The organism is Clostridium sp. AM22-11AC (assembly GCF_003473545.1).
Lineage (GTDB): Bacteria > Bacillota > Clostridia > Lachnospirales > Lachnospiraceae > Enterocloster.
Window position 1 is genome coordinate 1 of sequence record NZ_QUCM01000002.1, and the last position, 56561, is coordinate 56561.

Sequence of the window (56561 nt, forward strand, 5' to 3'; positions counted from 1 at the left end):
GCTCTTAATTATCATAGAAGAATCTTATTTACAGAGATTTTCTCATACTCTCGAAAGTTTGTTAGAACGTATTCTCCATTTTTAGTATATTTTGTATGTGTGGCTTTAGCTTATTTTCTTTGTTTTTATTTATTTCCCAAATATAATGCTGCCTTAGCCTATTTGGGCTTTTTAATTATATATACATATATTGATATTGGGGTTTTTATTTTAGGTTTTTTTATGGGAAAAATCATTGTCAAACGCAGCATTGACATTAGCTTTTTGCTGTGTCTAATATATGCATTAATTTCTTTCGGGTTGATGCTCTTGATAGGTTCTCTGAAATACGTTTTTTATGATTATATGTATAGTAACTTTACGTTTACATTTTCAATCTTCATTGAATCATTAGGTGATAGAGATAGTTTGTTTGTTTCAATTGGGACATTGATATCTTTTTTTATTGGAGAAATTGTAGAATACATCAATAATAAATCTAATTCTTGACGTATAGAACTGGATAGTTGAAACGCTTTTATGCATAAAGTGAAAATAAAAAAAACGGGCAAAGGATTATACGACTATGACCTTTACCCGATTTTTTTATTTCCATATATTCATGTCAGACAAAATAGACATGGTTATTTCAGTAGCGTTGCTTCCGGTAGCATTGCTGTCAGCACCAATGTTGGTAGCAAAAAAGTATGTATTATCTGCAGTTTCGATATAGCCTATAAACCAACCATTCACATCTTGTCCGTTTACTCGTCCGGTTCCAGTTTTTCCGTAGAATGATCCGGCATCGGAAGAAGAAATGCATATGGAATCTTTTACTGCATTGATGTTTTCAGGGGCAAAGCTTAAACTGTTATTTTGCAGCTTAGTTAAAAGTTCGACCTGTTCTACCGGGGAAATTTCCAAGGAAGATTCCATCCAATAGGTGGAGAAATCGCCGCTCATGTTCTTATTTCCATATCCGATTTTCTTGATATAATCGTAAACGGAAGTAGTACCAAGTTGTTCGTCCACTGATTGGAAGTACCAGTTCACAGATGAAGCCATAGCAGACTGCAAGGTCTGATCAGCGTTCCATGCTTCAAACGGATAGCTTTCTCCATTCCATGCAATAAAGGAATCTTCTGGTGTAATGACACCTTCTTCCAATCCAAATAAAGCATCATATATCTTGTAAGTGGAATCCGGCGCAACTCGTAGCGTAGCATGTTCTATATCATGTATGCTCCAGGCATCATTTCCCAGATCGTATAAAACAAAGCTTCCTTCGTATTTTCCAAAGTATTTAGAAAAATCTACATATGAAATATTTTCTGAGGAAGATTTCCATTGGTAGTGACTTTCGTCCGCTGCATATGTAGAAATAAAAGGTGTAAGTCCCATTATTAGAACTGTGGTCAGTATAAAAGCAGTCATGCCTTTTAACTTCTTGTAAAACGTTGGTTTCTCATAAGAAGCGATGTTGATAATGCGACGCTTTATTTGTTTCATGTTTCCGCTAAGGCTGGCAGCAAACGGAAAAGGAGAAATGGAGACCTTTTCTATAAAGTTAATCAGCGTATTTCCATAATTCTCATAATCGTCTTCTTCCAGCATTTTCAGAACAGAAGTGTCACAGGCAACTTCTCTGTCATTACGCATTTCTCTTAGCGCAAACCAGACAAAGGGGTTAAACCAATAAAGCACTCCGGCAAAGTTCATAAGATAATTGGCAATGGCATCCTTATGTCTGTAGTGTTGCAGTTCATGCAATAGCATATATCTCATATCAGATTCATGATAATCTGAGATTAAATGAATTGGCAGATAAATACATGGCTTCAAAAATCCTACGATAATAGGTGATTTCAAAAAAGCGGTACTGTACACAGGAATATTCCTTGTTATTTTCATCTCATTCAAGCATTTGTTATACAGTCTGCGAACCTCTGGGTTCTGAAGGGGGAGCGCAGATCTCTTTATTATGCGTAAACGAAGAGAAGATTTGATTACCAATATCATCATCGCAAGCATTCCCACAATCCATATACCTAATAAAATATATCCGGTAACGGATGGCGTGTCTTTATTTACAGAAAGGGCAAAGTCATTCATCCAATTTGTAGTACCAGATAAAACGGTATCCATAACATTATTTGCACCAACATCGGCATGAGAAGCGGAAGAGTTTCTTACGCTACTGAGCCATGAGAAAATTTGCGGAAAACTAATTAGACGGAAGGGGATAAAAGGCACTGCTAAAAGTCCGAGTAACAGCAACCATAGATTATACTGCATCCGGCTGGACAAGTTGTTTCTGAATACCCATTTGGCTATCAAAAGAATTCCAACGATACCGCTGATAAATACATTGCATAATAAAAAGCGTATCATGAAATTAGCCATGTTAATCGCCTCCTTTTTTGGAACTCTTGGAAAGAAGGGAGCGAAGTGTTTCAATTTCTGTTTCAGACAGTTTATCGTTTTCTATGTATGCAGATAGCATAGAGGTAATGTCACCATTATAGTAGCGATTCAAGAAAGAATTACTTTCTTGACTAATATATTCACACTCTTTTACTAACGGTGTGTAAACAAAAACACGACTTTGTTTTTCATAAGTGAGAACACCCTTGGTCACAAGACGCTTAATGAGCGTTTGGATAGTTTTGGGACTCCAGTTTGTTGTTTGTAGTAATTTTTCTGTTATTTCATTGGTGTTAATGGGGGCATATTTCCATACAATTTTCATAACTTCAAATTCTGCTTCCGAAATTTGTGGTAAATTCTTCATGTAAATCACTCCTTAAATCTTACGCCTGTAATAAAAATAGTATATTCTGTATTTGTTGAAATGTCAATTTTGGAAAAATAGTTGACTGTAAATCTTACTTGTGTAATAATTGAACTATTACATAAGTAAGATTTGAGGAGGTGGAAAGTTATGGGGAAAATGTTGCTGTTGTCATTTGAAAATAGTGAAGATGATGTTATTAGCGAGATATTAAGCATATTAGAAAATAAGCAAATGAAAATATGTGAAAATAAGAACATAAAAAAATGCTTAGAATTTCAGGGATTAACAATAAATGCTGAAAGACGGTTGGCGGTAAAAGGAAACAAAGAAATAGAATTTACTTTTACGGAATTTGAAATTCTTTTACTGTTAGCGCAAAATGCTGGAATGGTATTTAGCAAGGAGAAAATATATAATATTGTTTGGAAAGAGCCATATTTTGGTGATTATAATATTGTCATGAGCCATATCCGCAACCTGCGTGGAAAAATAGAAGATAATCCAAGTAAACCGATTTACATACAGACTGTATGGGGAGTAGGGTATCGCTTCAATAAAAATTTAAGCAGTGGTCTGTAAGTTATAGTCCAGATCACTGCTTATTTTTCTTTTTTAACACCCAAGAGATATTCACAAGATACATGAAAAAATTCTGCCAGAGCCACTACTTCATAATCCGGTACAAAGCGTGTCCCTTGTTCAATGCGTAATACAGTCAAATCACTAAATTCATATCCGGCAAGCTGGAGTTGTTCAGCTAATGCTTTTTGTGATATGTGCTTTTCGGTTCGTAATTCTTTTACACGTTGTCCAATAAGGTTTTTGGAATTTTTTTCTTTATTCCAGTAAATCTTCATTCAAATACCAACTTTCTAAAGATGAAGTGCTACATGATTGATTTTACGGAATAATGTTGATAATATACTTCTAAAGATGAAGTATAAGAAAATAAATTTATTTGATGTAATCTTGGGATTGATAATACTGACTGCAAAATGCAATACTTATATGGAAAGGTGGATACAAAATGAACGAAGTATTTGAAACAGTAGCAGAGGTATTGGAGGAACTTAGAAGCGAAGCAGAAGAACGAGAGTATTCTGTTCACACAAACGAATCGGAAAATGCAGATAAAGCATTGAAAAAGGCGAATCGGGAATATGAAACGGTGTTGGCTGAGCTTTCTGCAGAGCACAGAGAATTTTTCGAAAATTATATGGATATAGTGGATCACGCTCATTTTCAAGAAGAACAAAGAGCCTACTATCAGGGGATGGTAGATGTAATGCAGATATTTGACGGACTGGGGATTTTAAAGGAAAGAAACAAAGTGAAAGAAGTGCTTATGCATATCAAAGAATAGTTCAAACAGGGTGGATGGCTTACCAGGAAGCTGACCACCCTGTTTTTCTTCAGAATAATTCAGAAATAATCCAGAAAAAATCGAAATCTTTCTGCTATTCTGTTTCATGGGTCTTATATGTACGAAGATAGGCTTCTACCAGTGCAAGAATGGTGGTTATCTGATCGTTTGTACATTCTGAAAGATAAACCAACAGTCTTTGGTAATCCAGATTATCAGTTGGAGCTGCCGGATAAAAGAACGGATCAGCAGAGATGTGTAAAGCTCGAATGAGCTGACCGAGTTTTTCAAGGCTTGGAACATTACCATGATTTTCGATCTCTTTGATATATCTTGATGAAACACCGGATTTTTCGGATAATTCATCATAAGTCAGCTTTTGGTCTAATCTGGCTTTCTTCAGGCGAAAACCCATGTCTTTATCAATTTTCTTAGATTTAGCCATGTCATGCACCTCCGTATATAGTGTATAGTTCACCATTTAAAAAGAAAATGAACTAATAACGCACTATATCAGAGGGATATAATGCACTTGAATAAAATAAGTAACTTTGGATATTGCATATAAAAAAACGCAGTATTCAAAGGTTTTTTCTCATGTTTTTATCCTTTGAATGTGTTTGGGAGAGTTATGGATTCTGAACCGTTGAAAGGATATTTTTGTATTTGGAAAATATTATCCTGCCTATTGCGTGGAAGGATAGGTAAATAGGTCACATTTTAAGTAATGTGGCAAATTCTACAATTGAAAGTGCATTATATACACTCGTAAAATGTGGAGAAAATTTAATATCAGATATAAATAGCGTCCTGTGGGTATGTGCCCATAAGGGCGTTTTTTATATACAGAAAAATTTTTCTAAAATTTTTTCAATCCACCCGAACATCTCCCCGGTTTCATTTGGGAGATACTCCGGAAGGGAAAAAAGGCAAAAGCCTTGGCATTCGGAACGGGAGGAGGTGAACTCGTATGGGGCAACCTTCTTCTAAAGATGAAATGACTATCCGGCACCAATTTGATCGGTTATGCCAGATGGCATTAAAAGGCGAAGCTGTAAATTATTACAAACACATGGACTATCGCAGGAAACACGAAGTTGCATTCTCTGAACTGTCGGAAAAGGAGTTGAGCAAATTATTTACTATGGATGAGTATGGAACAGAATATCATCATTTTGAAGTGCATGGCTATGACATTGAAGTAAAAAATACCCTGATTGCTGAAGCTTTGAAGGAACTTACAGAAAGAAAAAGGAATGTCATTTTACTTTCGTATTTTATGGAAATGAGCGATGCGGATATTGCAAGAGAAATGAATCTGGTTCGCAGTACCATTCATGAACACAGGACACGCTCACTTGAAATTTTGAAGAAGATTATGGAAGGAATAGCAGATGAAAAAGATGTATAAAAGCAGAAATGAGGAAAATTTGTTGCCTTTCCATATTATAAAGGCAGCATCAGAGGGTGATGTAAGCGCTATCAATGCAGTGTTAAAGCACTATGAGGGATACATAATCAAATTGTCTACCAGAAAGTTGTATGACGAAAGTGGACAGGTGCATTACTGCATTGATGAAACGCTGCGTCGCAGACTGGAAACCAAGCTGATTACAAAAATATTGGCTTTTGAAGTTGCATAGCATCCGATCAGAAAGTTCCCTTTCTATTCATTGATTGGAAATGATGCAGCGTTGTACCTTGACAACTGAATATTTTTGCATACAGGACGTGAGGATATGCCGAGCCACTAGGTAGGTTCGCAAAGATGTACCTGCTCTTTTAAGGGTGAACGCGAAGAAGTGTTGAAACATGACATTGAAGCAAAGGTATGGAGCGAGAAAAATCTGACAAAATGTGTGGCAGTAACACAGGGCGATGAAGCATATCTGTAATAATGATACTTCCGGATTGTAAAGAGATTTGCAGTCCGGTCAATTTGAATGACGGTGCAAGACCGATGTGGGCAGAGTAATGACCTGCCACCTGTATTGCATTTTTATCTGCCGATGAGAGCCTGCAATGGGGTGTGGGTTGTCATTGGCAGATAAGGTGCATAATAAGTGAAAGGAGTTTATGGTGAACAAAGAAAAAAGAAATATAAAGCAAAAGAATGATATGGAGCGAATTATTGCGTTAGCACTTGTTAAAAGCCTATATAATCAGGGAAAAATATCTGAGTTTGTTTTTAGAAATATCAGAAGTGACACAGAGAAGAAAGTTTCGCTTGAAAATAGGGACTATCTATGTTAATATAAAAACGTAGAAACAATGTAGGAAAAATAAAAGAGGAGAATACGATGAAGGAGAGATTAGTTGCAATATATGCACGAGTGTCTACTGAGCATGAAGCACAAATATCAGCTTTGGAAAACCAAGTGCAGTATTACGATAATTTATTCCAATATCATCCTGAATGGAAATTATACAAGAGATACATTGATGAAGGTATTACTGGAACATCCGTTAATAAAAGACAGAGTTTCCTCGAAATGATGGAAGATGCTAAAAATGGAGCATTTGATCTCATTGTTACCAGAGAGGTTTCTCGTTTTGCCAGAAATACTGTTGATACGTTACAACAGACAAGAACGTTGAAAAAATATGGTGTAGAAGTATATTTTACTGAAGACAATATTTGGACAATGAATGATGAGGATGGCGAGCTTCGATTGACTATTATGGCAACACTTGCTCAGAACGAGAGTAAAAAAACATCAGTTCGAGTAAAGGCGGGGCAGAAGATTTCCTTCCAAAATGGTGTTATATATGGAAATGGAAATATTTTGGGGTATGATAAAGTAGGAAAAGATTTTATCATTAACGAAGAGCAAGCCAAAACTGTTCGCATGATTTATGATATGTATTTAGATGGTATGGGAATGCGAAAAATTCAATTCGCACTCGAAGCGGCAGGGAGAAAGACTTCAACTGGATTGACACATTGGTATTCATCTTATATAAGTAGGATATTGAATAATCCATTTTATTGTGGAATTATATTATATAGGAAAGAATACGTTCCGGATTATCTGGAGCAAAAGAAGGTTAAGAATTGGGGAGAAGTAGAGCAAATTGCAGTAGAAGGTTCACATGAGCCTATTGTTACTAAAGAAGAATTTGAAAAAGTAAGAAAAATGCTTGATTCTAAATCATTTTCTGTTAATAATAGAGGACGCAGGGGAAAGCATAAAGCCAATGATGTTTGGTGCAGAAAGTTGAAATGCTATTGTGGAGCATCTATGAATAGGCGGGTTTGGCGCAGAGTAAATGGCATTCCACAGTATTGTTATCAATGCTATTCACAGGTGAGAACTGGAAGTATTGCCACTCGAAAAAAGAAAGGACTTGATTTAGAAGGTATCTGTGATACACCGATGGTTCCGGGATGGAAATTGGGGGCAATGGCAGATATAATCTTTCAGAAGTTTTGGCAAGACAGAAATGGAATTATAGAAATCGCAAATGAAATGCTGGAAGAACACTTTAAAGATGATAGGGATATTGATTTTCAAAGTGAGATAGAAGAAACGCAGCGAAAGATTGCGATTATAGATAAGAAATTCGATAATCTGGTTGATATGAGAATGGCAGGGGAAATCGACAAAGCAAAATTCGACGAGAAGAAAAAGAGCTTGTTTGAGGAAAAAGAAAAGTGGCAGAAAATGCTACAGTCATATCAGATAGACGAAGAAGTTTCGGATGAAGAATATGATCAACGCTTACAGGTATTAAAGTATGGGTTGGAACAGAATTTTAATTTCTCAACACATAGCATACCTGAAGAAGTGATAGATGCTTTTGTAAAGGAAATAATCGTATATCCAGACTGTTTTGTATGGAAATTGAATATAGTCGATGATGACTTGAAATTACAGGTCGAGGGTCGAAAAAATGATCCAACAGTTAGCCTGATCGAGAGTCCTACAACTGGCAATGGCAGCACAGGCAGCTAATATGCCGGTATTCTTAGGTTCTTTATTAGATGAGGTCGTAGTGGATGTACCGGACAAGCTGATCACGCTGATCATGGTATTCTTTATCTTAAAGGGTCTTCCAAATAAACTGACTACTCTGTATGAGGTAAATTCTGAGATTGAGACTCTGGAATGATCAAGAAAAGGAAATATAACAGAACATGAAAAGTATTAGCCTTTTTGTAGATAACGGGACTTACCTGACCAAGGTGCATCCCTTCACCAAATTGATGTACATAGCCGCCGCCATCAGTATTCCGCTGATTTCCGGGCGGCTGTGGATGTTTGGCGTGTTTATTGCGGTCAGCCTTCTTGTGCTGGCCAGTGGCAAAATTTTAAAAAAGACCCTTCCGCTGATTGCTTTTTCCTTTACGATCTTGCTGACCATTTTTCTGATCCATGGATTGTTCAACCAGAAAAACGTCAATGTGCTGTTTCAGGTCGTCGGATTGAAATTTTACCGGGAAGGCATATTTTATGCTCTTCATATTGGTCTGAATATCCTAAATATGCTGTTGTCTTTTGCAGTATTTGTGCTTTCCACAAAGCCCTCTGAATTTGTTGATGAGCTGGAAAAACGGGGATTTTCCCCACGGTTCGGCTACATTGTGACCTCAGTATTCCAGATCATCCCGCAGATGATGGGAACGATGAATACTATCATGGATGCCCAGCGCAGCCGCGGACTGGAGACAGAAGGAAATTTGAGAACCCGCGGGAAGGCATTTCTGCCCCTGATCTCCCCTGTGGTCATGAGTTCCCTGATCAATACCAGAGAGCGTGCCATTGCCCTGGAGGTGCGTGGTTTTGGCGCAGGAAAGAAAAAAACCTGGCTGACAGAGCGGACACGCCATAAAGGAGACCGTGAGATCACTATCTTTTTAGGTGTCTGCATTTTGGCGGCTGTGGTATGGAGGATTGTAGGATGTCTGTGATAACCGTTGAAAATTTGCGATACCGTTATCCCCACACGAAGGAACTGGCGTTGGATGGACTGGACTTTTCGGTGGAAAAGGGAGAGTTTATTGGCATCATCGGGGAAAACGGAGCTGGAAAGAGTACGTTAAGTCAGGCCATTATGGGGCTGGTGCCGCAGTTTTATAAAGGAGCTTACGGCGGAATGGTCACGGTAGATGGCATTGAGGCAGGCAAGACTCCGGTGGCACAGCTGTGCGGCCATGTGGGACTGGTATTCCAGAACCCCTTTAACCAGCTTTCCGGCGCAAAGGATAACGTATACGAGGAAGTGGCATTTGGCATGCAGAATCTGGGTGTGCCGGCAGAAGAAATGAAAAAACGGGTAGAGGAAGCCTTAAAGCTTCTGGATATCTGGCAGTACCGGGATCGCAATCCATTTGATCTGTCAGGCGGCCAGATGCAGCGCGTGGCTATTGCCAGTGTGCTGGTTATGCGGCCAGATGTGATGATCCTGGATGAGCCTACTTCTCAGCTGGATCCAGAGGGAAGTGACGAGGTATTTAGGGCAGTGGAAACCCTGACCGGCTCTGGTATCACCATTCTGATGATCGAGCAGAAGATTGAGAAGCTGGCGGCCTACTGTGACCGTATTCTGCTTCTGCACAAAGGAAAGCAGATTGCATTCGATACGCCGCAGAAGGTATTTTCTATGCCGGATTTAAACGATTATGGGATCCAGGCGCCGGCATTTACCCGCATTTGTAAAGCAGAACAGGTGACTCTGGCAGATGGAACGTATCCGGTGACAGTGAAAGAGGCGGCTGAAGTGCTGAGAGAGAAGCGGCTAGGTGTATATGAGCATGCGAATGCGGAAGCAGGTGTGCAAAAAGCAGTGGGAGCGAGTGCGGCAGGCACCGGACAGGTACAGGCAAAGAACGCTGAAACAGGCGCAAGGTCCGGGCAGTCTGGGACTTGCAGGAAGGCTGAAAACGTTGCTTCTGTGGATAAGCAGTTCCGGATTGAAAAACTGGATTTCTCTTATCTGGCAGATATTCCGGTTTTAGAGGATCTGAACATGAAGCTGGATCAGCGTCCTACCGCCATCATCGGCCAGAATGGAGCAGGAAAGACCACGCTGGTCAAACTTTTAAAGGGTTTGTTAAAACCGGTTTCAGGTTCCATTTATTTCCACGGTGAGGACATTTCAGGCAAGACAGTGGCTATGCTGGCAGGAAGTGTAGGTTATGTATTCCAGAATCCGGATGACCAGATCTTCAAGTACAATGTTATGGATGAGGTCCTGTTCGGCCCGTTAAATATCGGCATGGATCCGGAACAGGCGAAGAAAGAGGCAGCCTGGGCGTTGGAACTGACAGGACTGTCTGGCAAGGAGAAAGAAAATCCCTATGATCTGGAACTTTATGAGCGGAAGATGACAGCCATTGCCTCAGTACTTGCTATGGACACCGATGTACTGATCCTGGATGAGCCGACAATTGCCCAGGACTGGAAAGGGCGGCAGATCATTGGCAGCATTATCCGCAGCCTTTCTGGGCGGGGCAAGCTGGTCATAGCTATTCTTCACGATATGGACTTTGTGGCAGAGAATTTTGAACGGGTTATCATCATGGCCCATGGTCAGGTGCTGGCAGATGGAACTGCAAAAGAAGTATTTGCCCAGGAAGAAGTGCTGAAGAAGGCACGCCTGCAGAAGCCATATGTGATGCAGCTTAGCGAGGCACTTGGATATGAGAAGAGCTATCTGACGGTGGAGGAACTTCTGAAAGATCGGATGTCTTTGTGTGCTGCAATTAAGCTTTGAAAAAAATTCCATTACAAAAACTCCTGCCTAAAGCAGGGGTTTTTGTATTTGGACATAGAAAAACAGCGAATAAACAAAATGTTACCCACTGCAAAAGGAATTCTTAATTAAAAAGACAGGCTCGCAGGGGGCCTGTCTTTTTCTGACCGTAAGTTTGCAGTCCGCTGATCGGCGGTCCTGCCTAAATGTGTAAATAGATTTTACTGATACTCAAATACATTGATCCAGCTCTCTAACAGATCTTTCTCTTCCGGACGCTTATAAGCCAGCTGTGCGGCTGCTACGATTGGAAGCCAGCCCTGTACATAGCGTTTTTCTGTACCTGTCTTTTCACAGAACAGATCCATGTACAGTTCTGCTTTCTTTTTGTCCTTTAAGCTGAGCAGAAGATAGGTTCTGGCCACGTCGGCACTTGCATTACCCTGGGAAGCATGTACCCAGTCAATGACATAGAGCTTTCCGTCATCACCAACAATGATGTTGGATGGATTGAAATCGCCGTGGCAGAGTTTGGTGTGTTTTGGCATTCCGTCCAGTCTGGTCAAAAGCTCATAGCGTGTGCTTTCATCCAGCTGTTCCACGGATTTTAAGGAACGGATGGTCTTTTCTTTCAGTTTGTTGAGCAGTGGGCAAGCCTGGCTGTGGATCAACAGCTGCAGATCTACCATCTGGGACATGTACTCGTCCAGCTTGTCCGGATTTTCATCCATCAGCTGTTCTAAGGTCTTACCTGGTACATATTCCTTGATAATAGACCATTTTCCATCAGTTACCGTTACCCCCAAAATCTTTGGAACATTGAGCGCTTCAATGGTCTCCACTCTTGCATTACATAATGCTTCGTTTAAAACCTCAGCTTTCGGAAATCCTTCGCAGAATTCCTTAATGGCAGTATCTCCGTCACGGTAGACGGTCTTTTTTGCACTACTGAAAATCATTTCTTTTGCCATAATCATACTCTCCTTCCACACATTATATACGGTACTGCTGCGGTGTGAACTGCCGCATCGATTATTATTTTACTACAGGTGTGGTTAAAAGTACAGCAGAAATTGATAAAAAATTAACGAAATTTATTTTTTATCAGGAACTGGAAAAGTGGGTGGACGCGCCGGGGGGCGCGTCTCAGGTACACAAACTGTGAAAACCGGATCCGGATAAAATCTGGATCAAGGTTTATGGCGATCAGAAACGGAAAATCGCCGTTCCATATCCTCCTAACGGATAAGAAATAGAATATGGCTGTCCGTCACATTCACTCTTTACGGATGTATAAGTAGGGCACTGGCTGGGCTTATAAGCACCGTGAACATTATCCAGAAGGAGTGACAGCTTGCACCGTTTCGGTACACCTACACGGTAATCCGGGCGATCCACTGGTGTGAAGTTTACTACAAACAGCAGGTTTTTCTTTCCTGTCTCATCCTTGCGGATAAAGCTGAAAATGCTGCGGTCCCCGTCATTTGCATTGATCCACTGGAAGCCGTTCCAGTCGTTGTCAAGCTGGTACAGACAAGGATATTTCTTATAAATATGAAGAAGATCACGGACATATTCCTGAAGCTTTTTATGGCTTTCTTCTTCAGCTAAATACCAGTCAAGGCTGACTTTTTCATCCCATTCATGCCACTGGCCGAAGTCCTGTCCCATAAATAAAAGCTTCTTTCCGGGATGACCTAACATAAAGGTATAACCGGCCTTTAAGTTGGAGAACTTGTCCTCTCCAAGCCCAGGCATCTTATTGATCATGGAACACTTCAGATGTACTACTTCATCATGGGAGAGTACTAAAATATAATTTTCACTGGTAAAATAGGTCAGGCTGAAGGTCATGCGGTTGTGGTTGTATTTGCGGAAATACGGGTCCAATTTCATGTATTCCAGGAAATCATGCATCCAGCCCATGTTCCATTTAAAGGTAAAGCCAAGTCCGTCATTTTCCGGGTGGTCGGTGACTTTCGGCCATGCAGTAGACTCTTCTGCGATCATGGCAACACCGTGGTTGCGGCCCTGGACAACGGTATTTAAGTGTTTGAAGAATTCAATGGCTTCCAAGTTCTGGTTTCCGCCGTTTTTATTTGGCACCCACTGGCCCGGTTCCCGGCCGTAGTCCAGATACAGCATAGAAGCAACAGCGTCTACACGCAGGCCGTCTACATGGTATTCTTCTACCCAGTAGAGAGCGTTGCTGATAAGGAAGTCTTTTACTTCATTTTTGCCGTAATCAAAGACTTTTGTGCCCCAGTCCGGGTGCTCGCCTTTGCGTGGATCCTCGTATTCAAAAAGAGGATGTCCGTCAAAATCAGCCAGTCCATGGGCATCTTTCGGGAAATGGGCCGGAACCCAGTCAAGGATAACGCCGATGCCATTTTTATGTAAATAATTTACAAAATACATGAAGTCTTTTGGACTTCCGTAACGGGATGTAGGGGCAAAATAACCGGTCACCTGATATCCCCAGGAGCCGTCATATGGATGCTCCGCAATACCCATAAGTTCTACATGGGTATAGCCCATTTCTTTTACATAGGCAGCCAGCTCATGAGCCGCTTCCACATAGGTATAATATCCGTCTTTTTCTTCCCGGTCTTTCTTCTTCCAGGAACCTAAGTGGACTTCATAAATGCTGATGGGCTGTTTGGTCATATCTGCCTGGGAACGCTTTGAGATCCAGTCACTGTCATTCCAGGAAAATCCGCTGATATCTGCGGTAACGGAAGCAGTACCCGGACGGTATTCTGCGCTGAAGGCAAATGGATCAGCTTTGTAAAGGATCTTTCCTGTATCGGTGGTAATGGCGAATTTATAAAGCTCTCCTACCTGCATACCTGCATTAAAATACTCCCAGATACTGGATTGTCCTACTTTGGTCATAGGATTGGCTTCCGGGTTCCAGCCGTTGAAATCGCCTACCAGGTGGACTGCCTGTGCATGTGGTGCCCATACGCCAAAATAAATGCCCTTTTTGCCTTTATAGGTCATAGGATGAGCGCCCAGCTTTTTATAGATCTCGTAGTGAGTACCTGCGCCGAATAAATAGCAGTCCAGGTCGGAGATCAGGCCGGTGTTGGCGGAAGCTTTTTTAGAAGGTGTGCTTTTTGCTGCAGTTTTTGTTCCAGCGCTTCTTCTGGTGGTTTTATGAGCTGCGGTAGTTGTATTTTTCTTTGTCTGGCCTGCCTGCTTTCTCATTGTCATATTAATTTTCCCCCTTAATTTTAAGGACAGCACCCCAGTTGCCCTTTAATTTAATTTCCAGTCTGCCGTTTTGTACAGGCAGAACGTTATTTTCACAGGTTTCATTATCGCTGTTTAAAAGATCCACTGCTGTCTGTGCCTGGATCGGAACCGGGATGTTTAATGTGGCTTCATTGTCATCATTATTTAAAGCAGTGATGATCAGGCTGTTATTTCCCCATCTTGCGTAGGCATACTGCCTGTTGGTAAGAAGCAGTTCCTGGTATTTTCCTGTGTGCAGTTCTTCATTTTCTTCATGGATCTTTCCAAGTCTGGAAATGAAATCGGTAAGCTCGCAGTTTAATTCCGGTATTTTTTCAGCCGGAATGCAGGGACGCAGGTCATCATCACAGGTAGAAGTACGTTTTCCTTCGGTGCCCCATTCACCGCCGTAGTAAATAGACGGAATTCCCGGAAGAGTCATTAAACAGGTGTATACAGGATACAGATGCTCTTTTACCTTTAATTTGCTGGCAATGCGGTCTTCGTCGTGGTTGTCAAGGAAGGTATAAAGCTGTCTTCCAATGGCTTCCAGACGGCGGACATTATGTGCGATCTCAAAGAAGTTGTGGTCATTAAAGCCGGAGTAAATGCTCTTGTGCAGCTCGTAGTTCGTAACAGAATGGAGCATTTCCGGGTTCACCCAGCGGCTGTAATCACCGTGGATGACTTCACCCATAAGCCAGAAATCCGGTTTCATGGAAGCGGTCTTTGCACGCATTTCCTTCATGAAATTAAAGTCCAGGATATTGGCGCAGTCTAAGCGGATGCCGTCAATGTCAAATTCGTCCACCCAGAAACGGATCACATCAAAAAGATAATCTTTTACCTGCTGGTTATAAAGATTTAAACAAGGCAGTTCAAAATGTCCCTGCCATGCTTCATAGCCAAATGGATCCCCTAAAGGACTCTGCCAGCCGAAATTTACCCCTTTGTACCAGTCTTTGTAAGGGGAGTCCCATTTCTTTTCCTGGATATCTTTAAAAGCGAAAAACTCACGGCCTGTGTGGTTGAAAACACCGTCAACTACCACTTTAATGCCATTTTCATGGCAAAGCTTTGTAAATTCGCGGAAATCATCGTTAGTTCCAAGCCTACGGTCAACCAGTTTGTAATCTCTGGTGTCATATCCATGACTGGATGATTCAAAAAGAGGACCTATGTAGATGGCATTGCAGCCTAAAGAACGGATATGTGGGATCCACTGATCCAGTTCTTTAAACCGGTCTGTCACCTCTGTCTGCACGTTTATCTTTGGAGCTCCGGTTATCCCCAAAGGATACATATGATAAAAGATAGCTTGTTCATACCAGGTACTCATGTTGTCAGTCCTCCATGTTTTTGAATTTTCTCAGTAAAAACTGATAGCGCAGCTGCGCGGCATTCCATTCGTAAATATAGCAGTCGATCAGCGACGGCTCTGTGGCCTGCTCAAAATGGTTCTGGGCTGTTTCCAGGGCCCAGAGGGTGCGCTCAATATCATCCCACAGTTTCCGTCTTGTAAAAACCAGATCCTGGTTTACAGGTGCTGCGGCTGCAGCTTCGCGAATGGCTTTTAAAAATCCCGGCATAAATCTTCATCTCCCAACTTCTGACTGGTTTACTTTGGCATCAATTAGTATATCTGGGAAAAAAAGAATTATGCATGGATTACATGAACTCCTCCAGTCTGTATCCCAGCTCCATAAGAGACCGGGTGGAGTCACGTAAGGTGAGATAGTAGTAATTGGCTGTCCCGTCCTGACGTACACCTACCAGACCCGCATCTTTTAAAATTTTCAGATGATGGGATATGGCAGGTCGGGAAAGGCTGGTGCGGCGTGTGATCTCGTTTACATTCATGGCATGACCTTCAAAGTCGATGGTTCCCTGTGGGTCCTCTGATCTCACGGCTGCTTCTGTAAGAAGTTCCACGATGGAAAGCCGGACCTTATCTCCCAAGGCAATAAAAAGGGGCATGCAGCAATGAAATTGCTTCTGCAGATCCTGTACCGTTGTCATAACCGTCCCCTCCTTTGGTTTAAATTTTTAAACTAATAGTATTTTACCATTACAGGGCATCGGGGTCAATAGAAAAATACCTCTTGACAGGAGGGGGAAAGTACGGCATAATAAGGTCACATTCTTTGAAAAATCTATTTTTCATTTTTAATTCTGTAATTTTTAGTGCGATTTTTCAGCACAGGATCCAGTTGTGAGTTTAATCAGATACAGGGATAAGTGGGTCATTTTGTGAGTTTATGTTTTGGTTTGGGAGGTGAGAAATTCGGTTTATGGGAGTTTAAGTTATTTAAGTCAGAGTGTATTCTGGGGGACATTGCTTTTGGCAGCATGGTCTGACTGGAAATATTACAGGATCCCTAACAGGCTTATTATTTTTGGGATAGTGTCCGGGATCATGTCACTGGTTTTTCAGGCTGCGGATTTGGAAGCAGGGAGTAAGATCCCATGGCTGCTGCTGGCACTATCCGGCTTTCTGGTCCGGGGAGTGGCTGTGCTGGTTTTGGGGATATTTTTACACAGCCTGGGCATGATAGGAGCCGCAGATCTGAAGCTTGTGGCGCTTCTTGCAGCCTGGCTGGGCTTTTCGGAAACAATAAAAATTTTATGTGTAGGATTTATCTTAGGGGCTGTCTGGTCCCTTCAAAAAATGTTGCGATACGGCAGCGCTTTTCAACGATTTCTTTATTTGTCAGCCTATATCAGGCAGATACTCAGCAATAAAAAAATAGAAAAATATTATGATCCGGTCCGGGATGGAACAGAATGTGTGATCCCTTTGGGAACCTGCTTTTGTATGGCAACTGTTCTGGTCTTTCTGGAAAAATGGATCTTTTAGGAGGAGAAGACATGATAAAAGTAATGGTCGTATATGACGAAGATCCTTTGTATGCAGGGCGTTTGGCCGAATATGTAAACCAGAAGGAGACATTTCCCTTTCAGGCAATGGCATTTTCAGACCTGGAAAAACTGAAAGCCTATGGCAGGGACCATGAGATTGCCATTCTTTTAGTGGGAGAAAGAGTAAGAGAGGAAGCAAAGGAGATAAAAGCCGGATTAAAAATGCTTCTCTGTGACGGGGAGTTTGTGTCACAGGAGGAAGCCTCGGTTTATAAGTTTCAGTCCGGTGACTGTATCTTACAGGAAGTGATGGCCTGTTACTGTACCGTTCCCCCGGAGCCGGGACTGGCACTTATGGGAAAAAGGGCACTGATCATGGGTATTTATTCACCCATAGGACGCTGCGGAAAAACATCTTTTTCTTTAACACTGGCCCATATGCTTGGAAAGAGCCAGGGCGTTCTTTTTATCAGCTTAGAAGAATATTCCGGTTTTTCAAAGCTGGTCTGCGGTGGATATGAACAGGATCTTTCCGATGTGTTTTATCTGTACAGGCAGGGAGATTTTAACTGGCTGAAATTAAAATCCCTGATCCTGTCCCATGGAAATGTAGATTATATCCCACCTGCCGCTTATGGGGAAGATTTAGACCAGGCCCAGCCGGAAGAGATCGCAGGTCTTTTAAAACAGATCGGGACAGAAAGCGGTTATGAACGGATCGTTGTGGATATGGGACACATGGGAAAAGGGTCTTTGGAGCTGTTTGCAGCCTGTGATGTTGTGTACATGCCGGTGTTAGATGATCCTGTATCCACTGCGAAGTTAGAGGATTTTGAAACCTATCTGAAAGAAGCAGGCCATAAAGGCATGGAAGAAAAGATACAGAAACTGCATCTGCCGGAAATAAAAACAGGGATCCGGCGGGGCGGCTATATGGAGCAGCTTCTCTGGAGCGAAATGGGCGATTATGTGCGAAAACTTTTAGAAGGGGGATATTAAAAATTGGAAGGGGAACAGGGCAGTTTAAACGGAAGGCGGGAAGTGATCCGGGGAGAGTTAAGAAGAAATGTCATGGGGCAGTTAAAAGATCAGATCTATTTAGAGGATGAACAGCTTTATGAACAGATCGATACAGCGATCCGGCAAAAGGGGAAAGAAACTTATCTGCCTTTAAAGGAACGGCTGTGGCTGCGAAACAGTCTGTATGACAGTTTCCGTCGGCTGGATATCCTCCAGGAACTTTTAGATGATAAAGATGTAACCGAGATCATGATCAACGGGGCGGGAAAGATCTTTATAGAGAAAAAGGGAAACATGGTCTTATGGAACCGCCGGTTTGAAAAAACAGAGCAGTTAGAGGACATTATCCAGCAGATCGTAGGAAAGGTAAACCGGATCGTCAATGTATCTTCTCCCATTGCAGATGCCAGGCTGGAGGACGGATCCAGAGTCCACATTGTACTGCCGCCTGTTGCACTTGACGGTCCGGTGGTGACCATCAGTAAATTCCCGGATCCCATTACCATTGAGAAGCTGATCCGTTTCCAGGCACTGACAGAGGAAGCAGCCCAGTTTTTAGAGCAGCTGGTAAAAGCGAAATATAACCTGTTTGTCTGTGGCGGTACAAACTCCGGGAAAACAACTTTTTTAAATGCTCTTTCCTCTTTTATACCGGAAACAGAGCGTGTGATCACCATTGAAGACTCTGCAGAGCTGCAGATCACCCATGTTCCCAATCTGGTGCGGTTAGAGACCCGCAATGCCAATACAGAAGGAGAAGGTGAGATCACCATCAGTCAGCTGATCAAAGCCTCTTTGCGTATGAACCCCTCCAGGATCATTGTAGGGGAAGTAAGAGGGGCAGAGGCCTTAGATATGCTTCAGGCTATGAATACAGGCCATCCCGGTTCTTTATCTACCGGTCACGGCAACAGTCCCCAGGATATGCTTTCAAGGTTGGAAGTAATGGTGCTTATGGGAGCAGAGCTGCCTTTAGATGCGATCCGCAGCCAGATCGCGTCGGCCCTTGATATTATGGTTCATTTGGGAAGATTAAAAGACGGGAGCAGAAAAGTATTATCGATTGTAGAAATAGGGGGATATAAAAATGGAAAAGTGGAACAGAAGCCACTTTTTGTCTATGACAGAGAGGAAAAAAGACTTAAGAAAACAGGGGAACTTAAGGCGAGGGAAAAACTTGCTGATGCAGGAGATTAACAGAAAAAGGTGGAGCAGGTCTTCTGGCAGGGAAAAGTAGAAAGAGGATTTAAACGGCAGGGCAAGACCGCCGGATTACAGGGAATATCAATTATCCCAAAAAGAATGGATGCAATATCTGATCATGGGAGCCGGGGCAGCAGGACTTTGTGCTTATACATTTTATCGCAGTGTACTTGCATTTTTATTTCTTCTTCCAGTGGCTTTTCTGTATCCGGTCTATAAGAAAAAGGATCTGAAAAAAGAACGGATCCGCAGGCTGACACTGCAGTTTAAAGAGGGGATCATGGTTTTGGCATCTTTCTTAAGCGCCGGTTATTCTCTGGAAAACAGTCTTTCGTTAAGTGTAAAAGAATTGGAAGGCCTTTATGGAAAAACAGGGATGATCACAGAAGAGTTTTCCTATATGGAAGCAGGGGTAAGGATGAACCGTCCGGTGGAACTGCTTTTAGCTGATATGGGAAGGCGCAGCGGTATTCAGGATGTGGATCAGTTTGCCCAGGTATTTGCAGCGGCAAAACGAAGCGGAGGGGAACTGACGGATATTATAAGCCAGACGGCCGGGATCATCCGTGACAAGATACAGGTACAGGAGGAGATCCATACACTGACAGCTGCCAGGGTATTTGAACAAAAGATCATGAACGGAATTCCTTTTGGGATCATATTGTATATCGATTTTACATCACCGGGCTTTTTTCATGTTATGTATGAAACCTGGCTGGGTCGTATTTTTATGACAGCGTGCCTGGGGATATATGTGGGAGCAGTATTTCTGGCAAAGAAGATCCTGGATATCCCATTATAAGGCAGATGAATGTATGAAAGAAACGAAGAGAAAATTTTATAAAAAGATCTGTAAGTGGAAAAAGCAGATTTTATGTGTGGGAGCCGGTATTTTTCTGGGAATTGCTGCATGGCTGGCACAGGGCATGGATCCTGTAATAGAAGCAGGAAATGTGATCCAAAGACCGGATATCGATGATGGACAGGTGGACCAGGAACTGTATGTAAAGGGGCTTGTGGATCAGGAGAAGGAAGTGGTTTTAAAACTGCCTGTTTCTGCAAGGCAGTATACAAAAGAAGAAGCATATCAGGCATATGAGGAAATCTTAAAACAGCTTCCGGAATGGATCAAAGGGGACAACCTTTCACTGGAAGAGGTAAGGCAGGATCTGGAGCTGCCTGCATACTGGCAGGGAGCAGGAGTGCATCTTAGCTGGCAGTCATTGGATCCGGAACTGGTGGAAAGTGATGGAACCGTGCATACCTGGGAGTTTGAAACAGGGGATGAGGCTATCGATCAGTGGCCGGTCATCTTAAAAGTGAGGATGACAGATGGAAACTGGCCGGAAGAATATGAGATTCCCATTAAAGTCAGGCCTCCATTGTATACAGAAGAAGAACGTACCATACAGGAATTTACATCACTTCTCACATCAGAGGAAGAGGTACAGAAACATCAGGATCAGGTTACACTGCCCTCTGTATACAAAGACAGGGAGATTTCCTACAGCACAGCCAGGGAACCTGTATTTCTTCAAATGTGCTTTCTGGGGGCAGTTGCAGCGGTATTTATAAGCCTGAAGGAAAAAAGCGACAAAAAGAAAGCAGAAGAGGAACGGAAAGACCAGCTGCTTATGGATTATTCCGAGGTGCTGTCACGGCTGATCATTTTCCTAGGGGCGGGCATGAGTATACGCACTGCCTGGGACCGGATCGCAGAGGATTATAAAATGGCTGTGAAAGAAGGACGCAGAGGGCTGCGTTATGTATATGAAGAAATGTATGTTACCAGCAGTCAGCTAAAAAGCGGGGAGTCAGAAGCACGTGCTTTTGCGGAATTTGGAAACAGATGCGGGCTGCAGCAGTACAGGAAGTTTTCCGGGCTTTTAGAGCAGAATCGAAAAAACGGCTCTAAAAATTTAAGGGAAACACTGCGGTTAGAAATGGCAGATGCCTTTGAGCAGCGTAAGCACCAGGCAAAACGTATGGGAGAAAAAGCAGGTACAAAATTGTTGATCCCGCTGTTTCTTCTCCTGGCTGTGGTGATGGCGATGATCACGGTTCCGGCATGGATCGCGTTTGGTTAAAAGGAGGATATGAGATGGAAAAGCAAAGAGATAATCATATAGAACAGAATGTAACGGAACAACATACAACAGAGCAGGGCGGAATTTATAGAAAGATCAGGGATTTTGCGCTGGATGAAACAGGTGTGGGGGTGATAGAACTTGTGCTCATCCTGGTGGTCCTGGTAAGTCTTGTGATCGTTTTTAAGAAGCAGATCAACACACTTTTAGAAAATATCTTCAAGCAGATCAATACAAAATCAAAAGAGGTTTATTGATGAGAGAAAAGGGAGAAGTTACCGTCTTCCTTGCGATGATCCTGGTGATGATCATGACACTTTTGCTGGTTATGGCAGAGTCAGCCCGTACAGCGGGGCAGCGGCTGTATCTCCGAGTAGCTTCAAATTCAGCAATGGAGTCTTTGATGGCACAGTATCACAGAAGCCTTTGGAATGAATACAGGATCCTTGGACTGGAAACGGACAGTAAAGGCCTTTTAGAGGAAGAATTTAAGGGCTTTCTGGAACCTTATATGAAGGCAAAAAACTGGTATCCGTTGAAAACAGAGGATGCAGTTGTAAAAGACATGGCAGTGCTGACAGAGGGAAAAGGCAGCTGTATGGAGCAGGAGATCCTTGATTATATGAAATACGGGCTGGCAGGTATACTCTGGGAGTCTATGACAGAAGGGGAAGCCAAAGAAGTTCTGGGGGATATAAAAAATGCGGCCAGTGTGAACCGTGTGTCAGATCTGTATGAAGAACACAGCAAAGAAGCAGTTGCCCTTGAAAAAGCCCTTGAAAAATTAAATGCCAGACTGGAACAGCAGAAAACACACTGGGAAGAAGGACTGGACTGCCTGGAAAGTTTAAACGGCGAAGGCATGATCCGAAAATGTGAAGCTGTGATCAAAGACCTGAAGGCAGTTCCGGGACTGGTGGAAGCTTATGAAAAAAAGGCAGACCAGATGGAACGCGCCCTTAAAAAAAGCAGGGAGAAATTTGTATCCGAGGAAGATCTAAAAGAGTCTTCCCGGGGACCTTTAACAAAAGAGATCCGGTCTTATGAAACCTACATTTCCCAGGACGGAGAACGAAGAAACATGATCCGGGGACTTACAGAAAAAAGCAGGGAAAATATCCGGTTTATGGAACAGCTGATAGAAGAGGCAGAAGAAGTGATCCAGTATATTGACGACTGGGAACCTTCCGATGAAGAGGATGATCTGGATGAAGAAGAACTGTGGGAACCGGTGATCCGCCATATGAGCCGGTATCCGGTTCTGACATTGGGAGTTTCTTTTGGAGTAAAAGACAAAGAAAAAGAGGGATGGTTAGAGAAAATCAAATCAATGAGTGGAAAAGGCATTTTGAAGATAGTATTACCGCCAGACTGCCAGGTTTCAGAAAAAAGACTGCCTCTTTTACAGGCACCGTCTGCTCTTTCAAAAAATGACACTGCACATTTTCAGGGGATTTCCAGCTTGATGGATCGTTTAACAGTATCTGAGTATGGGGTGCGGTACTTTTCCCATTTTGAAAAAATAAAAGACAAGGATAATTTTTACGAACTTGAATATATTTTATATGGGAAGAAAACGGACAGGGAAAACCTGGAGGCATCTGTTTTAAAACTGGTTTCTGTACGCCAGGGATTGAATATGATCCATATATTATCAGATGGAAAAAAACGTCAGGAAGCAGAAACGCTGGCAGCGGCTATAACAGGAGGTGGTAGTTTGCTTCCGCTGACAGCAGTGGTAACTTTTTTTGTTATGGGTGTGTGGGCTTTGGCAGAGGCAATGGCAGATGCGAGAAGCCTTTTAGACGGTGGAAAAGTACCTCTTATGAAGACCGGCTCTGACTGGAAACTGAGCCTGGAAAATGTTTTGAAAACAGGAGCAGAAGGAAGACTTCCGGATCTTGAAAAAACGGATCCTGAAAATGAAATGGGACTGGATCTGAAAGGATATCTCAGGCTGTTTTTATTTGTAAGTTATGGTACGCAGCCTTTATTCCGGATGATGGATATAATGCAGATCAATATCCGCAGGGAACAGCCGGACTTTTTGTTAGAACAATGTGTCTGTATGGTGGATATGGAAGCTGTATTTTGTGGAAAACCTGTATTTTTTTCTTCAGGTCCGTGGAAAACTGCCGGAAAGAGCCGCTTTGCTGTAACGGGAAGTTATCTTTCTGTTCCCTGAATGACAATGTATCCGGACATATTCCGGGAGAATATTACAAAAGAAAGGAGGCCTGTGATGATGCCCTTTTTCAGGAGCAAATCTTATTCTAATTATTTAACACGACACTCCATTTATAAATCAAAAAAATTTTTCGCACCTCTCCAAGTACGAACCCATAAATATGTAGCACTTTTAAAACAGAAAAAATTTTCCGGAAAAAGGGCATTATCATGGGTCTCCTTTGGAGGACGGAGAAACATTACAGAGGAAAAAAGAGGAAGTCTTACATTAGAAGCTGCCCTTTGTTTTCCGCTGGTGGTATTTTTCTGCGTGATCCTGATCATGCCTATGATCCTGATGGACAGGCAAAGGCAGATCCAGGCAGCAGTCGAGTCTGTGGGAGAAGAGATCAGCCAGTATGCCTATGTTTCTTATCTTTATAAATCCGGAAAGGGAGAAACATTAGATGTCAGTGGCACAAACGAGCGGGAAGGTAGTCAGCTTCTTGAAAAAGTAACAGCTGCATATGCTGTTGAGTCAGTGAAAAGAAAGATTTCGGAGCAATGGGTCCGGGATCTTAGTTTTTATGGGACGCAGATCACGGAAGATGAAATGCTTCAGATCATTATGAAATATAAAATGCCACTGCCATTTTCCCTGTTTGGCCAGGATAGTGTGGATGTGGAAACGGTTTGCAGCCGCAGGTTGTGGACAGGGGCAGATGGAGAAAGAGGAAAAAAGAAGGCAGAAACCGGGGAACAGGATGAAAGAATGGTTTATATAGGAAAGTCCTCTACCCGGTATCATTTGCAAAGCACCTGCCATTATCTTTTTCACAACCTGACCCAGATCCATTCAGATGATCTTGTAAGTATACGCAATCAGGATGGAAAAAAATATAAACCCTGCTCTGCCTGTAAAAGCAGTGAAAATGCTGGTCCGTATTATGTCCTTCCCTATGGGACCAGTTATCACAGCAGGGAAGATTGCCGGTCGCTTACTGCATATGTACAGGAAGTGCCCTTGCGGCAGGTGGAATATTTAGGCCCCTGCTCGTACTGTGCGGGCGGAAGGTAAAAATGAAAAGGAGAATACAAAAATGAATATGAAAATGGGGATAGAAGCAGCACTGAGGATCTGTTTTTTATTATTTTTACTGTCAGCTTCCTGGCAGGATCTAAAGAAAAAGACTATTAAAAAAAGTACGTTCCAGATATGGGGAACGGTAGGGGTCATTCTTCAGGCAGCACATATTTTCAGCCAGATTTTTATGGGAACAGAAAAAATGGAAATGCAGGTGATCGTACAGGAAGTTACGGGCCTTATGTTTGCAGCTTTATTGGGAATTTTGTTATTAAGCCTTTCTACTGCTACGGAAGAAGCTATGGGAAAAGGAGATGGCTGTTTCTTTCTGGTAGCAGGGATCTTCCTTGGTTTCTGGAAAAATATGCTGCTGTTATCCGGCGGTCTGTTTTTATGTTTCCCGGCAGCTGTTTATCTGATGATAAAGGGAAGAAAAGCGAGAAATACAGAAAGCATCCCGTTCTTGCCATTTGTGTTTCCGGTGGGACTGGGGGTCCTGTTTTTATGAATAAAAGAAGGGAAACTGTATTAAAAGATGAAAGAAAAAAGCGAAAATCCATAGAAACAGAATGGAAGGGAAGCCTTACAGTAGAGGCTTCCTGTGTTATGGCTGTGGTGCTGTTTTCGCTGGCAGCCCTTATAGGAAAAGCAGGGCAGATCCATGATGAAACGGCAGCAGCTATGGTGCTTCACGAAGGTGTAGAGAAATGCCGACATGAAAAAAGTATAAGATCAGAAGATGCAGAAGCATTTTGCAAAAGGAATGCAGGGCTGATGCTGCGGTATACGGATCTTTCTGTTTCCATACAGGAAAAGGGAGCAAAAAAGATGGGAAAAGTGAAAGGAGGGGACTGGGAAAAACAGATTGAGATGAAAGAATTCAGACCGGAAGAATTTATGCGGATGGTCACAGGGATAACCGGGGGTACAAATGAGAATTGAATATATACGGGAAATGAAGCGCAGCTATATGACAGTAACAGGGGAAGGAGTGGGGGAAAGCTATGAAACCGGCATGCTGGCTAAAAACCAGATCTCCGGTCTTCTGAAAATGAAGATAAAATACATGGATGGAGTACCTGTATATTGTTATGATATTACTTCCCGCCAGCCTGTAAGCCGGCTGTTTGAAAGCCGGCCTGCAGGTGAAAACCAGGTGAGAAGTTTTTTTCTGCAGCTTTATGAAACATTAGACCGGATGGAAGCGTATCTTTTAGGTGATGGAGGGATCCTTTTAGATCCGGAACTGATCTACGCAGATCCGGAAACCTTTCAGATGGGCTTTTGTGTGGTACCTGGAAGAAAGGAAGACTTTAGCAGCCAGTTGTCTTTATTCCTGCAATATCTTATGAAGAACATAGATCACAGGGACAGGGAATGTGTGGTTCTTACCTATGGACTTTACCAGACCAGTATGAAATATAATTATGGGATGGAAGATATGATGGCACTTCTTTCTAAGGAAGAGGAAAAAGATTTAAAGACGGAAAAAGATTTGCTTATGGAACGGAAAGGAGACGGAAAAACAGAAACAAGACCAGAAATAAAAACAGAGAAAGAAGATATGGCAGAAGAGTCATCTTTGTATGGGCTTGAAAATGATGCACAGGAGGAACGGGAGCTATTTTCAGAGGGAGGAACGTATGCAAATAATGGATGGAGCCTGTGGAAGAAACTGTTACTTCTTTTTTTTACTGCGGTTATGGCAGCGGGTGGTACCTGGTTTCTGTATGGCTGGTCTGTATTAAGAAAAATGTGGGTCTATGGGGCTGCAGGGGGCGGAATTACAATATTAGGAACGGTTTTGCTGCATATGATGCGAGGAAAAGTCAGGGGTTTGCTTCCTGGAAAATATGGAGGAACCGGTGTGAAAGAGCCGGAAAATTCCTGGCAGGTGTTTTATGAAGAGACAGAAGAAGCGCAGAATGTAGAGAAAGCAGAAAAAATAAGACAGGGATCAGCGCCGGAAAAAATACCGGGATATGTACCTGCAAGAGAAAAGACAGCAGAAAGACAGCAGGAAAAACAAACAGAGGAACTTCAGGAAGAATGTCAGACTATGCTGCTTACTGTAAAAGAGGAGCCGGATCATATGCTGGTATCGGCAGGAGAAGAAAATGAAGATATTGCAGTGGGATATGTTCCCTTTGTGATAGGAAAACATACAGGGCTGGCGGACTATATTTTAAATAAAAGTACAGTAAGCCGTTTTCATGTAAGGATCACAGAGGAGGATGGGCAGTATTTTCTTACAGATCTGAATTCCACAAATGGAACAAAGGTCAATGGAAGACTGCTGGCAGCCAACGAAAAAGTGGTGCTCAGTCAGGGGGATGAAGTGTGGATCGCAGAGGAAAAGTACCTTTGGAGATAGAAAAAGTCATAAAACGACAGGAGGTGACAGAAACAGACATGGAGAGGGGACGTTTTTTTGGAGATATTGCAGAAATGCGCTTAACAAGGGAAAAAAATTATGCTAGTATTATAAACAAGAAAAGCGCTTATCGACACAGAAGAGGAGGAATTAAAAATGGCAGAAGATAATTGTATTTTTTGTAAGATTGCAAGGGGGGTGATTCCTTCTACAACTGTTTATGAGGACGAGGATTTCCGTGTGATCCTGGATCTGGGTCCGGCATCAAAAGGACATTCACTGATCCTGCCTAAAAAGCATTTTGCCAATGTATGTGAGCTGGATGCAGAGACAGCGGCAAAGGTGCTTCCACTGGGAGCGAAGATAGGAGCTGCTATGAAGAAGGGGTTAGGCTGCGCCGGATTTAACCTGGTTCAGAATAACGGTGAAGCAGCAGGACAAACTGTAATGCATTTCCATATGCATGTGATCCCGCGTTATGAGGGCGGTCCTGCCAATATTGCCAACTGGGTACCGGGTACAGCATCCGCAGAAGAATTAACGGAAGCAGCAGAGAAGATTAAAGGCTGTCTGTAGTCACTTATGATCAAACGTATGGATGAAGAAGCAAAAGCGAGTTTTGAAGAAATGTATCTGACCTATCAGGATACCTTAAGACGTCTTGCTTATGCTTACGATATACCAGTGGATGATATTGACGATATCATTCAGGACACATTTGTTTCCTATGCAAGGTATGATTATTCCCTGAAACAACCGGAAGAGGGGAAGAAGATCTTGCTTGGCAGGATCCTTAGAAGCCGTTGTATGGATTTTCACAGACAGAAAAAGAAACGATATTGTGAAGATCTGAATGGAGAAACGTTTGCAGCCGAAGAGTACAGGATGCAGCTGCATCAGCCTGGGTTAGTAGACGTTTTCTCCGGAAAAGAGCGGTGCAAAGCGATCCTGGACGAAGTGGACCGTATGCCGGAAAACTGGCAGAAAGTTGCGGAGTTGAAATTAATAGAAGGACGGCCAACCAGTGAAGTCTGTGATCAGCTTTCTATTTCAGAGAAAGCCTGCTATTCACGGGTCAGCCGTATCAGAAAGTACATAAAATCACTTTTGAAACGGGAAGACTGGCCCTAGACAGGACCATGTTCTCCCGAAACAAAGGGAAATCCGTTGCTGGCCATGCAATGCATGAACAGTAACAATTTAAGAATGGGAAACGCAGGACTCTATCAAAGAGGTAATGGTTTCTACCGCATTGCTGAGACTGCTTTTTTCCATTGCATTGATATAGGTTTCCCTGTTTTTGTAAAGATCAAACACAGCAGTGCTTAAGGTTTCATCTGAAAGTTCTTCTTCTTTTAAGACTTTGCTGAAGCCCTGGCGTGCGAAGGAATCTGCATTTAAGATCTGGTCACCGCGGCTGGCAGCAGCAGAAAGCGGGATCAGAAGGTTGGGCTTACGTAAAGCCAGAAGTTCGCAGATGGAATTAGCACCTGCACGGGAGATGACGACATCAGCAGCAGCAAAGAGATGCTTTAAAGGTGCATCTACATATTCATACTGTACATATCCTTCGGTATCGATCAGGCTTTCATCCAGATTGCCTTTTCCGCAGATATGTATTACCTGGAATGTATTTAAAAGCTGTGGAAGGATCTTTCGTACCGCTGTGTTTACAGCAACAGATCCAAGGCTTCCGCCAATGATCAGAAGGACAGGTTTATCTTCTGTTAAATGAGCGTAGGACAGGCCCGCTTTGCGGTCACCTTCTAAAAGTTCTGCACGGATAGGAGAACCTGTAAGAACGGCTTTGTCTTTTGGAAGATATTTCAGTGTTTCCGGGAAATTGCAGCAAACTTTTGCGGCAGATGGAATACAGATCTTGTTTGCAAGGCCGGGAGTCATATCGGATTCATGGATAATAACAGGAACCTTATAATGTTTTGCGGCCAGAACGACTGGTACAGCAACAAAACCACCCTTGGAGAATACAACATCTGGTTTATAACGCTTCATAAGGCGAAGTGCCTCAAAATAGCCTTTTGCTACACGGAAAGGATCAGAAAAATTCTTCAGATCAAAGTATCTGCGCAGCTTGCCTGAGGAAATGCCGTCGTAAGGAATGCCGGCACCTTCGATCAGTTTGCGTTCGATACCCTGGTAAGAACCAATATAACGGATTTCATAGCCTGCTTTCTTTAAAGAAGGAAGAAGAGCAAGGTTGGGAGTAACATGACCGGCAGTACCGCCGCCGGTTAAAATGATTTTTTTCATAAAAACCTCCTGAAGGAAAAACATCTACTAATATAGTAAGCATTAACTGCAAAAAGTCAACCCTAAACCGAGAGGGAACTTAAGGTATTTGACAACTGAGGTGTAAAGTGGGAAAAACAGGAAGATTGAACTTGGAAATGAATGACTGGATGGGAAATCAAAATAAAAAGAGGGGAAAACTGACTGACAGTGATATTTTAAAGCAATTTGAACAGGCAGAAAAAGATACCCGTTTTTTGCCTATCAATCCGCCTCCCAAGGATGAGTTTGACCAGATCTGGTCACGGATTCAGGCGGAGCAGGCTCTTTTCTCAGAGATTTCCAATACAACGAACACCAAATCATCCCGTAAAACCCGCAGGCGCCCTGTAAGAAAAGCACTGGTTGTGGGGCTGGCAGCAGCAATTATGGTTATTGGCGGATGCTTTGTGGCCATGGGAACGAAATCTTATTTTTATCGGGATGGGAGAAGTGTAAATCAGGGAGTAGTTTATAATAATGACTCTGGAGCTTTGATGGTTCGTAGTGAAGAAGAGGCATATGAGAAGATAGCGGAAGAATTAGGAGTTAAGACGCTGAAGTTGGGGTATATGCCGGAGGGGATGTATTTTGAAAAGCTGATTGTGGATAAAGGGTATACAAAATTACAATATAAATATAAAGATAGTAATATATTTTTTATTCAGGCAAAATCAAGCTTAAGAACTTCTATAACTCATGCATCTGATACGAATGAAAAATATGAAATATGGAATGCTGGATTACATATAAATATAAAGGTATGTGATGAGAGTGTAAAATCAGAAGAGTGGGGCTATATGGCGGAGTTTGTTTATAATGGAGTGTATTACTATTTATCAGGAATTATGGAGCAGAACTATTTTGATGAAATATTGAAAAAAATTCATTTCTAAAATGTATGGAGGCTTAATGAAAAAATTAATACGAGCAATACTATGTTGTCTAGTAGCAATCAATGTATTTATGTTAACTGCATTTGCTGCAGTTCCATCACCGGAAGTATATACGTCTATTGATCAGAAGTCAAATTTATGTGATGTAAAAACAAAGTATAGTATTGGAAGGGCGCAATCTAATGCAAGAAGAGGGACTTTTTTTGACTCGGCAGATGTAATTATACGGGATGAGGGTAATGGAAATATTGGAGCATCTGCACATGCAAATTTAAGAAAGCCTGTAACAGAATTATATGTTTCTCTGTATCTGGATCGGTATAATAAAGAAAAAGATGTATGGCAGCAGGTTGATTATGTTGACTTTGAATATACATTAGAGCAGTATCCAGATGGTATAGAGGATCCGTCCATTAGTGTTACATTCACAAACCAGAAACGTGGCTATTACTACCGCATCAGAGGAGCTTTCTCCGCAGGTGATGATGACTGGTACGAAGGCTTCGGACCAACTACCGATGGTATTTGGATTGAATAAGATATAGACTATCCAACACAATTTAATTAAGTAATAATCCATAAGTAATATAACTTGAAACTTAGAAAAGCAGCTTCCCACCCAAGGGCAATTGAAACACTCAATCCCCTGGCAGAAGCTGCTTTTCTAACATTTAAGGTAAAACTGTCAGTGGCAGTTCTGCTTAATATCATGTATAATAACTCGATGTAGGCAAAATGATTGCTCTGATACCGAATTGCTACGTGCTTTGCACTCTCGCAATTCTAAAAACATCCGTAATCCGCTCATTTTTCTTCAAAAAATGGCTTCTTACTCATGTTTTTGGCGGGCCCCAAGGTCAAAACTCCTTCTGCAAGCAAGCTTGCGTCGGATTTCCGACCTTTTGACCCTGGTATCATAATATTACATTTCATAAACATTGAGGAGAAATATAACTATGCGTGATTATTTAAACAGACTCAGACAGCAGTTTCAGCGCTTTATGATCGGAAGATATGGAATGGACCAGTTTGGGCGGTTTCTGTCCGGTGTGCTTTTAGCGTTGATCATCTTTAATTTACTGATCCCGGCGGCTCTGCCTTCTAGAATATTATGGGCACTGGAATGGATCGTGCTCATTATATTGTATGCAAGAATGTTTTCCAAAAACATTAATAAGCGTTATCAGGAAAATGAAGCCTTTTTAAGACGGCAGTTTTATGTATCAGAATGGTGGAAGAAGTGGAAATTCCGCTATCAGGAAAGCAGAAAGTATCATATTTACCGTTGTCCGAACTGCAAACAGAAAGTGCGTGTTCCAAGAGGAAGAGGACGGATCAGCATCCACTGCCCGAAGTGCGGAACTGATTTTATCAAGAAAAGTTAAAAAAGACTGTATGACAAGACCGGCTGTATGGAAGCTGGTCTTTTTTGCGATTTTATAGCGCATTTTTGTGCGTGCAATCTGATCGATTTACTTAAATTTTACAAAACCTATACCATACCTTGCTTTCAGCCATTGTAAAACTTTTGTATACTCCACAATGTAAGAACGAGAAAACAACAAAGAAAAATATAAATACCGCAAAACAATACAAACATAAAGCGGTACAAAAGTGGAGGAAAAGATAATTATGAAAAAAAATGGCATGAAAGTAATGGCAATGATCGGTTCTGCAGTAATGGCAGCAGGTATGCTTGCAGGATGTGGAAACTCCGGTGCAGCAGCTACCACAGCAGCGACCGCAACTACAGCAGAGCAGACAACTGAAGCAAAGGCAGAAGAAACAACAAAAGAAGCAGCAACAGAAGCAAAGAGCGCAGATGCAGATTTAAGCGGATCCATCAGCATGGTAGGTTCCACTTCTATGGAGAAGTTCGCAAATGCATTAAGCGAAGCATTTATGGAGAAATATCCAAAGGTAACAGTAACCGCTGAGTTCGTAGGTTCCGGCGCTGGTATCGAGGCAGTTTCTAACGGAACAGCAGATATCGGTAACTCTTCCAGAAACTTAAAAGATGAGGAAAAAGCAAAGGGAGTTGCAGAAAACATCGTAGCAATCGATGGTATCGCAGTTGTAGTTGATCCTGCAAACACAGTAGAAGATCTGACCAAGGATCAGCTGACCAGCATTTATGACGGAACAGTAACCAACTGGAAAGATGTAGGCGGAAATGATGCTCCAATCGTAGTAGTAGGACGTGAGGCAGGTTCCGGTACAAGAGGTGCTTTCGAGGAACTGTTAAAGCTGGAAGATGCCTGCAAGTACAGCAATGAATTAGACAGCACCGGCGCAGTAATGGCAAAGGTAGCATCTACCCCAGGTTCCATCGGATATGTTTCCCTGGATGTATTAGATGACACTGTAAAGGCATTAAAATTAGACGGCGCTGAGCCAACCGAAGAGAACATCAAGGCAGGAAAGTACTTCTTAAGCCGTCCATTCGTAATGGCTACTAAGGGCGAGATCAGCGAGCAGAGCGATCTTGTAAAGGCACTGTTTGACTTCATCTACTCTGACGAAGGCTCTGAACTTGTAAAATCTGTAGGTCTGATCACAGCTGACAAATAATCAGTGGACAGATAACACGAAAAAGAAATAAAGACGATAAAAAGTGTGAGTCATACAAAACGAAAGGAGACTGTCTGCAATGACACAGGAAACATTTTCCGTCCGTTCCCATCATGGCAGCAAGTCTACAGTAGAAAGAGCTGCAGAAGCGATCTTCACCGCATGCGGCTTTTTCGCTGTTCTGGCTGTTGCTTCCATTACATTATATATGATATTCAGCGGTACACCGGCGCTGTTTAAAGTAGGCATCTTGGATATCCTTTTTGGTACCTTATGGCAGCCGGCTGCTGCTACACCAAGTTTTGGTATCCTGTATGTTATCCTTACATCCATTGTGGGAACCTTTCTGGCGATCCTGATCGGTGTGCCGGTTGGCGTGATGACAGCAGTTTTCCTGGCAGAAGTAGCGCCGAAAAAACTGGCCAATGTAGTCCGTCCGGCAGTAGAGCTGTTAGCAGGTATCCCGTCTGTTATCTACGGTCTGTTAGGTATCCTGATCTTAAATCCTCTGATGTATAAAATGGAACTGGCTGTATTTAAAGGTTCTTCTACTCATCAGTATACCGGCGGCGCAAACCTGATCTCCGCAGTGCTGGTACTGGCGCTGATGATCCTGCCAACCGTCATCAACATCAGTGAGTCTGCTTTAAGAGCTGTTCCGGGTCATTTAAAAAGCGCTTCCCTTGCATTAGGCGCTACAAAGATCCAGACTATTTTCCAGGTGATCCTTCCTGCAGCAAAATCCGGTATTATCACAGCCGTTGTTTTAGGAACAGGAAGAGCCATCGGCGAGGCAATGGCTATTACACTGGTATCCGGAAGTTCCGTAAACTTCCCCCTTCCATTTAACTCCGTCCGCTTTCTGACTACTGCTATTGTAGCAGAAATGGGATATGCATCCGGACTGCACAGAGAAGTATTATTTACCATCGGCCTTGTATTATTTGCATTTATCATGATCATCAACATTGGTTTAAACAGTATTCTGAAGAAGGGAGAGAAAACAAAATGACAGGTGAAGCCGCTATCCGTATCAATGAAAACTCCGTGATCCGGGAAAGCATTTATGGAAAACGCATCCGCAGCACAGATGTGATCTTAACCGGTATTATCTACGGATGTGCCAGTCTCTCCATGCTCCTTCTCATCGGAATTTTAGGTTATACCTTTGTAAGGGGTGTCCCACATGTGACCTGGTCCTTTTTAAGCACTGTTTCCAGCGCTACAAAGGGAACCTTTGGTATCCTTGGAAATATTATCAACACTCTTTATATTGTAGTGATCACTCTGCTGATCGCAACTCCTATTGGTGTAGGTTCTGCTGTTTACTTAAATGAGTATGCAAAACCGGGAAAGATCGTCCGTCTGATCGTATTTACAACAGAAACACTTTCCGGTATTCCTTCTATTATATTTGGTCTTTTCGGAATGGTGTTTTTCGGAAATACACTGGGACTGGGCTACTCCATTCTTACCGGTTCCCTGACACTGACTTTAATGATCCTTCCACTGATCACAAGAACCACCCAGGAAGCATTAAAGACCGTTCCTGACAGTTACCGTCACGGTGCACTGGGAATTGGTGCTACCAAGTGGTATATGATCCGCACCATCCTTCTTCCAAGTGCTATGCCTGGTATCCTTACAGGTGTTATCCTGGCGATCGGACGTATCGTAGGTGAGTCTGCAGCTTTACTGTTTACTGCAGGAAGCGGCTATTACCTTCCAAAGAACCTGTTTGGCAAGGTACTTGAGTCAGGTGGTACACTGACTATCCAGCTGTATCTGTTTATGCAGAAGGCAAAATACAATGAAGCTTTCGGCGTAGCAGTTGTTCTTCTGGTGATCGTACTGGCGATCAACGCACTGGCAAAATATCTGTCCCACCGGTTTAATGTAGAGACAAGATAAACGTGAAAGACGCGAAAGGGAAATGAGTATAATGGAAAATAAAGTAAAGATCTCCACACAGAACCTGAACCTGTACTATGGAGAAAATCATGCACTGAAAAATATTAATCTGGACCTTTATGAAAATAAGATCACTGCATTTATCGGACCATCCGGATGTGGAAAATCTACTTATTTAAAAACATTAAACCGTATGAATGACCTGGTTCCAAATGTAAAGATTGAGGGAACCGTGCTTCTTGACGGGGAAGATATTTATGATCCGCAGGTAGACACCACACTTCTTCGTAAAAAAGTGGGAATGGTGTTCCAGCAGCCAAATCCATTTCCGATGAGTATTTATGATAATGTGGCTTACGGCCCAAGAATTCACGGTATCAAGAACAAGGCACAGTTAGATGAGATCGTAGAGCGCAGTTTAAAGGGCGCAGCTTTATGGGATGAGGTTTCTGACCGTTTAAAGAAATCTGCACTGGGACTTTCCGGTGGTCAGCAGCAGCGTCTTTGTATTGCAAGAGCGCTGGCAGTAGAGCCGGAGGTTCTGTTAATGGATGAGCCTACATCTGCACTGGACCCGATTTCTACCTTAAAGATCGAGGACCTGATGGACGATCTGAAGAGCAAGTATATGGTTGCTATTGTTACCCACAACATGCAGCAGGCAACCCGTATTGCAGATTATACAGCATTTTTCCTGGTAGGCGAGGTAGTGGAATATGCTACCACAGATGAACTGTTTACCATGCCTAAGGATAAGAGAACGGAAGATTATATTACCGGACGTTTTGGTTGATGGAATGTGATCCTACGGTAAAATGTGAGAATGTAGAGTTGCGAAAATGTTGGAAAAGCAACGGAAAGGGGCATAAGGGATGCGCATTACTTATGAACATGAATTAGAGGAGTTGAATAAATGCCTGCGTGATATGGCCATGATGGTGGAAAAAGCCATTGAGCAGACTTTCGTGGCATTTGAAGACCAGAATTATACCATGGCAGAGGATGTTATTAAAGGAGACCGGAATGTAAATGACATGGAACGTGCCATTGAGTCCCGTTGTCTGTCCCTGATCCTTCGCCAGCAGCCGGTAGCAAGGGATCTGCGCCAGATCTCCACTGCTCTTAAGGTGGTAACGGATCTGGAGCGTATTGGAGATCATGCATCTGATATTGCGGAGCTGATCCTGCGGATTAAGAGTGATCATGCATACCACATTGTACAGCATCTTCCTGCTATGGCAGCGTCAGCCCAGAAAATGGTCCATGATGCAGTAGAAGCATTTATTAAGCAGGACGTGGAAGAGGCAGAGGAGATCATCCGCAGGGATGATGAGGTGGATGCGTTGTTTAATCAGGTAAAATCGGATGTGGTGGAGCTGTTAAAATCTGCGCCGTCCCATGCAGACCAGGGGATCGACCTGTTGATGATTGCCAAGTACTTAGAGCGTATTGGGGATCATGCGGTAAATGTATGCGAATGGACCCAGTTCTGTAAGACCGGTGCGCTGAAAAATGTGCGTATTATGTAAGGGGATTTAGATGTAAACACGAAAGAGTCCGCAGGCCGGGCTCTTTTTAATGCGTTTTTTATGCATGATATGCAAATTTTTAATGCGTTATTTTGCACGTATAGCCATAAAATGTGGCAAAGTAATGCGGAAATTTGCTTGACATGTGCATGGTCTGCGATATAATACAAGTATAAAATGATACCGGGGTAAAAACACGTAGCAATCCGGTATCGGTGGGAAGCAAAATGTAAGAGGAGGACTATTTCATGAAGTTTTTTATTGACACAGCAAATGTAGATGATATCCGCAAGGCAAATGATATGGGAATTATCTGTGGTGTTACCACAAACCCATCCCTGATCGCAAAAGAAGGCCGTGATTTTAAAGAGGTTATCAAAGAGATCACTTCTATCGTTGACGGACCGATCAGCGGCGAAGTAAAGGCAACTACTGTAACAGCAGAAGGAATGATCGAAGAAGGCCGTGAGATCGCTAAGATCCATCCAAACATGGTTGTTAAGATCCCTATGACTGTAGAAGGCTTAAAGGCAGTTAAGGTTCTTCACGCAGAAGGCATTAAGACCAACGTAACTCTGATCTTCTCCGCAGCACAGGCACTGTTAGCTGCAAGAGCAGGCGCTACCTATGTATCCCCATTCTTAGGACGTCTGGATGATATTTCCATGCCAGGTATTGATCTGATCTATGATATCACTGAGATCTTCCAGATGCACAACATCGAAACTGAGATCATTGCAGCAAGTGTCCGCAACCCGATCCATGTGATCGACTGCGCAAAGGCTGGCGCTGATATTGCAACTGTTCCATACAAGGTATTAGAGCAGATGACCAAGCATCCTTTAACTGACCAGGGAATTGCCAAGTTCCAGGCTGATTATAAGGCAGTGTTTGGTGAATAAAGTAGAGGAAAAAACTGCGTCAAAATCACCTGAAACCGATTTGCAAGTATCATTGTACACTGGCTTTCGCATGCACCTGTTCGCCTGTATCGGACTTTGTCCGCCACATTCGTACAGCTGCGCTCAAGATGTGTACAATTGATATTTGCAAATCGAACGGTCATTTTGACGCAGTTTTTTTGATTGGAAGAAGTAAGAGCCGCCCATACCGGGCGGCTCAAACTGTTTTATAGGAAATCTAATCCTCTGTTTTTATATCGTGATGCCATCTCCTGCGGCACATTTCCATCTGTGATGAGAGTTGTAAAATCCTCGATCCCACACACCTGGTATCGTGAAACAGTGTTCAGTTTGATGGGATTTACCAGTGCGATGACCCGGCTGGAGGAGTGGATCAGCTGGCGTTTGATGCTGACTTCTTCGGGATAAGGAATGGTCATGCCGTATTCCGGGTGGATGGCATAGACACCCATGAAGCACAGATCCGGGTGATAGGCAGCAGCCTGGGCAGCGGCTACTTCCCCTACTGTGGTCATGGAGTCTTTTAACAGATCACCGCCCAGGATAATAACACGGATCTGCTCTTTTAAGGAGCATACATGGGCAATGCTGTAGCTGTTGGTAAGAACTGTAAGCTTTAAATTATCAGGGATATTTTTGGCAAACTGGAGATTGGTGCTGCTGCCGTCAATGGCAACCAGCTGGTCCGGCTCCAGAAATTCCAGTGCCCGCATGGCAAGCTGCTGTTTTAAGGCAACATCCGCGGTTTCCCGGTCAAAGAAGTTGATGACCGGTTTTTCCAGAGGGATGGCACCGCCAAATACCCGTTTTAACTGTCCTTTCTGGTCCAGGTCTAACAGGTCACGGCGTATGGTATCTTCGGAAACCTTTAATTCCCCGGCCAGGTGGCTGACTACTACCTTTCCGGAGGTATGAAGTTTATTTAAGATCCAGGTCTGTCTTTCTTCTTTTAACATGATAATGTCCTTTCATAATCATATTCACAATGACAACCATAACCTGTTTTAAAATCCCAACAGGCATACGATAACCGGCAGGAATACAGCCGGAAGCATATTTGCGATCTTGATCTTTGTTCCAATGGTCAGATTTAAACCAAGGGCAAAGATAAGGATAGAACCGATACAGGAAAGGCGTCCGATCATCAGGTCTGTAAGATAGGGTTTTACCAGACCTGCAAGAAGAGTGATACTTCCCTGGTAGATGCCTACGGGAAACATGGAAAATGCAGCGCCGATACCTAAGGATGCTACAAAAACAATGGAAAGCACGCCGTCCATAACAGCTTTTGTAAAGAGCATGGTATAATCATGGTTTAAACCGTCTTCAATGGAACCGACGATGGCCATGGCACCGATGCAGAAAACAAGGGAGGTGCTTACAAAGGCTTCTGTAAAATTGGAGGAAGAGGAACCATTTGGAAGCTTGGATTTGACCCAGTCCCCCAGGTTTTCCATTCTCTGTTCCAGATCCAGACATTCACCGATGGCAGCGCCGATCGCCATGCAGATGACTACCACTAACGTATCTTTGGTCTCAAAGGTAGTTCCTGATACATTCATCAGTCCTTTGATAGCGCCTGTAACACCAACAAAGACCACACAGAGACCCACTGCGCTGGAGATCGTGGTCTGCAGCCGTTTGGGAATGCCATTTTTTAATAAAAGTCCAATACCGCTTCCTATAAGGATAGCAGCCATATTTACAAGTGTACCTAAGCCAGTCATATGTAAAACCTCACGATATATCGATATGTTCTGAAAATAACAAGGACATATTACCATATTTCAGGGAAGATTGGAATAAAGATTTGAGGGGCGTGTACTGCCCGGGGTTTACAGTGTCCGCCAGAGCAAGTATAATAGAAGTAATATTCCGATGCATCTTGTGCGGCATAGCCGTGCAAGATGAGTCGCTTAAGTAAATTTTAAAGAAACGAGGATATAAATATGAAAAAGCTGGAAGAATATGTAAGAAGCATCCCGGATTTTCCGGAACCTGGTATTATTTTCAGGGACGTAACTACCATCCTTCAGGATTCAGACGGTCTGCACCTGGCAGTGGACAGCATCCGCAATATGTTAAAGGATGTAGATTATGATGTAGTAGTAGGTCCTGAGTCCAGAGGATTTATCTTTGGTGTGCCGGTTGCCTATGCAGAGCACAAGGGCTTTGTTCCGGTCCGCAAAAAAGGAAAACTGCCTTGCGAGACTGTTTCTGCAAAGTATGCACTGGAATATGGCACTGCAGAGATTGAGATGCACAAGGACTCCATTACTCCTGGACAGAAGGTTGTTATCATTGATGACCTGATCGCTACCGGTGGTACTACGGAAGCAATTATCAAGCTGATCGAAGAACTGGGCGGCAAGGTAGTGAAGATCTGTTTTGTAATGGAACTGGCAGGACTTAAGGGAAGAGAACTTTTAAAGGGCTATGATGTTGAGTCTGCTATTATCTATGAGGGTAAGTAATCAGAACTCATAAGAAAGTAATAGGTATACCAGACCTTGCTTTTTTATTTAAAAAAAATTATAATGGTAACTAATTATTTGTAAAAAGGTGGCCACATATATGGGAAAAGAGGGAACAAAAGAAAAACTGGATATAGAGCTTGAAGCTCCGGCGGACTTTACCAGCCCGGAAGTGTTGTATCAGGATCTGGTCAAAACGATCCATAAATACCATCCTTCCGATGATATTTCCATGATCGAAAAGGCATACAAGGTCGCTGCAGAAGCACATAAGGATCAGAAGAGAAAGTCTGGAGAGCCTTATATCATCCATCCTTTATGTGTGGCTATTATCCTGGCTGATCTGGAGATGGACAAGGAGACCATTGCAGCCGGCCTTCTTCATGACGTAGTAGAAGATACCGTCATGACACTGGATGAGCTGACCAAAGAGTTTGGTCCGGAGGTTGCTTTCTTGGTAGACGGTGTTACCAAGCTGACTCAGTTAAACTGGGATAAAGATAAAGTGGAGATCCAGGCTGAGAACCTGCGCAAGATGTTCCTTGCAATGGCAAAGGATATCCGCGTTATCATCGTTAAGCTGGCAGACCGTCTTCACAACATGCGTACCGGCCAGTACTGGAAGCCGGAGAAGCAGAAGGAAAAAGCAAGGGAGACCATGGAGATCTATGCTCCTATTGCAGACCGTCTGGGTATTTCCAAGATCAAGATCGAATTAGATGACTTATCACTTAAGTTTTTAAAGCCGGAAGTTTATTATGACCTGGTAGAAAAAGTGGATCTGCGCAAAGATGCAAGAGAAGCTTTTGTCCAGTCCATTGTAGATGAAGTAAAGGCACATTTAGACGAAGCAGGCATTGAAGCCACCGTAGGCGGCAGAGTAAAGCATTTCTTCAGTATTTATAAGAAGATGTTAAAGCAGAACAAGACCCTGGATCAGATCTACGATCTGTTTGCTGTGCGTATCATGGTAGACACAGTAAAAGACTGTTATGCAGCTCTTGGTGTGATCCATGAAATGTACAAGCCAATTCCTGGTCGTTTTAAAGACTATATCGCTATGCCGAAGCAGAACATGTACCAGTCTCTGCATACAACTCTGATCGGCAGCACCGGACAGCCATTTGAGATCCAGATCCGTACTTACGAGATGCACCGTACTGCTGAGTATGGTATCGCTGCTCACTGGAAATACAAAGAGAGCGGAAGCGGACAGATCGCTGCCGGAAAAGAAGAAGAGAAATTAAGCTGGCTGCGCCAGATCCTGGAGTGGCAGCGTGATACAGATGATTCCAAAGAGTTTTTAAGCATGGTAAAGGGTGATCTGGACCTGTTCTCTGACAGTGTTTACTGTTTCACTCCGTCCGGTGATGTAAAGACTCTTCCAAGCGGCTCTACTCCTATTGATTTTGCTTATTCCATCCACAGTGCGGTAGGAAATAAGATGGTAGGCGCCAGAGTCAATGGAAAACTGGTTCCTATTGAATATCAGATCCAGAATGGTGACCGTATTGAGATCATCACCTCCCAGAATTCCAAGGGACCAAGCCGCGACTGGCTGAAGCTGGTACGCAGCACACAGGCAAAAAATAAGATCAATCAGTGGTTCAAGACCCAGATGAAAGAGGATAATATCATCCGCGGCCGTGATGCCATTGACCGTTATTGTAAGGCAAAAGGCATTAACCTGGCGGACCTTTCCAAACCGGAATTTATGGAAAAGGTAATGAACCGCTATGCCTTTAAAGACTGGGATTCTGTTCTTGCATCTATTGGACATGGTGGCTTAAAAGAGGGCCAGGTCATCAACAAGATGTTGGAAGAGCGGGAGAAGAAGCTGAAACGTGAGATCACTGACGCAGAAGTTCTGGACGGCATTGCCGATACAGATGGAAGAAGCGGCGAAGCAACTGTACGCAAGAATAAGAGCGGTATCGTGGTCAAGGGACTTCATGATCTGGCAGTTCGTTTCTCCAGATGTTGTAATCCTGTACCTGGTGATGAGATCGTTGGTTTTGTTACCAGAGGAAGAGGCGTTTCCATCCACCGTACAGACTGTATCAATGTGATCAACCTTCCGGAAGATGAAAGAGGACGGCTGATCGATGCTGAGTGGCAGGTGGCAGAAAATCCTACCAGTACAGAGCAGTATTCCACTGAGATCCAGATCTTCGCAAACAACCGTATCGGCCTTTTTGCAGATATTTCAAAGGTATTTACAGAAAAGCAGATCGATATTACTTCCATGAACGTGCGTACCAGCAAGCAGGGCCGCGCCACCATCATTATGACCTTTGATATCCATGGAACAGAAGAACTGAACCGTATTACCGATAAGATCCGCCAGATCGACGGTGTTCTGGATATCCAGAGAACTACAGGCTGATGAAACTGCTGCATCCGGCCGGATCTGCAGTGGCAGACAGTGCCATATAGAAGGAGAACTATGAGTAATTTCAGGATAAAGACCATGGTGCTTGGAATGGTGAGCACAAACTGCTATCTGGTCTACAACGACGATACCAAAGAAGGCGTAGTGGTAGACCCGGCAGATAATGGAGCCTATATTTTAAATAAATGCAGTGAACTGGGTGTAACACCGGTGGCAGTGCTTTTAACACATGGACATTTTGATCATATTATCGGAGTGCCTGAGGTAAAGCGGGCATTCCACATTCCTGTATATGCCTCTGAAACAGAAGATGCCATGCTGGCAGATACTTCTATTAATCTGTCCTGCCATGTGCCTGGAAAACAGACCAGTTTCCATGCAGATGTACTGGTCCATGACGGGGATGAATTAGAACTTTTAGGATATAAATGGAAAGTCATTGCAACACCTGGACATACAGCAGGTTCCGTCAGCTACTATATTCCGGAAGAAGAGGTACTTCTTTCCGGTGATACGCTGTTTTATGAGTCCTATGGCCGTACAGACCTGGCAACAGGAAGCAGCAGTGATATAGCGGATTCCCTTTTAAATAAATTATTTGTGCTTCCGGAAGATACTATGGTCTATCCGGGACATGGGGATCCAACTACCATTGGCTATGAAAAGGAGCACAATCCTATTCCGTATTACAGATAAGTACGAAAGAGGTACGATAGATAGAAAGCAGGAAGAAAATGATCGGATTATTAATACAGGATAATGCATATGAACAGGACATCAGAGAACTTCTGATGTCTTTTTATCCGGGTGAGACTTATGCCCATGAAGTAAAAGAGGGCGTTGATTTTTATGTACAGACCAGATTAGAGGACGGGGAAGCTGTTATTGGGATCTGGGAAAAACTAGAAAATGGGGAAGAACTGGAAGGCTGGACTCTGACTGCCCATTCCACAGGAAAAGCAGATCTCTCAGACCACTCTGCCACAAAAAACGTTATTAAAAAATTATTCTACCAGATGCTTGTAAAGCGTACTGGCCATGAACTTCCATGGGGTTCTCTTACAGGGATCCGTCCTACCAAGATCGCATTAAGCCGTCTGGAAGATGGATGGAAGGAAGAAGACATCCGCAAATTCATGAAAGAAACTTACATGACCAGCGATGAGAAGATCAATCTGAGCATTGAGATCGCAGCAAGGGAAAAACGTCTGTTAGAGCCGTTGGACTATGACAGAGGTTACAGCTTATATGTAGGTATCCCATTCTGCCCGACTACCTGCCTGTACTGCTCCTTCACTTCTTATCCTATCAGTAAGTGGAAAGGCCGTACCGGATTGTATCTGGAAGCCTTATTTAAGGAACTGGAATATACAGCGGAAAAGATGAAGGGAAGACCTCTTGATACCATTTATTTTGGAGGCGGTACACCGACTTCCCTGCCTGCAGAGGACATTGACGCTATCTTATGTAAATTAGAGCAGCTGTTTGATACAAAGAATGCGCTGGAATTCACCGTAGAAGCAGGACGTCCGGACAGCATTACAGAAGAAAAGTTAAAGGTTTTAGCTTCCCATGGCATCAGCCGTATTTCTATTAACCCACAGACCATGAACCAGAAGACCCTGGATCTCATCGGCCGCCGTCATACAGTAGAAAATGTAAAAGAAAAGTTCCACATTGCAAGAGAACTTGGCTTTGACAACATCAACATGGACCTGATCATGGGACTTCCAGGGGAAGATCTGGATGATGTAAAACATACATTAGAAGAGATCGAAGCCTTAAAACCAGACTCTCTGACCGTTCATTCTCTTGCTATTAAACGTGCTGCAAGACTGAACATGTTTAAGGAAGAATATGCGGACTTAAAGATCAACAACACACCGGAAATGATTGCTTTAAGTGAAGCCTGTGCCCGCAGAATGGGTATGGAACCATATTATCTCTACCGCCAGAAAAACATGGCAGGCAACTTTGAAAATGTAGGTTATTCTCTTCCGGGAAAGGCATGTATCTACAATATCCTGATCATGGAGGAGATGCAGACCATTGCTGCCTGCGGTGCAGGAACTACTACAAAAGTGGTATTCCCGTCTGAAAACAGAAGGGAACGCTGCGAGAATGTAAAGGAAGTAGAGCAGTATATCAGCCGGATCGATGAAATGATCGGGCGCAAGGAGAAGATTATTCACTAAAGGACTTGCAAAATCGGGAAAGTTCATTACAATAAAAAAGGAATAGTACAGATAGAGAACAGATAGAAAACAGGGAGAAAAATATGGCATTAACAAAGAAGCCGGTTACCGGCATGAAAGATATCACTCCTGCAGAGATGCAGATCCGCGAATATGTTATGAACCAGATCCGTGAGACCTACAAGGGCTTTGGTTTTTCACAGATCGAAACTCCTTGCGTGGAGCATATTGAGAACCTGACCAGCAAGCAGGGCGGTGATAATGAAAAGCTGATCTTTAAGATCTTAAAGAGAGGCGATAAGCTGAATTTAGAGACAGCAAAGGAAGAAAATGACCTGGCAGACAGCGGTCTTCGTTATGACCTGACACTGCCTCTGTCCCGTTATTATGCAAATAATGCGGCAAACCTTCCAAGTCCTTTTAAGGCATTACAGATGGGAAGCGTATGGAGAGCAGACCGTCCCCAGAAGGGTCGTTTCCGTCAGTTTACCCAGTGCGATATTGATATTTTAGGCGATCCTACCAATCTGGCTGAGATCGAGCTGATCCTGGCAACTACTACTGCATTAAGCAAGATCTGCCCGGACAATGCATTTACTGTAAGAATTAACGACAGAGGCATCCTTTTTGGCATGGCACGTTACTGCGGTTTTGCAGAAGAAGCTATGGACAGCGTTCTGATCACTCTGGACAAGATGGACAAGATTGGTTTTGAGGGTGTTGAGAAAGAACTTCTGGAAAATGGAAACGCTCCTGAAAGCGTAAGCCGTTATATGGAGATCCTTCGCACTGTTACCAATGATGCAGAAGGTGTTAAGAAGTTAGGAGAGACTTTAAAGGATGTAATGGATCCATCTGTATGCCAGGGATTGGTACACATTATGGAGACTGTAAAAGACGTAGCAGAGGCTGAATTTGGCCTTGTATTTGACCCGACTCTGGTACGTGGCATGTCCTACTATACAGGAACTATTTTCGAGGTTTCCATGGAAGGCTTCGGCGGTTCTGTAGCAGGCGGCGGAAGATATGACAAGATGATCGGCAAGTTTACCGGTATGGAGACACCTGCATGCGGCTTCTCCATTGGTTTTGAGCGTATCGTTACCATCCTCTTAGACAATGGATTTACGGTTCCTGGTGCTGGTGAGAAGAAAGCATTCCTCTTTGAAAAGGGAATTGACTCCGCTTCTTTAGCAGCTGTGATCCGTGAAGCAATGGAAGAGAGAAAGAAAGGCGTCCGCGTACTGGTAGCCCAGATGAACAAGAACAAGAAGTTCCAGAAGGAACAGCTTGGAAAAGAAGGCTATCAGGAGTTTAAGGAATTCTATAAAGAAAGCCTGAAACATTAATCGTACTTATATACAGTAGGGTAATTTATTAGTTAATAGCTATAAAGGAGAAAAATCATGGCAGAATCAATGGTAGGACTGAAGCGGTCCCACAGATGTACAGAAGTAACTTCTGCCCAGATCGGCGAGAAAGTAACCGTTATGGGCTGGGTTCAGAAGAGCAGAAACAAAGGCGGAATTATTTTCGTTGATTTAAGAGACCGTTCCGGTATCCTTCAGATCATTTTCGAGGAAAACGACTGCGGAACCGAAAACTTTGAGAAAGCTGAGAAATTAAGAAGTGAGTTCGTTATTGCAGTAGAAGGCCGTGTAGAAGCACGTTCCGGCGCTGTAAACGAAAACCTGGCTACAGGTGCCATCGAAGTAAGAGCAGAGTCCTTACGTATCCTGGCTGAGTCTGAGACTCCTCCTTTCCCAATTGAAGAAAAGAGCAAGACAAAAGAAGATCTGCGTCTGGAATACCGTTTCCTGGATCTTCGCCGTCCTGACATCCAGAGAAACCTGATGCTGCGCAGCCGCGTTGCTACTCTGACCCGTGCATTCCTGGCAGAAGAAGGATTTTTAGAGATCGAAACCCCAACTCTGATCAAGAGTACACCAGAAGGCGCAAGAGACTACCTGGTACCAAGCCGTGTACATCCAGGTTCTTTCTATGCACTGCCACAGTCTCCACAGCTGTTTAAGCAGTTACTGATGGTTTCCGGTTATGACCGTTACTTCCAGTTAGCACGCTGCTACCGTGATGAGGACCTTCGTGCAGACCGTCAGCCTGAGTTTACCCAGATCGATATGGAGCTTTCTTTCGTAGACGTAGATGACGTTTTAGACGTAAATGAGCGTCTGTTAAAGAAGCTGTTCAAAGAAGTCTGCAACTATGATCTGCAGCTGCCGATCCAGCGTATGACCTGGAGAGAAGCTATGGACCGTTTTGGTTCTGATAAGCCAGACCTTCGTTTCGGAATGGAATTAAAGAACGTTTCTGAAGTTGTTAAGGACTGCGAGTTCGTTGTATTTAAGAGCGCTTTAGAGAATGGTGGTTCTGTCCGCGGTATCAACGCAGAGGGACAGGGACATATGCCAAGAAAGAAGATCGATGCCTTAGTAGAGTACGCAAAGGGCTTCGGCGCAAAGGGCCTTGCTTATATTGCTATTAATGAAGACGGCACCTACAAGTCTTCCTTCGCTAAATTCATGAAGGATGAGGAAATGGCTGCTTTAGTTGCTGCTATGGATGGTAAGCCAGGTGACTTATTACTCTTTGCAGCTGACAGGGACAAGGTAGTATTTGATGTACTTGGCAACCTGCGTCTGGAACTGGCAAGACAGTTAGACCTGTTAAAGAAAGATGACTTTAAGTTCCTCTGGGTAACAGAGTTCCCGTTATTAGAGTACTCCGAAGAAGAAGGACGTTTCGTAGCAATGCATCATCCATTTACCATGCCTATGGATGAAGACCTTCAGTACATTGACTCCGATCCGGGAAGAGTACGTGCAAAGGCTTACGATATCGTATTAAACGGCGTAGAAATGGGCGGTGGTTCTGTCCGTATCCACCAGGCAGATATCCAGTCTAAGATGTTTGAAGTACTTGGCTTTACACCAGAAAGAGCAAATGACCAGTTTGGCTTCCTGTTAAAGGCATTTAAGTACGGAGTACCACCTCACGCAGGTCTGGCATATGGTTTCGACCGTATGATCATGTTAATGGTAGGCGCAGACAGCATCCGTGACGTAATTGCCTTCCCGAAGGTAAAAGATGCCTCCTGTCTTATGACAAAGGCACCAACTCCTGTAGATCCAAAGCAGTTAGAGGATCTGGGAATTGAAGTAATTCCGGAAGAAAAAGAAGAGTAAAAAGTTTGTGTCCATAAAACTCATGGATTATAATTAAAGAAAAATGCTGTACCCGGAACAATGATTTTCGTGTTGGAAAAAGAAGTTTTGGGATGCTATAATCCGTTTCAGAAAAAGAATCCAGAAAACATGAAACGGCAAAGAAGCCTCTGAAGAGTTAGATCTTCGGGGGCTTTTTCTGTTCTGTGGGGTCCATATATTATGGAAAACAAATCAGGATCAGATCAAAGGGAGGCAGCAGATCATGAGCGATCAGAAACAGACAAAAGAAAATGAAACAATGAATGCAGCACAGGTGTTAGTAAGATGCCTGGAAAATGAAGGAGTAGAATATGTTTTCGGTATTCCGGGAGAAGAAAATCTGGAGGTAATGCGGGCATTAAAGGATTCTAAGATCAAATTTATCACAGTCCGCCATGAGCAGGGCGCAGCTTTTATGGCTGATGTTTACGGTAAATTAAAAGGAAAAGCTGGTGTGTGCCTGGCAACCTTAGGCCCTGGTGCTACCAACCTGGTAACAGGTGTGGCAGATGCCAATACAGACGGCGCACCGCTGATCGCCATTACCGGCCAGGTAGGAACGGAGCGTATGCATCTCACATCCCACCAGTATCTGGATCTGGTAACGATGTTTACACCGATCACAAAGCGCAGCAAACAGGTGGTAAATCCGGATACTGTAAACGAGGTAGTCCGCATTGCCTTTAAATACGCAGAAAGCGAGAAACCAGGCGCCTGCCACATTGACCTGCCCTGCAATATTGCAGCTATGCCTGTAGAAAGTGAAGTGGGACGCCAGCCTTTAAAGCATCATAAGCCGAACCTGGAAATGGCAAGTATAGAAAGTCTGGAAGAGGCAGCAGGCCTGCTTTTCCAGGCAAAACGTCCAGTGATCCTTGCAGGACATTCTGCTATCCGAAATAAAGCGTCTAAGGCCCTGACAGAATTTGCGGAGAAACTGCATATTCCGGTGATCAATACTATGATGGCAAAGGGCATTATCCCCTGCGATAACCTATATTCTTTATGGACTATCGGTATTCCACAGAAAGACTACCAGAATATTGCTATTGAAGAGGCAGATCTGGTGATCGCAGTAGGCTATGATATTGTAGAATATGCACCTAATAAATGGAACAGCAAGGGAAATCACACCATTCTCCATATTGACGCAAGACCATGCCACATTAACAAGCTGTATCAGCCGGATGTAGAGGTCATCGGAGATCTGTCCTATTCTTTAAATCATATTGCCATGCGTTGTCATAGAAATGATAAACCTGAGTGGGCATTTAAGCTTCGTGATGAAATGCGTAAGGAGCATGAGGCTTATGCCAAAGATATGGAATTTCCTATGAAGCCCCAGAAAATCTTAAATGATGTGCGCAAGGTAATGGGAAAAGAAGATATCGTTATTTCTGATGTAGGTGCCCATAAAATGTGGATCGCAAGGCATTATAACTGTTATGAGCCAAATACCTGTATTATTTCCAATGGCTTTGCCACCATGGGAATTGCTGTTCCGGGTGCATTGGCAGCCAAGCTGATCAACCCGGATAAAAAGGTACTGGCGATTACTGGTGATGGCGGTTTTATGATGAACTGCCAGGAATTTGAGACTGCCCTGCGCACCGGAACTCCTTTTGTAACCCTGGTCTTTAATGATTGCAGCTATGGCCTGATCAAATGGAAAGAAGAAGACCGGTATGGAGAGAACTTCTATGTAGACTTTACCAACCCGGATTTTGTAAAATTCGCAGAAAGTATGCATGCCATCGGATATCGGATCAACAGTGCCGAAGAACTGATCCCGACTCTGGAAAAAGCATTTGAACAGAAGGTACCTGTTATCATTGACTGCCCGGTGGATTACCGGGAGAATACAAAGCTTACTGAGCATTTAAAGGAATTAATAAACTCATATCAGGCGCAGCAGCCTGAGGCATGATTCCAGAAGATATAAAGAATCATGGTCATTTAAACTAAGACCTGTTAGTTCTTCAATTTTTTTTAAACGGTATATAAGGGACTGCCGGTGGAGATTTAACTCCCGGGCAGTCTCGTTTTTGTTGTAATTACAACGGATGTATTGAGATAAAGTCAGCAGCAGTTCCTAGACAGAAATACTTTTGATCATTATGCTGTTTAAAGCAATAAATCTTGCCATTCTTTCGGATAATTAAGTATAATATATGAAATGATGTACTAGTACATGACAGAAGATAAAAAAGTCTCAGCACACAGGAGGCATGATCATGAATCTGAAGGAACAGGAATACGTCTGTGCACTGGCAGAAAACGGAACGATTACAGCAGCGGCAAAGGAGCTTTTTATTTCCCAGCCAGCATTAAGCATATACATTAACAATCTGGAAAAATCTCTGGGAGTCCGGTTATTTGAGCGGGTGGGAAAGCAATTTATCCTTACCTATGCAGGAGAGCAGTATGTGGAAAAGGCGAAGCTTATTTTGCAGCTGAGCCATGAACTGGATGAAAAATTAAAGGATATTACTGGAAATTACAGCGGACGCATCCGCATCGGGGTCCAGCTGCGCCGGGCAACCGGATTTTTGCCCCCTGTTATTGCCTCTTACGAAAAGGAGTTTCCGGGAGTGGAAGTGATCCTTTGTGAGGGAACCATGAAAGAATTAAAAGAAAGTATACAGAATTTTAAAGCAGATCTGCTTTTATGCAACAGTGTAGACCTGCCTCCCTATATGAATAGTTTTGTGGTATTTAAAGAACATCTTCTTATTGCTGTCCCAAAAGATCATCCCATCAATGAAAAGGCAGTCTGGGAAGAAGGAAAAGCCCTTCCAAGTCTGGAGCTTTTCTGGCTGAACGGGGAAAAGCTTATACTGGCAAAACAGAACCAGAGTATCCGCAGGGATTCAGAACGTATATTAAATAAAAATGGAGTAAGGCCGGGAAAAATACGGGAGATACGCAGCATAGAAACTGCCATGCAGATGGTAGGAGAAGGACTGGGGATCGGATTTAACCGGGAAAGCTATGTGATGTATATGAAAAAGCAGGAAAATGTGCGGTATTATTGTATGCGTAATATTGACAGCACCACTGATTTTGTGCTGGCATACCGGAAAGAAATGCCGGTGACCGGCTATATGCAGCGTATGATCGATATGCTTATGGAGCATGGAAAAGAATGTGAGAAGATTTTTCCACAGGTGATCCGGCAGCATGGATGTCAAAATGCCTTTTAATCCCAATATCGTCATTATTTATTAAATTTATATAAAGAATAAATAAAATTAAATATACTTCCATGCTTTAGCGTGATAAAATAATAAAAAAGTACGGAAGGAGTATTAAAAATGGCAGAAAAAAACAAAAAGACATTTAAAATGCCTCACACATTTGTGATCATGATGGTCATCATCCTGTTCGCAACCTTACTGACCTGGATCATTCCGGCAGGACAGTATGTGCGTGTGGAAAACGCAGACGGAGTAAAGGTAGTAGACCCGAACCAGTTCTCCTTTATTGACCGCTGTCCAGTTAACCCACTTCTGATCCCTCTTTACATTGTAAATTCCATGTGTAAGAGAGTGGATCTGATGTTAGTCATCATCTTCTCAGGCGGTGCGTTTGACCTGATCAGCAAATCCGGCGCTCTTCATTCTGCAGTAGCCCGTGTTGCAAAGGTATTTCAGAACCGTCTGTATATCTTTATCCCGATCATGACTACCATCTTTGCGTTGATCTGTACCACCCAGGGTGTAAACCAGTTCATCGCATTTGCTCCTGTAGTTGTAATGATCACTCTGGCAATGGGACTTGACTCCATCGTTGGTGCGGCGATCATCCTGTTAGGTGGCGCAGTTGGTTTTGCAACCGGTACTGTAAATCCAAGTACCACTGTTGTTGCCCAGAAGATCGCAGAACTGCCGCTGTTTTCAGGAATCCAGTACCGTGCAGTCTGCTTTGTGGTATTCCTTATTATTACCAATATTTATCTGGTAAGATATGCTTTAAAGATCCGCAAGAATCCAGAGTTAAGCCCAATGTATGACCTGGACAGCCAGAATGAGCAGAAAGACCTGGATATTGACTCTTTCGGAACCATGGATGTAAGAAAAACCCTGATCATCATCGCTCTGGTTGCAGCTTTAGCTGGTATGGTAGTTGGTTCTGTTAAGTTTGGCTGGGATATGCCGGAGCTGGCATCTGTATTCGTAGGACTTGGTATTGTAGTTGGATTTATTGCAGGAGAAACACCTTCTAATATGTCAAAGGTATTTGTTGAAGGCTGTAAAAAGATGCTGACAGCTGCTATGATCATCGGCCTTGCAAGTGCAATTGCAAGTATCATGAGTGCAGGAAAGATCGTAGATACTGTTGTATATGGTTTAGCTTCCTGCTTACAGCATACACCGGGCTTCTTAATGGCTCCTGCAATGTATATTGCAAATACACTGATCAACTGTGTGATCGTATCTGGCAGTGGACAGGCGGCAGCGATCATGCCGATCATGATCCCATTATCTGACCTGTTAGGCGTTACCCGTCAGACCAGTGTTCTGGCATATAATTTCGGTGATGGTTTCTGTAACTATATTCTGCCTCATTCTACTGCTCTTATGGGTATCATCAGTGCTGTTAACATCCCATATGACCGTTGGATGAAGTTCATGTGGAAATTGTTCCTGATCTGGGCAGTTACAGCATGTATTATGACAGCAATTGCCCAGGGTATCCATTTAGGACCGATGTAATGTCCGGAGGGAAATTTTATGACAACGAAAAATGAATTATTTGAAAAAATTGAAGCACAGAAAGAAAAACTGTGGGAAATGGCTGATTTTATCTTTGACCATCCGGAATACAGAGGCAAAGAATATCAGGCATGTGATCTTTTAACAAAATATCTTACAGATAATGGGTTTTCTGTAGAAAAAAGCGTAGGTGGATATGAGACTTCCTTCCGTGCAGAGTGGAAACATGGGGAAGGCGGTCCTGTGATCGGTATCCTTTGTGAGTATGACGCTTTAGAGGGCTTAGGACATGGATGCGGCCATCATATGCAGGGACCGTCCTGTTTAGGCGCAGCAGTTGCTTTAAAGGAATGTGCAGGAGAAGAGCCATTTACACTGGTAGTTTATGGCACACCGGCAGAGGAAACCCTTGGTTCTAAGTGTGATATGATCAAGAATGGCTGTTTCCACGAGCTGGATGCAGCGTTTATGATGCATGGAAGCCCGACTACCTGTACAGATGTAAAGTGCCTGGCAGACCAGTCCTTTAGGGTTACTTTCCATGGAAAACGTGCCCATGCAGCACTGGCTCCGGAACAGGGACGCAGCGCTTTTGATGCTCTTTTAGTAGCATTTAATGGTATTGAATTTTTAAGAGAGCATGTGCCGGATGATGTGCGTATGCATTATACCGTAGCAGAGCTTCCGGGACCGGCTAATGTAGTGCCTGTAAAGTCCGTAGGTAAGTTTTCCCTGCGTTCTTTCTCCAAGGAAGAGTTAAAGGGTGTTGTAAGCCGTTTTAAGGACATTATCAAGGGTGCAGCACTGATCGCAGGTGTTGATTATGAATTAGAGCAGACCAGCGATTTCTACAATAAGATCCCGGTTCTTAAGTTAAATGAGCTTCTTATGGAAAATGCCAAACTGGCAGGTGCTCCAAGACTGGCACCACCAAGAGAAAAGACTGGTTCCACTGATTTTGGAAACGTTATGTATGAGATTCCAGGTTCCTGTATCCGTGTAGCTTTCGTACCGGAAGGTACATCTTCCCACTCTCAGGAATTTGTAGATGCAGGAAAGACACAGGCTGCAAGAGACTGCATCCTCTATGGCGCCAAGTCCATTGCCGGAGCTTCTATGGATCTGATCACAAAGCCGGAGCTGATGGATGAAGTAAAGGCTGAGTTTGCAGAAAACAAGAAAAAGTTCAAATAAAAAGAATAAGTAAGAACATCATATTGATCCCGGTAAGACGGACTGTGAATAAAAGCAGAATGTCTTACCGGGATTTTATGATGCCAGGGTTAAAATTTCAGAAAACATATTGACATTTATATGGGTTGTATTATAATGCAGATATAAACATATGAACAATTATTCATATAAAACACTTATGTGAATACAAAGGAAAGGAGCACCGCCTATGGCATTAAACGATGTGGAACACTGCGAAGCATGTCAGATCCACGAAGACGTGGTAAAAGCAGTGACAGACCATATGCCGGATGAAGACCAGCTATATGATCTGGCTGAGGTTTTTAAGGTATTTGGGGATTCTACCAGGATAAAGATCCTTTATGTGCTGTTTGAGGCTGAACTGTGTGTCTGTGATATTGCCCAGTTGCTTAATATGACCCAGTCTGCTATTTCCCATCAGCTGAGAATCTTAAAGCAGAACCGTCTTGTAAAGAACCGCAGGGACGGAAAATCCGTTTTTTATTCCCTTGCAGATAGTCATGTGAAGACGATCATCAGTCAGGGAATGGAACATATCCAGGAGTAATGAAGGGATATAGTAAATGAAAGAGCTGTTTTATTAAAAAATATTTTATATCAGGAGGAATAAAACTATGAAGAAGAAATTTAAACTGATGGATCTGGACTGCGCTAACTGTGCTGCAAAGATGGAGGACGCTATTAAAAAAATTGACGGCGTAAATGATGCAACAGTCAGCTTTATGATGCAGAAACTGACTTTGGATGCAGATGATGACCGTTTTGATGAGATCCTGAAAGAAGCAGCAGAGATCTGTAAGAAAGTAGAACCGGATTGCAAGATCGTTATGTAATCTGCTATATAAGGAGATGGCCATGACTAAGAAACAGAAAGACATGCTGAAGCGTATTCTGGTGACGGCAGTGCTGTATGTGGCACTGGTGGCAGCAGATCATATGAAAATGATCTCGGCAGTATTTACAGGCTGGAAGATGCTATTTTTGTATCTCATCCCTTATTTTGTGATCGGCTGGGATATCCTTTATAAGGCAGTAAGGAATATTAAAAATGGCCAGGTTTTTGATGAGAATTTTCTCATGGCAGTAGCGACCATTGGTGCCTTTGGAGTAAATGAATATTCTGAGGCAGTGGCTGTTATGCTGTTTTATCAGGTGGGCGAGCTGTTCCAGAGTTATGCAGTAAACCGTTCCCGCCAGTCTATTACAGATCTGATGGATATCTGTCCGGAATATGCCAATATTGAGGAAGACGGGCAGTTAAAGCAGGTAGATCCGGATGATGTGGAAGTTGGCGATATTATCGTGATCAAGCCTGGTGAGAAGATCCCGTTGGACGGCAAGGTTGTTTTTGGTGAGTCTATGGTGGATACTTCTGCACTGACTGGTGAGTCTGTTCCGAGAAGAGTGAAGGAAGGGGACGATCTGGTAAGCGGCTGCGTCAATGGAAATGGGCTTTTGAGAGCGGAAGTTACCAAAGAGTTTGATGACTCCACGGTAGCAAAGATCCTGGAACTGGTGGAAAATGCCAGCAGTAAAAAGGCTCATGTGGAGAATTTTATTACCCGGTTTGCAAGGTATTATACTCCGGCTGTTGTGATCGGCGCAGTTGTTCTGGCTGTGATCCCGCCTTTGTTTTTAGGCCAGTCATGGGCTGAATGGGTACGCAGGGCATGTACTTTCCTGGTTATCTCCTGCCCTTGTGCGCTGGTTATTTCGGTTCCTATGAGTTTCTTCTCTGGTATCGGTGCGGCTTCTAAGAAGGGCGTTCTGGTGAAGGGAAGTAACTACCTGGAGACGATGGCAAAGCTGCATACGGTGGTATTTGATAAGACTGGTACGCTGACTAAGGGCGAGTTTAAGGTAGCTGAGATCCACAGTGTTGACGGAGATGAGAAAAAGCAGAGTATGGTTTTGGAACTGGCTGCGCTGGCTGAAAGTTATTCGGATCATCCAATCTCACGGTCTATCAGGGATGCCTGGGGTAAGAAACTGGATCAGAGCAGAGTGAGTGATGCTGAGGAAATTTCTGGTCATGGCGTGAAGGTTAAGATTGACGGGAAGACAGTGCTTGCCGGTAATGGAAAGCTGATGGATAAGGAAGGAATTTCTTATACAGAGTGTGCTTCTGTTGGTACGGTTGTGTATGTGGCAGAGGAAGGAAAGTTCCTTGGATCTATTGTAATTGCAGATGGTATTAAGGATGGCGTAAAGGACGCGATCCGAAGCCTGAAGCGTGCCGGTGTTTCTAAGACCGTGATGCTGACCGGCGATAAGCGGAATGTGGCTGAGGCTGTGGCAAAGGAGATTGGACTGGATGAGGTTCATGCGGAACTGCTTCCCGGTGACAAGGTGGATCGGGTGGAGGCGCTGTTGAAGGCACTTCCGGAAGGCAGAAAGCTGGCTTTTGTTGGTGATGGTATTAATGATGCGCCGGTGCTTTCCAGAGCGGATGTGGGAATTGCTATGGGAAGTATGGGATCGGATGCGGCAATTGAGGCTGCGGATGTGGTGCTCATGGATGATGATCCGAGAAAGATTGCGGATATTGTAAGGATCTCCAGAAAGACCATGGGAATCGTTATGCAGAATATTGTGTTTGCACTGGGCGTTAAGTTTGTAGTATTGGCTATGGGCGCTTTTGGTGTGGCGAATATGTGGGAAGCGGTTTTTGCGGATGTTGGAGTTTCGGTTATTGCGATCCTGAATGCTATGAGGGCGTTGCGGGCCTAAAGAGTCGTGACAGGCTGGAAACTGGCAGCTGTGAGGTTGTGAATCGTGCAAGAAACGGCCTTACATTTCACTTATCATTGTCCACTGGCTTTCGATTTGCACCTGTTCGCCTGCATCGGACTTTGTCCGCTGCATTCGGACAGCTGCACTCAAGATGTGGACAATTGATAAGTGAAATGACGGCCTGTGTGGTCCATGATAAAATTTTAAATTGCGCGAAGTGCGTAATAAAGCTCCTGTAGGGAATAGTTAGTGTTCTTTACAGGAGCTTTTATAGTGTGCCGACCGGTGTCGTGCTTCCACCCCGCTTATGGCGGGGTGAAAACACTGGTTTTAATGGTTTGGCCAGGTGTTCTGTCATCCTGGTCTCTTTGGCTTCCAGTCGCCGTTTTCCGCACTGGTAGGCATACAGCAGGGAAATTTCTAAATTCTGCAACATTTTAAAAGACCTGGCTGTATATAGAGTAGAAAGGTAATAAAACCTAATATTTTGATACCAGGGTCAAAAGGTCATAAATCCGATGCAAGCTTGCTTGCATGAGGATTTTTGAACTTGGGACCCGCCAAAAACATGAGTAAGAAGCCATTTTTTGAAGAAAAATGAGCGGATTACGAATGTTTTTAGAATTGCGAGA

The 56561-nt window shown here is 43.2% G+C and carries 57 protein-coding genes; 45 read left to right on the forward strand and 12 right to left on the reverse strand.

Annotated features, from left to right (window positions below):
* On the forward strand, nucleotides 1-489 hold a 489-nt coding region (locus tag DW251_RS18055; RefSeq protein ID WP_207663348.1), incomplete at its 5' end, for a hypothetical protein.
* Between the two features lie 96 nt (nucleotides 490-585).
* Here DW251_RS18055 and DW251_RS02680 read toward each other — a convergent pair.
* Together DW251_RS02680 and DW251_RS02685 are read right to left on the reverse strand one after the other, a co-directional pair.
* Entirely contained in the window at nucleotides 586-2382 is a 1797-nt protein-coding gene (locus DW251_RS02680; protein WP_002593576.1) for a BlaR1 family beta-lactam sensor/signal transducer, read from the reverse strand.
* Nucleotide 2383: 1 nt separating this feature from the next.
* Nucleotides 2384-2770 (reverse strand): BlaI/MecI/CopY family transcriptional regulator, encoded by a 387-nt coding sequence (locus tag DW251_RS02685; RefSeq protein WP_002593577.1) that lies wholly within the window; start codon nucleotides 2768-2770, stop codon nucleotides 2384-2386.
* Nucleotides 2771-2920: 150 nt separating this feature from the next.
* Here DW251_RS02685 and DW251_RS02690 point away from each other — a divergent pair, with 150 nt between their 5' ends.
* Nucleotides 2921-3352 carry a winged helix-turn-helix domain-containing protein gene (locus DW251_RS02690; protein ID WP_002593578.1) on the forward strand — a complete coding sequence of 144 codons (432 nt, stop codon included), beginning with the start codon at nucleotides 2921-2923 and terminating at the stop codon, nucleotides 3350-3352.
* Nucleotides 3353-3372: 20 nt separating this feature from the next.
* On the opposite strand, the gene DW251_RS02695 is transcribed toward DW251_RS02690, so the two are convergent.
* On the reverse strand, nucleotides 3373-3630 hold the full coding sequence (locus DW251_RS02695; protein ID WP_038292320.1) for a helix-turn-helix transcriptional regulator: 258 nt from the start codon (nucleotides 3628-3630) through the stop codon (nucleotides 3373-3375).
* 170 nt (nucleotides 3631-3800) lie between these two features.
* On the opposite strand from DW251_RS02695, the gene DW251_RS02700 reads away from it, so the two are divergent.
* Nucleotides 3801-4136: a hypothetical protein gene (locus DW251_RS02700; protein WP_002593579.1), complete on the forward strand. Its 336-nt coding sequence runs from the start codon at nucleotides 3801-3803 to the stop codon at nucleotides 4134-4136.
* Nucleotides 4137-4230: 94 nt separating this feature from the next.
* On the opposite strand, the gene DW251_RS02705 is transcribed toward DW251_RS02700, so the two are convergent.
* A complete protein-coding gene (locus tag DW251_RS02705) occupies nucleotides 4231-4581 on the reverse strand; it encodes a helix-turn-helix transcriptional regulator (protein ID WP_002593580.1) in 351 nt (116 codons plus the stop codon).
* Between the two features lie 525 nt (nucleotides 4582-5106).
* On the opposite strand from DW251_RS02705, the gene DW251_RS02710 reads away from it, so the two are divergent.
* From DW251_RS02710 to DW251_RS02735, 6 genes are all read left to right on the forward strand, one after another.
* Nucleotides 5107-5547 carry a sigma-70 family RNA polymerase sigma factor gene (locus DW251_RS02710; protein WP_002593581.1) on the forward strand — a complete coding sequence of 147 codons (441 nt, stop codon included), beginning with the start codon at nucleotides 5107-5109 and terminating at the stop codon, nucleotides 5545-5547.
* The gene (locus tag DW251_RS02715) at nucleotides 5531-5779 is read left to right on the forward strand and encodes a helix-turn-helix domain-containing protein (RefSeq protein ID WP_002593582.1); all 249 of its coding nucleotides are present in this window, start codon (nucleotides 5531-5533) and stop codon (nucleotides 5777-5779) included. The genes DW251_RS02710 and DW251_RS02715 overlap by 17 nt, the downstream gene beginning before the upstream one ends.
* A 657-nt stretch (nucleotides 5780-6436) precedes the next feature.
* Entirely contained in the window at nucleotides 6437-8092 is a 1656-nt protein-coding gene (locus tag DW251_RS02720; protein WP_118300179.1) for a recombinase family protein, read from the forward strand.
* On the forward strand, nucleotides 8073-8249 hold the full coding sequence (locus DW251_RS02725) for a hypothetical protein (protein WP_347474611.1): 177 nt from the start codon (nucleotides 8073-8075) through the stop codon (nucleotides 8247-8249). The genes DW251_RS02720 and DW251_RS02725 overlap by 20 nt, the downstream gene beginning before the upstream one ends.
* Nucleotides 8250-8274: 25 nt before the next feature.
* Nucleotides 8275-9048 carry an energy-coupling factor transporter transmembrane component T gene (locus tag DW251_RS02730; RefSeq protein ID WP_021870001.1) on the forward strand — a complete coding sequence of 258 codons (774 nt, stop codon included), beginning with the start codon at nucleotides 8275-8277 and terminating at the stop codon, nucleotides 9046-9048.
* Entirely contained in the window at nucleotides 9039-10853 is a 1815-nt protein-coding gene (locus DW251_RS02735; protein WP_021870002.1) for an ABC transporter ATP-binding protein, read from the forward strand. The genes DW251_RS02730 and DW251_RS02735 overlap by 10 nt, the downstream gene beginning before the upstream one ends.
* Nucleotides 10854-11053: 200 nt before the next feature.
* On the opposite strand, the gene DW251_RS02740 is transcribed toward DW251_RS02735, so the two are convergent.
* From DW251_RS02740 to DW251_RS02760, 5 genes are all read right to left on the reverse strand, one after another.
* A complete protein-coding gene (locus tag DW251_RS02740; protein ID WP_021870003.1) occupies nucleotides 11054-11803 on the reverse strand; it encodes an aminoglycoside phosphotransferase family protein in 750 nt (249 codons plus the stop codon).
* A gap of 235 nt (nucleotides 11804-12038) precedes the next feature.
* A complete protein-coding gene (glgB, locus tag DW251_RS02745) occupies nucleotides 12039-14042 on the reverse strand; it encodes a 1,4-alpha-glucan branching protein GlgB (RefSeq protein WP_118300295.1) in 2004 nt (667 codons plus the stop codon).
* 7 nt (nucleotides 14043-14049) lie between these two features.
* Nucleotides 14050-15408, reverse strand: a complete 1359-nt coding sequence (locus DW251_RS02750; protein WP_118300180.1) for an alpha-amylase family glycosyl hydrolase — start codon at nucleotides 15406-15408, stop codon at nucleotides 14050-14052.
* Nucleotides 15409-15412: 4 nt separating this feature from the next.
* A complete protein-coding gene (locus tag DW251_RS02755) occupies nucleotides 15413-15658 on the reverse strand; it encodes a DUF2508 family protein (protein WP_021870006.1) in 246 nt (81 codons plus the stop codon).
* 79 nt (nucleotides 15659-15737) lie between these two features.
* Complete coding sequence (locus DW251_RS02760; RefSeq protein ID WP_021870007.1) at nucleotides 15738-16088, reverse strand: metalloregulator ArsR/SmtB family transcription factor; 351 nt, start codon at nucleotides 16086-16088, stop codon at nucleotides 15738-15740.
* Nucleotides 16089-16344: 256 nt separating this feature from the next.
* Between DW251_RS02760 and DW251_RS02765 the strand changes: the two genes are divergently transcribed.
* From DW251_RS02765 to DW251_RS02830, 14 genes are all read left to right on the forward strand, one after another.
* Complete coding sequence (locus tag DW251_RS02765) at nucleotides 16345-16926, forward strand: prepilin peptidase (protein WP_279217509.1); 582 nt, start codon at nucleotides 16345-16347, stop codon at nucleotides 16924-16926.
* A gap of 11 nt (nucleotides 16927-16937) precedes the next feature.
* Nucleotides 16938-17927: a hypothetical protein gene (locus DW251_RS02770; protein WP_118300182.1), complete on the forward strand. Its 990-nt coding sequence runs from the start codon at nucleotides 16938-16940 to the stop codon at nucleotides 17925-17927.
* A gap of 72 nt (nucleotides 17928-17999) precedes the next feature.
* The gene (locus DW251_RS02775; RefSeq protein ID WP_118300296.1) at nucleotides 18000-19145 is read left to right on the forward strand and encodes a CpaF family protein; all 1146 of its coding nucleotides are present in this window, start codon (nucleotides 18000-18002) and stop codon (nucleotides 19143-19145) included.
* 109 nt (nucleotides 19146-19254) lie between these two features.
* A complete protein-coding gene (locus DW251_RS02780) occupies nucleotides 19255-19953 on the forward strand; it encodes a type II secretion system F family protein (protein ID WP_182433567.1) in 699 nt (232 codons plus the stop codon).
* Between the two features lie 13 nt (nucleotides 19954-19966).
* Nucleotides 19967-21238, forward strand: coding sequence for a type II secretion system F family protein (locus DW251_RS02785; RefSeq protein ID WP_118300183.1), 1272 nt, complete (start codon nucleotides 19967-19969; stop codon nucleotides 21236-21238).
* A gap of 14 nt (nucleotides 21239-21252) precedes the next feature.
* A complete protein-coding gene (locus DW251_RS02790; protein WP_118300184.1) occupies nucleotides 21253-21495 on the forward strand; it encodes a Flp1 family type IVb pilin in 243 nt (80 codons plus the stop codon).
* Nucleotides 21495-23423, forward strand: coding sequence for a DUF5702 domain-containing protein (locus DW251_RS02795; RefSeq protein WP_021870013.1), 1929 nt, complete (start codon nucleotides 21495-21497; stop codon nucleotides 23421-23423). Before DW251_RS02790 ends, DW251_RS02795 begins: the two co-directional genes overlap by 1 nt.
* 57 nt (nucleotides 23424-23480) lie before the next feature.
* Nucleotides 23481-24482 carry a hypothetical protein gene (locus DW251_RS02800; protein ID WP_118300185.1) on the forward strand — a complete coding sequence of 334 codons (1002 nt, stop codon included), beginning with the start codon at nucleotides 23481-23483 and terminating at the stop codon, nucleotides 24480-24482.
* 22 nt (nucleotides 24483-24504) lie between these two features.
* Nucleotides 24505-24996 (forward strand): prepilin peptidase, encoded by a 492-nt coding sequence (locus DW251_RS02805; RefSeq protein WP_118300186.1) that lies wholly within the window; start codon nucleotides 24505-24507, stop codon nucleotides 24994-24996.
* The gene (locus tag DW251_RS02810) at nucleotides 24993-25430 is read left to right on the forward strand and encodes a hypothetical protein (protein WP_118300187.1); all 438 of its coding nucleotides are present in this window, start codon (nucleotides 24993-24995) and stop codon (nucleotides 25428-25430) included. Before DW251_RS02805 ends, DW251_RS02810 begins: the two co-directional genes overlap by 4 nt.
* A complete protein-coding gene (locus tag DW251_RS02815; protein ID WP_118300188.1) occupies nucleotides 25420-26862 on the forward strand; it encodes a DUF6382 domain-containing protein in 1443 nt (480 codons plus the stop codon). Before DW251_RS02810 ends, DW251_RS02815 begins: the two co-directional genes overlap by 11 nt.
* The gene (locus tag DW251_RS02820) at nucleotides 26853-27032 is read left to right on the forward strand and encodes a hypothetical protein (protein ID WP_118300189.1); all 180 of its coding nucleotides are present in this window, start codon (nucleotides 26853-26855) and stop codon (nucleotides 27030-27032) included. Before DW251_RS02815 ends, DW251_RS02820 begins: the two co-directional genes overlap by 10 nt.
* A complete protein-coding gene (locus DW251_RS02825; protein ID WP_021870019.1) occupies nucleotides 27019-27438 on the forward strand; it encodes an HIT family protein in 420 nt (139 codons plus the stop codon). The genes DW251_RS02820 and DW251_RS02825 overlap by 14 nt, the downstream gene beginning before the upstream one ends.
* Before the next feature lie 6 nt (nucleotides 27439-27444).
* Complete coding sequence (locus tag DW251_RS02830; protein ID WP_021870020.1) at nucleotides 27445-27993, forward strand: sigma-70 family RNA polymerase sigma factor; 549 nt, start codon at nucleotides 27445-27447, stop codon at nucleotides 27991-27993.
* A gap of 69 nt (nucleotides 27994-28062) precedes the next feature.
* On the opposite strand, the gene DW251_RS02835 is transcribed toward DW251_RS02830, so the two are convergent.
* Nucleotides 28063-29133, reverse strand: a complete 1071-nt coding sequence (locus DW251_RS02835; protein WP_118300190.1) for an undecaprenyldiphospho-muramoylpentapeptide beta-N-acetylglucosaminyltransferase — start codon at nucleotides 29131-29133, stop codon at nucleotides 28063-28065.
* 137 nt (nucleotides 29134-29270) lie between these two features.
* On the opposite strand from DW251_RS02835, the gene DW251_RS02840 reads away from it, so the two are divergent.
* The 9 genes from DW251_RS02840 (at nucleotide 29271) to fsa (ending at nucleotide 36960) form a co-directional block, all read left to right on the forward strand.
* Entirely contained in the window at nucleotides 29271-30047 is a 777-nt protein-coding gene (locus DW251_RS02840) for a DUF4367 domain-containing protein (protein WP_118300191.1), read from the forward strand.
* Nucleotides 30048-30063: 16 nt separating this feature from the next.
* Nucleotides 30064-30585 carry a hypothetical protein gene (locus DW251_RS02845; RefSeq protein ID WP_147352211.1) on the forward strand — a complete coding sequence of 174 codons (522 nt, stop codon included), beginning with the start codon at nucleotides 30064-30066 and terminating at the stop codon, nucleotides 30583-30585.
* A 418-nt stretch (nucleotides 30586-31003) separates the two neighbouring features.
* Nucleotides 31004-31432, forward strand: a complete 429-nt coding sequence (locus DW251_RS02850; RefSeq protein ID WP_021868771.1) for a zn-finger containing protein — start codon at nucleotides 31004-31006, stop codon at nucleotides 31430-31432.
* A 247-nt stretch (nucleotides 31433-31679) separates the two neighbouring features.
* Nucleotides 31680-32618 carry a phosphate ABC transporter substrate-binding protein gene (locus tag DW251_RS02855; RefSeq protein ID WP_118300193.1) on the forward strand — a complete coding sequence of 313 codons (939 nt, stop codon included), beginning with the start codon at nucleotides 31680-31682 and terminating at the stop codon, nucleotides 32616-32618.
* Nucleotides 32619-32697: 79 nt separating this feature from the next.
* Nucleotides 32698-33630, forward strand: coding sequence for a phosphate ABC transporter permease subunit PstC (gene pstC / locus DW251_RS02860; RefSeq protein ID WP_021868769.1), 933 nt, complete (start codon nucleotides 32698-32700; stop codon nucleotides 33628-33630).
* Nucleotides 33627-34529 carry a phosphate ABC transporter permease PstA gene (gene pstA / locus DW251_RS02865; protein ID WP_118300194.1) on the forward strand — a complete coding sequence of 301 codons (903 nt, stop codon included), beginning with the start codon at nucleotides 33627-33629 and terminating at the stop codon, nucleotides 34527-34529. Before pstC ends, pstA begins: the two co-directional genes overlap by 4 nt.
* A gap of 31 nt (nucleotides 34530-34560) precedes the next feature.
* Nucleotides 34561-35322 carry a phosphate ABC transporter ATP-binding protein PstB gene (gene pstB, locus DW251_RS02870; RefSeq protein WP_243034862.1) on the forward strand — a complete coding sequence of 254 codons (762 nt, stop codon included), beginning with the start codon at nucleotides 34561-34563 and terminating at the stop codon, nucleotides 35320-35322.
* 79 nt (nucleotides 35323-35401) lie between these two features.
* Complete coding sequence (phoU, locus tag DW251_RS02875; protein WP_021868766.1) at nucleotides 35402-36058, forward strand: phosphate signaling complex protein PhoU; 657 nt, start codon at nucleotides 35402-35404, stop codon at nucleotides 36056-36058.
* A gap of 248 nt (nucleotides 36059-36306) precedes the next feature.
* Nucleotides 36307-36960 (forward strand): fructose-6-phosphate aldolase, encoded by a 654-nt coding sequence (fsa, locus tag DW251_RS02880; protein ID WP_021868765.1) that lies wholly within the window; start codon nucleotides 36307-36309, stop codon nucleotides 36958-36960.
* A 227-nt stretch (nucleotides 36961-37187) separates the two neighbouring features.
* Here fsa and DW251_RS02885 read toward each other — a convergent pair whose 3' ends face one another.
* A complete protein-coding gene (locus DW251_RS02885) occupies nucleotides 37188-37937 on the reverse strand; it encodes a DeoR/GlpR family DNA-binding transcription regulator (protein WP_118300196.1) in 750 nt (249 codons plus the stop codon).
* A 48-nt stretch (nucleotides 37938-37985) separates the two neighbouring features.
* On the reverse strand, nucleotides 37986-38708 hold the full coding sequence (locus DW251_RS02890; protein WP_021868664.1) for a DUF554 domain-containing protein: 723 nt from the start codon (nucleotides 38706-38708) through the stop codon (nucleotides 37986-37988).
* Between the two features lie 222 nt (nucleotides 38709-38930).
* Here DW251_RS02890 and DW251_RS02895 point away from each other — a divergent pair, with 222 nt between their 5' ends.
* From DW251_RS02895 to DW251_RS02960, 13 genes are all read left to right on the forward strand, one after another.
* On the forward strand, nucleotides 38931-39455 hold the full coding sequence (locus tag DW251_RS02895; protein ID WP_118300197.1) for an adenine phosphoribosyltransferase: 525 nt from the start codon (nucleotides 38931-38933) through the stop codon (nucleotides 39453-39455).
* A 100-nt stretch (nucleotides 39456-39555) separates the two neighbouring features.
* Nucleotides 39556-41841 carry a bifunctional (p)ppGpp synthetase/guanosine-3',5'-bis(diphosphate) 3'-pyrophosphohydrolase gene (locus DW251_RS02900; RefSeq protein ID WP_118300198.1) on the forward strand — a complete coding sequence of 762 codons (2286 nt, stop codon included), beginning with the start codon at nucleotides 39556-39558 and terminating at the stop codon, nucleotides 41839-41841.
* A gap of 60 nt (nucleotides 41842-41901) precedes the next feature.
* Nucleotides 41902-42543, forward strand: a complete 642-nt coding sequence (locus DW251_RS02905) for an MBL fold metallo-hydrolase (protein ID WP_118300199.1) — start codon at nucleotides 41902-41904, stop codon at nucleotides 42541-42543.
* A gap of 38 nt (nucleotides 42544-42581) precedes the next feature.
* A complete protein-coding gene (gene hemZ / locus DW251_RS02910) occupies nucleotides 42582-44042 on the forward strand; it encodes a coproporphyrinogen dehydrogenase HemZ (RefSeq protein ID WP_021868660.1) in 1461 nt (486 codons plus the stop codon).
* 83 nt (nucleotides 44043-44125) lie between these two features.
* Nucleotides 44126-45391 (forward strand): histidine--tRNA ligase, encoded by a 1266-nt coding sequence (hisS, locus tag DW251_RS02915; RefSeq protein WP_021868659.1) that lies wholly within the window; start codon nucleotides 44126-44128, stop codon nucleotides 45389-45391.
* A 57-nt stretch (nucleotides 45392-45448) separates the two neighbouring features.
* Nucleotides 45449-47245 carry an aspartate--tRNA ligase gene (gene aspS / locus DW251_RS02920; RefSeq protein WP_021868658.1) on the forward strand — a complete coding sequence of 599 codons (1797 nt, stop codon included), beginning with the start codon at nucleotides 45449-45451 and terminating at the stop codon, nucleotides 47243-47245.
* Between the two features lie 244 nt (nucleotides 47246-47489).
* Nucleotides 47490-49193 carry an acetolactate synthase large subunit gene (locus DW251_RS02925; RefSeq protein WP_118300200.1) on the forward strand — a complete coding sequence of 568 codons (1704 nt, stop codon included), beginning with the start codon at nucleotides 47490-47492 and terminating at the stop codon, nucleotides 49191-49193.
* 307 nt (nucleotides 49194-49500) lie between these two features.
* The gene (locus tag DW251_RS02935; protein WP_118300201.1) at nucleotides 49501-50469 is read left to right on the forward strand and encodes a LysR family transcriptional regulator; all 969 of its coding nucleotides are present in this window, start codon (nucleotides 49501-49503) and stop codon (nucleotides 50467-50469) included.
* A gap of 111 nt (nucleotides 50470-50580) precedes the next feature.
* A complete protein-coding gene (locus DW251_RS02940; protein ID WP_118300202.1) occupies nucleotides 50581-51981 on the forward strand; it encodes a Na+/H+ antiporter NhaC family protein in 1401 nt (466 codons plus the stop codon).
* Between the two features lie 18 nt (nucleotides 51982-51999).
* Nucleotides 52000-53175: a M20 family metallopeptidase gene (locus tag DW251_RS02945; protein WP_021868654.1), complete on the forward strand. Its 1176-nt coding sequence runs from the start codon at nucleotides 52000-52002 to the stop codon at nucleotides 53173-53175.
* A 208-nt stretch (nucleotides 53176-53383) separates the two neighbouring features.
* Nucleotides 53384-53743: a metalloregulator ArsR/SmtB family transcription factor gene (locus DW251_RS02950; protein ID WP_021868653.1), complete on the forward strand. Its 360-nt coding sequence runs from the start codon at nucleotides 53384-53386 to the stop codon at nucleotides 53741-53743.
* A gap of 67 nt (nucleotides 53744-53810) precedes the next feature.
* Nucleotides 53811-54029: a cation transporter gene (locus tag DW251_RS02955; RefSeq protein WP_118300203.1), complete on the forward strand. Its 219-nt coding sequence runs from the start codon at nucleotides 53811-53813 to the stop codon at nucleotides 54027-54029.
* Between the two features lie 22 nt (nucleotides 54030-54051).
* On the forward strand, nucleotides 54052-55926 hold the full coding sequence (locus tag DW251_RS02960) for a heavy metal translocating P-type ATPase (protein ID WP_118300204.1): 1875 nt from the start codon (nucleotides 54052-54054) through the stop codon (nucleotides 55924-55926).
* Nucleotides 55927-56561: the final 635 nt, after the last annotated feature.

Excerpts from the sequence above, each read along its gene's own strand:
- DW251_RS02680 (WP_002593576.1), bottom strand. The coding sequence starts at position 2,382 with ATGGCTAATTTCATGATACGCTTTTTATTATGCAATGTATTTATCAGC.
- DW251_RS02685 (WP_002593577.1), bottom strand. The coding sequence starts at position 2,770 with ATGAAGAATTTACCACAAATTTCGGAAGCAGAATTTGAAGTTATGAAA.
- DW251_RS02690 (WP_002593578.1), top strand. The coding sequence starts at position 2,921 with ATGGGGAAAATGTTGCTGTTGTCATTTGAAAATAGTGAAGATGATGTT.
- DW251_RS02695 (WP_038292320.1), bottom strand. The coding sequence starts at position 3,630 with ATGAAGATTTACTGGAATAAAGAAAAAAATTCCAAAAACCTTATTGGA.
- DW251_RS02700 (WP_002593579.1), top strand. The coding sequence starts at position 3,801 with ATGAACGAAGTATTTGAAACAGTAGCAGAGGTATTGGAGGAACTTAGA.
- DW251_RS02705 (WP_002593580.1), bottom strand. The coding sequence starts at position 4,581 with ATGGCTAAATCTAAGAAAATTGATAAAGACATGGGTTTTCGCCTGAAG.
- DW251_RS02710 (WP_002593581.1), top strand. The coding sequence starts at position 5,107 with ATGGGGCAACCTTCTTCTAAAGATGAAATGACTATCCGGCACCAATTT.
- DW251_RS02715 (WP_002593582.1), top strand. The coding sequence starts at position 5,531 with ATGAAAAAGATGTATAAAAGCAGAAATGAGGAAAATTTGTTGCCTTTC.
- DW251_RS02720 (WP_118300179.1), top strand. The coding sequence starts at position 6,437 with ATGAAGGAGAGATTAGTTGCAATATATGCACGAGTGTCTACTGAGCAT.
- DW251_RS02725 (WP_347474611.1), top strand. The coding sequence starts at position 8,073 with ATGGCAGCACAGGCAGCTAATATGCCGGTATTCTTAGGTTCTTTATTA.
- DW251_RS02730 (WP_021870001.1), top strand. The coding sequence starts at position 8,275 with ATGAAAAGTATTAGCCTTTTTGTAGATAACGGGACTTACCTGACCAAG.
- DW251_RS02735 (WP_021870002.1), top strand. The coding sequence starts at position 9,039 with ATGTCTGTGATAACCGTTGAAAATTTGCGATACCGTTATCCCCACACG.
- DW251_RS02740 (WP_021870003.1), bottom strand. The coding sequence starts at position 11,803 with ATGGCAAAAGAAATGATTTTCAGTAGTGCAAAAAAGACCGTCTACCGT.
- glgB (WP_118300295.1), bottom strand. The coding sequence starts at position 14,042 with ATGAGAAAGCAGGCAGGCCAGACAAAGAAAAATACAACTACCGCAGCT.
- DW251_RS02750 (WP_118300180.1), bottom strand. The coding sequence starts at position 15,408 with ATGAGTACCTGGTATGAACAAGCTATCTTTTATCATATGTATCCTTTG.
- DW251_RS02755 (WP_021870006.1), bottom strand. The coding sequence starts at position 15,658 with ATGCCGGGATTTTTAAAAGCCATTCGCGAAGCTGCAGCCGCAGCACCT.
- DW251_RS02760 (WP_021870007.1), bottom strand. The coding sequence starts at position 16,088 with ATGACAACGGTACAGGATCTGCAGAAGCAATTTCATTGCTGCATGCCC.
- DW251_RS02770 (WP_118300182.1), top strand. The coding sequence starts at position 16,938 with ATGATAAAAGTAATGGTCGTATATGACGAAGATCCTTTGTATGCAGGG.
- DW251_RS02775 (WP_118300296.1), top strand. The coding sequence starts at position 18,000 with ATGGGGCAGTTAAAAGATCAGATCTATTTAGAGGATGAACAGCTTTAT.
- DW251_RS02780 (WP_182433567.1), top strand. The coding sequence starts at position 19,255 with ATGCAATATCTGATCATGGGAGCCGGGGCAGCAGGACTTTGTGCTTAT.
- DW251_RS02785 (WP_118300183.1), top strand. The coding sequence starts at position 19,967 with ATGAAAGAAACGAAGAGAAAATTTTATAAAAAGATCTGTAAGTGGAAA.
- DW251_RS02790 (WP_118300184.1), top strand. The coding sequence starts at position 21,253 with ATGGAAAAGCAAAGAGATAATCATATAGAACAGAATGTAACGGAACAA.
- DW251_RS02795 (WP_021870013.1), top strand. The coding sequence starts at position 21,495 with ATGAGAGAAAAGGGAGAAGTTACCGTCTTCCTTGCGATGATCCTGGTG.
- DW251_RS02800 (WP_118300185.1), top strand. The coding sequence starts at position 23,481 with ATGATGCCCTTTTTCAGGAGCAAATCTTATTCTAATTATTTAACACGA.
- DW251_RS02805 (WP_118300186.1), top strand. The coding sequence starts at position 24,505 with ATGAATATGAAAATGGGGATAGAAGCAGCACTGAGGATCTGTTTTTTA.
- DW251_RS02810 (WP_118300187.1), top strand. The coding sequence starts at position 24,993 with ATGAATAAAAGAAGGGAAACTGTATTAAAAGATGAAAGAAAAAAGCGA.
- DW251_RS02815 (WP_118300188.1), top strand. The coding sequence starts at position 25,420 with ATGAGAATTGAATATATACGGGAAATGAAGCGCAGCTATATGACAGTA.
- DW251_RS02825 (WP_021870019.1), top strand. The coding sequence starts at position 27,019 with ATGGCAGAAGATAATTGTATTTTTTGTAAGATTGCAAGGGGGGTGATT.
- DW251_RS02830 (WP_021870020.1), top strand. The coding sequence starts at position 27,445 with ATGATCAAACGTATGGATGAAGAAGCAAAAGCGAGTTTTGAAGAAATG.
- DW251_RS02835 (WP_118300190.1), bottom strand. The coding sequence starts at position 29,133 with ATGAAAAAAATCATTTTAACCGGCGGCGGTACTGCCGGTCATGTTACT.
- DW251_RS02840 (WP_118300191.1), top strand. The coding sequence starts at position 29,271 with ATGAATGACTGGATGGGAAATCAAAATAAAAAGAGGGGAAAACTGACT.
- DW251_RS02845 (WP_147352211.1), top strand. The coding sequence starts at position 30,064 with ATGAAAAAATTAATACGAGCAATACTATGTTGTCTAGTAGCAATCAAT.
- DW251_RS02850 (WP_021868771.1), top strand. The coding sequence starts at position 31,004 with ATGCGTGATTATTTAAACAGACTCAGACAGCAGTTTCAGCGCTTTATG.
- DW251_RS02855 (WP_118300193.1), top strand. The coding sequence starts at position 31,680 with ATGAAAAAAAATGGCATGAAAGTAATGGCAATGATCGGTTCTGCAGTA.
- pstC (WP_021868769.1), top strand. The coding sequence starts at position 32,698 with ATGACACAGGAAACATTTTCCGTCCGTTCCCATCATGGCAGCAAGTCT.
- pstA (WP_118300194.1), top strand. The coding sequence starts at position 33,627 with ATGACAGGTGAAGCCGCTATCCGTATCAATGAAAACTCCGTGATCCGG.
- pstB (WP_243034862.1), top strand. The coding sequence starts at position 34,561 with ATGGAAAATAAAGTAAAGATCTCCACACAGAACCTGAACCTGTACTAT.
- phoU (WP_021868766.1), top strand. The coding sequence starts at position 35,402 with ATGCGCATTACTTATGAACATGAATTAGAGGAGTTGAATAAATGCCTG.
- fsa (WP_021868765.1), top strand. The coding sequence starts at position 36,307 with ATGAAGTTTTTTATTGACACAGCAAATGTAGATGATATCCGCAAGGCA.
- DW251_RS02885 (WP_118300196.1), bottom strand. The coding sequence starts at position 37,937 with ATGTTAAAAGAAGAAAGACAGACCTGGATCTTAAATAAACTTCATACC.
- DW251_RS02890 (WP_021868664.1), bottom strand. The coding sequence starts at position 38,708 with ATGACTGGCTTAGGTACACTTGTAAATATGGCTGCTATCCTTATAGGA.
- DW251_RS02895 (WP_118300197.1), top strand. The coding sequence starts at position 38,931 with ATGAAAAAGCTGGAAGAATATGTAAGAAGCATCCCGGATTTTCCGGAA.
- DW251_RS02900 (WP_118300198.1), top strand. The coding sequence starts at position 39,556 with ATGGGAAAAGAGGGAACAAAAGAAAAACTGGATATAGAGCTTGAAGCT.
- DW251_RS02905 (WP_118300199.1), top strand. The coding sequence starts at position 41,902 with ATGAGTAATTTCAGGATAAAGACCATGGTGCTTGGAATGGTGAGCACA.
- hemZ (WP_021868660.1), top strand. The coding sequence starts at position 42,582 with ATGATCGGATTATTAATACAGGATAATGCATATGAACAGGACATCAGA.
- hisS (WP_021868659.1), top strand. The coding sequence starts at position 44,126 with ATGGCATTAACAAAGAAGCCGGTTACCGGCATGAAAGATATCACTCCT.
- aspS (WP_021868658.1), top strand. The coding sequence starts at position 45,449 with ATGGCAGAATCAATGGTAGGACTGAAGCGGTCCCACAGATGTACAGAA.
- DW251_RS02925 (WP_118300200.1), top strand. The coding sequence starts at position 47,490 with ATGAGCGATCAGAAACAGACAAAAGAAAATGAAACAATGAATGCAGCA.
- DW251_RS02935 (WP_118300201.1), top strand. The coding sequence starts at position 49,501 with ATGAATCTGAAGGAACAGGAATACGTCTGTGCACTGGCAGAAAACGGA.
- DW251_RS02940 (WP_118300202.1), top strand. The coding sequence starts at position 50,581 with ATGGCAGAAAAAAACAAAAAGACATTTAAAATGCCTCACACATTTGTG.
- DW251_RS02945 (WP_021868654.1), top strand. The coding sequence starts at position 52,000 with ATGACAACGAAAAATGAATTATTTGAAAAAATTGAAGCACAGAAAGAA.
- DW251_RS02950 (WP_021868653.1), top strand. The coding sequence starts at position 53,384 with ATGGCATTAAACGATGTGGAACACTGCGAAGCATGTCAGATCCACGAA.
- DW251_RS02955 (WP_118300203.1), top strand. The coding sequence starts at position 53,811 with ATGAAGAAGAAATTTAAACTGATGGATCTGGACTGCGCTAACTGTGCT.
- DW251_RS02960 (WP_118300204.1), top strand. The coding sequence starts at position 54,052 with ATGACTAAGAAACAGAAAGACATGCTGAAGCGTATTCTGGTGACGGCA.